General features: G+C 63.0%; 35 protein-coding genes (1 of these 35 running past the window's edge). 25 read left to right on the top strand and 10 right to left on the bottom strand.

Annotation, left to right across the window (positions count from 1 at the left end):
- The 3 genes from CR103_RS02105 to CR103_RS02095 all read right to left on the bottom strand — a co-directional run.
- Window positions 1-939, bottom strand: the 5' portion of a protein-coding gene (locus CR103_RS02105) for an NAD(P)/FAD-dependent oxidoreductase (protein WP_099914365.1). 696 nt of this gene lie to the left of the window's left edge; the window shows 939 of its 1,635 coding nt (coding positions 1-939); its start codon is at window positions 937-939; its stop codon lies off the left edge, out of view.
- A 173-nt stretch (window positions 940-1,112) separates the two neighbouring features.
- A complete protein-coding gene (locus tag CR103_RS02100) occupies window positions 1,113-4,103 on the bottom strand; it encodes an outer membrane beta-barrel protein (RefSeq protein ID WP_099914364.1) in 2,991 nt (996 codons plus the stop codon).
- A gap of 415 nt (window positions 4,104-4,518) precedes the next feature.
- Window positions 4,519-5,244 carry a 16S rRNA (uracil(1498)-N(3))-methyltransferase gene (locus CR103_RS02095; protein ID WP_099914363.1) on the bottom strand — a complete coding sequence of 242 codons (726 nt, stop codon included), beginning with the start codon at window positions 5,242-5,244 and terminating at the stop codon, window positions 4,519-4,521.
- Window positions 5,245-5,386: 142 nt separating this feature from the next.
- On the opposite strand from CR103_RS02095, the gene tkt reads away from it, so the two are divergent.
- The 5 genes from tkt (at window position 5,387) to CR103_RS02070 (ending at window position 14,235) form a co-directional block, all read left to right on the top strand.
- Window positions 5,387-7,372 (top strand): transketolase, encoded by a 1,986-nt coding sequence (gene tkt, locus CR103_RS02090; RefSeq protein WP_229442628.1) that lies wholly within the window; start codon window positions 5,387-5,389, stop codon window positions 7,370-7,372.
- A gap of 95 nt (window positions 7,373-7,467) precedes the next feature.
- Complete coding sequence (gap, locus tag CR103_RS02085; RefSeq protein ID WP_099914362.1) at window positions 7,468-8,481, top strand: type I glyceraldehyde-3-phosphate dehydrogenase; 1,014 nt, start codon at window positions 7,468-7,470, stop codon at window positions 8,479-8,481.
- Window positions 8,482-8,741: 260 nt separating this feature from the next.
- The gene (locus CR103_RS02080) at window positions 8,742-11,528 is read left to right on the top strand and encodes a TonB-dependent receptor plug domain-containing protein (protein ID WP_099914361.1); all 2,787 of its coding nucleotides are present in this window, start codon (window positions 8,742-8,744) and stop codon (window positions 11,526-11,528) included.
- Window positions 11,529-11,688: 160 nt separating this feature from the next.
- Window positions 11,689-12,804 (top strand): NAD/NADP-dependent octopine/nopaline dehydrogenase family protein, encoded by a 1,116-nt coding sequence (locus CR103_RS02075; protein WP_180279249.1) that lies wholly within the window; start codon window positions 11,689-11,691, stop codon window positions 12,802-12,804.
- Between the two features lie 54 nt (window positions 12,805-12,858).
- A complete protein-coding gene (locus CR103_RS02070; RefSeq protein ID WP_143752496.1) occupies window positions 12,859-14,235 on the top strand; it encodes a phenylacetate--CoA ligase family protein in 1,377 nt (458 codons plus the stop codon).
- Between the two features lie 22 nt (window positions 14,236-14,257).
- Here the strand turns inward: CR103_RS02070 and glnE are convergent, their stop codons facing one another.
- Entirely contained in the window at window positions 14,258-17,026 is a 2,769-nt protein-coding gene (gene glnE / locus CR103_RS02065; RefSeq protein WP_099914358.1) for a bifunctional [glutamate--ammonia ligase]-adenylyl-L-tyrosine phosphorylase/[glutamate--ammonia-ligase] adenylyltransferase, read from the bottom strand.
- A gap of 223 nt (window positions 17,027-17,249) precedes the next feature.
- Here glnE and CR103_RS02060 point away from each other — a divergent pair, with 223 nt between their 5' ends.
- The 3 genes from CR103_RS02060 to tldD are packed head-to-tail and all read left to right on the top strand — an operon-like array spanning window position 17,250 to window position 23,804.
- On the top strand, window positions 17,250-21,446 hold the full coding sequence (locus tag CR103_RS02060) for a YhdP family protein (RefSeq protein ID WP_099914357.1): 4,197 nt from the start codon (window positions 17,250-17,252) through the stop codon (window positions 21,444-21,446).
- A 27-nt stretch (window positions 21,447-21,473) separates the two neighbouring features.
- The gene (locus CR103_RS02055; RefSeq protein WP_099914356.1) at window positions 21,474-22,283 is read left to right on the top strand and encodes a carbon-nitrogen hydrolase family protein; all 810 of its coding nucleotides are present in this window, start codon (window positions 21,474-21,476) and stop codon (window positions 22,281-22,283) included.
- Window positions 22,284-22,343: 60 nt separating this feature from the next.
- Window positions 22,344-23,804 (top strand): metalloprotease TldD, encoded by a 1,461-nt coding sequence (tldD, locus tag CR103_RS02050; RefSeq protein WP_099914355.1) that lies wholly within the window; start codon window positions 22,344-22,346, stop codon window positions 23,802-23,804.
- Between the two features lie 142 nt (window positions 23,805-23,946).
- Here the strand turns inward: tldD and CR103_RS02045 are convergent, their stop codons facing one another.
- Window positions 23,947-26,838: a TonB-dependent receptor gene (locus CR103_RS02045; protein ID WP_099914354.1), complete on the bottom strand. Its 2,892-nt coding sequence runs from the start codon at window positions 26,836-26,838 to the stop codon at window positions 23,947-23,949.
- A gap of 540 nt (window positions 26,839-27,378) precedes the next feature.
- Here CR103_RS02045 and aroG point away from each other — a divergent pair.
- Window positions 27,379-28,440, top strand: coding sequence for a 3-deoxy-7-phosphoheptulonate synthase AroG (aroG, locus tag CR103_RS02040; RefSeq protein ID WP_099914510.1), 1,062 nt, complete (start codon window positions 27,379-27,381; stop codon window positions 28,438-28,440).
- A 210-nt stretch (window positions 28,441-28,650) separates the two neighbouring features.
- Window positions 28,651-31,449 carry a TonB-dependent receptor domain-containing protein gene (locus CR103_RS02035; protein WP_099914353.1) on the top strand — a complete coding sequence of 933 codons (2,799 nt, stop codon included), beginning with the start codon at window positions 28,651-28,653 and terminating at the stop codon, window positions 31,447-31,449.
- Window positions 31,450-31,588: 139 nt separating this feature from the next.
- Here CR103_RS02035 and CR103_RS21920 read toward each other — a convergent pair whose 3' ends face one another.
- Entirely contained in the window at window positions 31,589-31,882 is a 294-nt protein-coding gene (locus CR103_RS21920) for a hypothetical protein (RefSeq protein ID WP_143752495.1), read from the bottom strand.
- Window positions 31,883-31,899: 17 nt separating this feature from the next.
- Here CR103_RS21920 and CR103_RS02030 point away from each other — a divergent pair, with 17 nt between their 5' ends.
- The 14 genes from CR103_RS02030 (at window position 31,900) to typA (ending at window position 50,580) form a co-directional block, all read left to right on the top strand.
- Complete coding sequence (locus CR103_RS02030) at window positions 31,900-33,675, top strand: ABC transporter substrate-binding protein (RefSeq protein ID WP_099914352.1); 1,776 nt, start codon at window positions 31,900-31,902, stop codon at window positions 33,673-33,675.
- Between the two features lie 18 nt (window positions 33,676-33,693).
- Window positions 33,694-34,632: an ABC transporter permease gene (locus CR103_RS02025; protein ID WP_099914351.1), complete on the top strand. Its 939-nt coding sequence runs from the start codon at window positions 33,694-33,696 to the stop codon at window positions 34,630-34,632.
- A gap of 19 nt (window positions 34,633-34,651) precedes the next feature.
- Window positions 34,652-35,776, top strand: a complete 1,125-nt coding sequence (locus tag CR103_RS02020) for an ABC transporter permease (protein ID WP_099914350.1) — start codon at window positions 34,652-34,654, stop codon at window positions 35,774-35,776.
- A gap of 9 nt (window positions 35,777-35,785) precedes the next feature.
- Window positions 35,786-37,492 carry an ABC transporter ATP-binding protein gene (locus CR103_RS02015; RefSeq protein WP_099914349.1) on the top strand — a complete coding sequence of 569 codons (1,707 nt, stop codon included), beginning with the start codon at window positions 35,786-35,788 and terminating at the stop codon, window positions 37,490-37,492.
- 150 nt (window positions 37,493-37,642) lie between these two features.
- Window positions 37,643-38,686: a glucokinase gene (locus CR103_RS02010; RefSeq protein WP_099914348.1), complete on the top strand. Its 1,044-nt coding sequence runs from the start codon at window positions 37,643-37,645 to the stop codon at window positions 38,684-38,686.
- Window positions 38,687-39,073, top strand: a complete 387-nt coding sequence (locus tag CR103_RS21915) for a hypothetical protein (protein WP_143752494.1) — start codon at window positions 38,687-38,689, stop codon at window positions 39,071-39,073.
- Complete coding sequence (gene scpB / locus CR103_RS02005) at window positions 39,070-39,846, top strand: SMC-Scp complex subunit ScpB (RefSeq protein ID WP_099914347.1); 777 nt, start codon at window positions 39,070-39,072, stop codon at window positions 39,844-39,846. The genes CR103_RS21915 and scpB overlap by 4 nt, the downstream gene beginning before the upstream one ends.
- On the top strand, window positions 39,833-41,866 hold the full coding sequence (gene rluB / locus CR103_RS02000; protein WP_099914346.1) for a 23S rRNA pseudouridine(2605) synthase RluB: 2,034 nt from the start codon (window positions 39,833-39,835) through the stop codon (window positions 41,864-41,866). Before scpB ends, rluB begins: the two co-directional genes overlap by 14 nt.
- A 259-nt stretch (window positions 41,867-42,125) precedes the next feature.
- Entirely contained in the window at window positions 42,126-42,614 is a 489-nt protein-coding gene (gene rimP / locus CR103_RS01995; protein ID WP_099914345.1) for a ribosome maturation factor RimP, read from the top strand.
- Window positions 42,611-44,176 carry a transcription termination factor NusA gene (gene nusA / locus CR103_RS01990; protein WP_099914344.1) on the top strand — a complete coding sequence of 522 codons (1,566 nt, stop codon included), beginning with the start codon at window positions 42,611-42,613 and terminating at the stop codon, window positions 44,174-44,176. The genes rimP and nusA overlap by 4 nt, the downstream gene beginning before the upstream one ends.
- A 47-nt stretch (window positions 44,177-44,223) precedes the next feature.
- The gene (gene infB / locus CR103_RS01985; RefSeq protein WP_099914343.1) at window positions 44,224-47,046 is read left to right on the top strand and encodes a translation initiation factor IF-2; all 2,823 of its coding nucleotides are present in this window, start codon (window positions 44,224-44,226) and stop codon (window positions 47,044-47,046) included.
- A gap of 95 nt (window positions 47,047-47,141) precedes the next feature.
- Entirely contained in the window at window positions 47,142-47,555 is a 414-nt protein-coding gene (gene rbfA / locus CR103_RS01980) for a 30S ribosome-binding factor RbfA (RefSeq protein WP_099914342.1), read from the top strand.
- The gene (gene truB, locus CR103_RS01975; RefSeq protein WP_099914341.1) at window positions 47,556-48,485 is read left to right on the top strand and encodes a tRNA pseudouridine(55) synthase TruB; all 930 of its coding nucleotides are present in this window, start codon (window positions 47,556-47,558) and stop codon (window positions 48,483-48,485) included.
- Between the two features lie 262 nt (window positions 48,486-48,747).
- Window positions 48,748-50,580 carry a translational GTPase TypA gene (typA, locus tag CR103_RS01970; RefSeq protein ID WP_099914340.1) on the top strand — a complete coding sequence of 611 codons (1,833 nt, stop codon included), beginning with the start codon at window positions 48,748-48,750 and terminating at the stop codon, window positions 50,578-50,580.
- A gap of 188 nt (window positions 50,581-50,768) precedes the next feature.
- Here the strand turns inward: typA and CR103_RS01965 are convergent, their stop codons facing one another.
- The 4 genes from CR103_RS01965 to CR103_RS01950 form a co-directional block, all read right to left on the bottom strand.
- On the bottom strand, window positions 50,769-51,218 hold the full coding sequence (locus tag CR103_RS01965; RefSeq protein WP_099914339.1) for a TlpA family protein disulfide reductase: 450 nt from the start codon (window positions 51,216-51,218) through the stop codon (window positions 50,769-50,771).
- Window positions 51,219-51,235: 17 nt separating this feature from the next.
- The gene (locus tag CR103_RS01960; protein ID WP_143752493.1) at window positions 51,236-52,198 is read right to left on the bottom strand and encodes a hypothetical protein; all 963 of its coding nucleotides are present in this window, start codon (window positions 52,196-52,198) and stop codon (window positions 51,236-51,238) included.
- Between the two features lie 246 nt (window positions 52,199-52,444).
- Window positions 52,445-53,542: a glycerophosphodiester phosphodiesterase gene (locus CR103_RS01955; RefSeq protein ID WP_099914337.1), complete on the bottom strand. Its 1,098-nt coding sequence runs from the start codon at window positions 53,540-53,542 to the stop codon at window positions 52,445-52,447.
- A 13-nt stretch (window positions 53,543-53,555) separates the two neighbouring features.
- Window positions 53,556-55,970 (bottom strand): TonB-dependent receptor, encoded by a 2,415-nt coding sequence (locus tag CR103_RS01950; RefSeq protein ID WP_229442626.1) that lies wholly within the window; start codon window positions 55,968-55,970, stop codon window positions 53,556-53,558.
- A gap of 680 nt (window positions 55,971-56,650) precedes the next feature.
- On the opposite strand from CR103_RS01950, the gene CR103_RS01945 reads away from it, so the two are divergent.
- Window positions 56,651-57,671 (top strand): right-handed parallel beta-helix repeat-containing protein (locus CR103_RS01945; protein ID WP_143752492.1); only part of this gene is annotated, 1,021 nt, incomplete at its 3' end.

The raw sequence follows: 57,671 nt of genomic DNA, 5'->3' as shown, positions 1-57,671 counted from the left end.
GCGCGCCGTGTCGATCAGCGACTGCGGATGCTCGACCCGGAAGCCGATCGAAAACGGCTTGGCCTCGATGTAGACGCCGCGTTCGTGCAGCATCTCGAAGGTGTCGCGCGCGCTGTGGCCGATCGCCAGCACCAGGTGGCGGGTGGCGATGCGCTCGCCGCTATCGAGCACAACCGCACGCACCTGGCCGCTGGTGGGGTCGGCGCCAGTGCGCTCGATCTCGATGTCCACCACCTTGCTCGAGAAACGGTACTCGCCGCCCAGCGCAATGATGTTCTCGCGCATCTGCTCGACCATCTTGACGAGGCGGAAGGTGCCGATGTGCGGCTTACTCACATACATGATCTCGTCGGGCGCGCCGGCCTTGACGAACTCGGTCAGCACCTTGCGGCCGTAGTGCTTCGGATCCTTGATCTGGCTATACAGCTTGCCGTCCGAAAAAGTACCGGCGCCGCCTTCGCCGAACTGCACGTTCGACTCGGGGTTCAGTTCGCGCTTGCGCCAGAATCCGAAAGTATCGACGGTGCGTTCGCGCACCACTTTGCCGCGCTCGAGGATCAGCGGGCGCAGGCCCATCTGCGCCAGGATCAGCGCGGCGAACAGCCCGCATGGCCCGGTGCCGATCACCACCGGGCGCTCGTTGCGGTCGTGGCCCTGCGGCTGCGCGCCGCCGGCAACGAAGCGGTAGTTGGTGTCAGGCGCCAGCAATACGTGCATGTCGTGCTTCAGACGCGCCAGTACAGCCGCTTCGTCCTTGACCTCGGCGTGGATTGTATAGATCAGCACGATGGCACTGCGCTTGCGGGCGTCGTAGCTACGCTTGTAGACGGTGAAGCCGCGCAGCGCTTCCCTGCTAATGCCGAGCCGGGTGACCAGCGCCGCTTCAAGCTCGGCTTCGTTATGATTGAGTGGCAATTTCAGTTCGTTAATTCGCAGCATTACAGTGATCTGTCAGTACAAAGTGAGGGCGGGGCGGTGCAACCCGCTATTTTACCTGCGAAGCGTAGGTAACGCCGACATGACGATGTCATCCCGCCCGCTTGCGCCCTGTCGGGAGGCCAAAAAAAACCGGCCCCTTGCGGGGCCGGCTTTAAATACTAAGACGTTTTAGGTCAGAAAGAATAACGTGCGCCGACGTACAGCCTACGTGGTTCAACCCAGGCATTGGCCTGGCCAAACTTGAACGCGCCGCTGCCAGCAACCAATGGCATTTCCGACGTCGCCGACTGCTTGTCGAGCAAGTTGAACACGTCGAAGAAAAACTCGACTTTCTGACTGCCGGTCATCTTGTACACGTACTTCAGGCGGACATCGACGGTGTAATACGCAGGGGCGGTCTGGCTACCGACCGAACCCGGTGAAATGAACGTATCGATCACGCCACCATTGAGGTATTCCGCGTCCATGACTGGCAGGTTGCGGCCGGAAATGAGCTGCGTACGGCTATACAACACGCCGCTGTTCCAGTTGAACACACCTCTCAACTCGATGCCATTGTTAAAGAAGTACGAGCCATAACCCTTGACCTGATGCTTGATATTGCCAGGCTGAGGGCCATACGCGTTGGGTGCGCGTGGATCCAGTGCAACCCAGTCGCCCTGGAAGTCAGCGTTACTATCCGAGTTGGTATTGCCCTTGGCATCGTTCCAGGAGTACGAAGCCGCACCCTGCCAATTATCGCGCTTTGCCTTCGTCAGACTTACTTCCACGCCCTGGTAGTCGCGTTTGCCGCCTGCAAGGGTACCGATCACGTAGTTCGAATTCGGCTTCGCAGAGTAGCCAAAGTACGAATATGGCAAGTAGTAAGCAGACCCAGGAGCCGCACTACCGTGGGGCGCGGTGGCAACCGTGAGGCTTGGATCCGAGTACAGTTCCAAATCATAATCCTCGAGAATGTCTCTGGTCGCACGCTTGGTGTAGGCTGCCGACAAGGTGTAATCCTTGCCCAAAGAAGTTGCCCAGCCGAGCATGAATTCATCGGTGTAAGGTGTCTTGGTTGTCGGTGCAATCAGGCCATCCGGAGTCTGCGGGCCGCCACGTGTGCGGAATGTCAGCCATTTGTCACCCAGGTGGACCTGTTCATCCAGAATTGGACCGGTCAAATTGCCAGCGAAGTCAGACATGTTGGTGCGAACCGGGTCATAGTAACGACCAACGAAAGCCCAGACTTTGCTGCGGCCATCGCCAGCCAGGTCATAAACCGTGCTCAGGCGTGGCGCCAATTTCCATTTGAACTTGGCGGACTGCTCGTTTTTAGAGTCGAAGTGCGCCCACTCTTCGGCACGCACACCGGCATTGACCGTCAACTTTTTATTCGTCCACGTATCTTGGAGGTAAAAGGTTTTGCCAGTGGCCTTGACGGAGTACGGCGCAGCTTGCACCTCACGGATGCGATAGTTGTTTACCTGCCCGGTCGGATTTCCAGTCGTGCTGGCAAATTTGTAGGCGTTGATTTCAGCCGGGGAAACAGTGCCATTGCGGTCGGTATCGAGCAGGCCAAGGTAGTAGGCCTTGTCTGCACTGTTATTAATAGCATTTTGGAAACGCGGAACATCACCCACGACCAAGCCACGCGTACCGGTCCAGCCGGCACCCGCGGCAACGAATTCGGCAAAGGTAACACCAGCGTTGGCCGCTGCAATGGAGGAGTAACGCGCCTTTTCCGGGCCGGTTACGATGGAATCCTCGAGGTATTCGTTATTTGACTTCGAGAAGCCGGCCTTGATGGTGTGGGAGCCCATCGAAGCGGTCTCGAGGAAATACTCACCACTCACGCCAATTTCGTCACGGTTGCGCGATGATGCCAGCGCGGAACCCAAACCACCCTGGCTACGCTGTGCCGTGGTCGGTGACGGTGATGCATTGCGGAAAGCGATGTCATTGCGTGTCGACAGGTCGGCCGCATACGTCGACACTTGACCTTCATGGTTAAAGGCGTAAACGTTCACCCGAAGGTTGCCCATGTCGCGTGTGTAGTCGACCTTGTAGTTGTCGCCGCCCTGAATCTGTTTCTGGTCACGGTTGTTGAGCGTTGTTGGCGTCGTCGAACCGCTGATGACCGTCGGGTCATTGAAAAAAGACGCCACCAACCGATCGTTCTCGGTCGGCTGCCAGGTGAGCTTGGCGAAACCTAATTTTTCATTGCGACTAACCGTGCGCAATGGTGCGCCGGTCGTTACGTCGGTCACGTCGGTATCGCGGCTTTTTTTCTGATACGAAGTGAAAAACCACAGCTTTTCTTTGATGATCGGGCCGCCGAGCGTGACGGCCGCATCGTAGGTGGAAAAGCCAGAGCTGGTCTTGTTCTTGTTTTTGGCAACGAGGCTGTCGTTCTGGAAGTAATAGTTGATAGAGCCGTGAAGCTCGTCGCTACCCGATTTGGTGATCACCTTGGAGACTAGGCCCGAACCCCCTGCGTACTCGGCCGGAATGCCGCCAGTCAGAATCTGTTGTTCCTGGATGATCTCGGAGTTGATGTTCGAACCAAAAGTACCCGTATTCGAATCAGTGACGTCGACGCCGTCGAGAATGTACACGTTGTCGGATGATGTGCCGGTGGCGCCGCCGATGTCTGCATAGTTGACACCTGACTTCGAAGACGGGTTGCCGCCTGCGGAAGGCTTCACACCAGGCACGAGTTGCAGGTAACCTTGATAGCTGCGGCTCGTCGGCAGCGACTCTACGACGCCCAGGTTCAAAATGGTGCCGACGGTAGCAGAAGTCGCGTCGACCTGCGCCAGGCGCGAGCTGGTGACAACCACGCGTTGCACATTGTCGTTGCCCAATGGATAAGCCAAACTGAGGTTTTGGCCACTGACCACCACGACGTCAGCGGCGCTGAAAGCTGAGTAGCCGGGTGCGACCACTTCCACTTTGTAGTCCGAAGCGGGATCCAGGCCCGCAACGCGGACCGAGCCATCTGCCTCAGTCATAGCGGTCTTGGTCACCAGGCTGCTTGGCGAACTGATCTTTACCGTAGCGCCAGCGACCGGCTTGCCTTCAGCGCCGGTAATTTTAATACGCAAGCCGCCAGATTCAGCCGCCCACGCAGCGCCGATGAAGCACATGCCAACTGCCAATGATATTGCAGACCGGCGCAGCATGGCTGCCCTTGATTTTTGTTTCTCAGAATGCAACATAATTCTCCCGTATAATTGATTTTTTTTAAAATCAGAGCAAATCCAAAATATTTTAAAAGCTAGGCGCAAATCTGATAGATCAGCGGTCAGTTAGCTTTGCTCCGGTATCTTTTCTGCAAAGAAAAGTTAGGAAGCATGAGAACATTCTCTACAGCACGGTGTCAATGTTAAAAGTTTTGAAAAGGTCGCATAAAAACCACACCCGGTACGCCTGTGTTTACGGCTTGTGATTTCGTGGCGCTTCAATCAACTCGTCCTTGGTTTTGAGACTTGCGCACGCAATTGCAGCCCGGTCCAGCGGCACCACGGCCGATAGTTCCGGTTCGATGATTTTAATTGGCGCAGTGCACCATCAGGCCTTCGATTCAGCACCCAAAAGCTACGCCCCGTCCCAGACCGCTGAAATTGCCGCCAGTGCCGCCAGTGCCGCCGTCTCCGTGCGCAAGATCCGCGGCCCCATCGACAAGGCAATTGCCCCGCGCGCGATCGCCGCATCTTCCTCCTGCTGCGTAAAGCCTCCTTCAGGACCGATCATCAGGCTGATTGCCCGCGGCGGCGTGGCGCGCGACCAGTCGGCCAGCGACTGCGTTGCCCGTGGCGTCAGCAAGAGGCAATCCGCCATGTCCGCGCGTGCGATCCACTGGCCGACGTCGCACAGCTGGCCCAGCCTGGCCAGACGGTTGCGTCCGCTCTGTTCGGACGCCGACACGATGACTGCCTGCCAGTGCCCCTGTTTCTTTTCGGCCCGCTCGGCCGACAGGCGCACAACGCAGCGCTGCGCCGCCAGCGGCTGGATCGCCGCCACCCCCAGCTCGACCGCTTTTTCGATGATCCAGTCCATCTTGGCCGCTTCCGGCAGCGCCTGCGCCAGCGTGATTTCGTACGCCAGCTCGCACTCGCGCGGCACGAAAGCAATGACGCGCGCGGTCGCGCTCTTCTTGCCCAGCTCTGCCAGCTCGGCGGCATATTCGCCGCCATCGCCGTTGAATAGCGTCAGCGCGGCGCCCGCCAGCAGTCGTACTACCCAGGCGTGGTGGGCGACCTGGTCGGGCAGGGTGATGGTTTCGCCCACCGCCATTGGCTGGGGACAGTAAAAACGCGGCATGCTAGGGTCCTGTCGAAGTGCTAAAAATTGACCGCATTTTAAGTCGGCGCCTCTTGGTCTGGTAAAATAGTTGGCTCAGTTATTCCTGCCCCGCCCCGCATTTCCCATTTTTGCGACTCCACTAATTCGACCGATGAAACCTATGCAAACCACTACCCTGATGGCCAACGCAATCCGCGCACTGGCGATGGACGCTGTCCAGAAAGCCAACTCCGGCCACCCTGGCATGCCAATGGGCATGGCCGATATCGCGGTTGCGCTGTGGGATGGACATTATCGCCACAACCCGGCCAATCCGAAGTGGGCCAACCGCGACCGTTTCCTGCTGTCGAACGGGCACGGCTCGATGCTGCATTACGCGCTGCTGCACCTGACCGGCTATGCCCTGACGATCGACGACCTGAAAAGTTTTCGCCAGCTGCATTCGAAAACCCCGGGCCACCCGGAAGTCGACATCACCCCCGGCGTCGAGACCACCACCGGCCCGCTCGGCCAGGGTATCGCCAACGCGGTCGGCATGGCGCTCTCCGAATATCTGCTGGCGGCTGAATTTAACCGGCCCGGCCATGACGTGGTCGATCATTACACCTATGCATTTTTGGGCGACGGTTGCCTGATGGAAGGCATTTCGCACGAAGTGTGCTCGCTGGCCGGCACCTTGAAACTGAATAAACTGATCGCCCTGTACGACGACAACGGCATCTCGATCGACGGCAAGGTCGAGGGCTGGTTCACCGACGACACCCCGCAGCGCTTCGCGTCCTACGGCTGGAACGTGATCGCCGATGTCGATGGCCACAACGTCGCCGCGGTCGACGCCGCGCTGACCCAGGCGCGCACCTCCGACAAGCCGACCCTGATCTGCTGCAAGACCATCATCGGCAAGGGCGCGCCGAACCTCGAAGGCGGCGACAAGGTCCACGGCGCCGCACTGGGTGACACCGAAATTGCCGCCGCGCGAAAAAACCTGCTGTGGGATTCGATACCGTTCGACATCCCGGCCGCCGTCTACACCGCGTGGGACGCGAAGGAAAAAGGCGCTGCTCTCGAGGCCACGTGGAATACCGGCTTCGACGCTTACCGCGCTGCCTTCCCGCTTGAAGCGGCCGAACTGGAGCGGCGCATGCAGGGCGATTTGCCGGCCGGCTTCGAGCAAAACGTGGCGGCGGCGATTGCCGCTTGCGTCGACAAGAAAGAAAACATTGCCACCCGCAAGGCCAGCCAGAACGCAATCCAGGCGCTGGCGCCAACGCTGCCGGAATTCCTCGGCGGCTCGGCCGACCTGACCGGTTCCAACCTGACTAACTGGAAAGAAAGCATTGCTTTGCGTTCCGGTAAGCCGGGCAATCACATCAATTATGGCGTGCGCGAATTCGGCATGAGCGCCATCATGAACGGTATCGCCCTGCACGGCGGTTTTATTCCATTCGGCGCGACGTTCCTGACGTTCTCCGACTACAGCCGCAACGCGTTGCGCATGGCCGCGCTGATGAAGCTGCGTTCGATTTTTGTCTTCACCCACGATTCGATTGGTCTGGGCGAAGACGGCCCTACCCACCAGTCGATCGAACACGTTTCGTCGCTGCGCCTGATCCCGAACCTGGACAACTGGCGCCCGTGCGACACGGTCGAGTCGGCGGCGGCCTGGGGCTGCGCGGTGCGCCGCAAGGATGGCCCGTCGACCTTGATCTTCTCGCGCCAGAACCTGCCGTACCAGGCACGCACCGGGCAGCAGATCGCCGACATCGTTCGCGGCGGTTACGTGCTGCAAGACGAGGAAAATGCAAAAGTCATCCTGATCGCTACCGGTTCGGAAATCGAACTGGCGGTCAAGGCGGCAGCCGCCTTGAAAGAGCAGGGCGTGCCGGCGCGCGTGGTGTCGATGCCGTCGACCGACGTGTTCGACCGCCAGGATGCCGCCTACAAGGCCAGCGTCTTGACGCGCGGCACGCCGCGTGTTGCCATTGAGGCTGGTGTGACTGATTTCTGGTACAAATATGTCGGTCTCGAAGGCGCCGTCGTCGGTATCGACACGTTCGGCGAATCGGCCCCAGCGCCGGAGCTGTTCAATTATTTCGGCTTCACCGTCGAAAACGTGGTGGCCAAAGCGAAGCTGGTAATGGCGTAAATAAAGGTAAAAAGAGTGACACGGGCGGGTTGCGACGCGAGCCGAACCTGCCGGTGCCACATGAAAACAATTTTTTATTTCATCAGGAGCAGAGCATGACGATCAAAGTTGCAATCAACGGTTATGGCCGCATCGGCCGCAACGTGCTGCGCGCGTTCTACGAAGGCGGCAAGAAACATGACATCCAGATCGTTGCCATCAACGACTTGGGCGACGCCAAGTCGAACGCCCACCTGACCCGTTACGATACGGCGCACGGTAAATTTCCCGGCACCGTGACCGTCGAGGGCGACAACATGATCGTCAACGGCGATTCGATCCGTGTGTTCGCGCAGCGCAACCCGGCCGAGATTCCATGGGGCGAGCTGGGGGTCGACGTCGTGCTCGAGTGCACCGGCTTTTTCACCACCAAGGAAAAAGCCTCGGCCCACCTGAAGGGCGGCGCCAAAAAAGTCATCATCTCGGCGCCGGGCGGCAAGGATGTCGACGCCACCATCGTGTTCGGCGTCAACCAAGGTGTGCTGAAAGCGACCGACACGGTGATCTCGAACGCGTCGTGCACCACCAACTGCCTGGCGCCGATGGTCAAGCCGCTCAACGACGCGATTGGCCTGGAATCCGGCCTGATGACGACGATCCATGCCTACACCAACGACCAGGTGCTGTCGGACGTGATGCACGAAGACCTGCGGCGCGCCCGTTCGGCGACGATGAGCATGATCCCGACCAAGACCGGCGCCGCCGCCGCGGTCGGCCTGGTGTTGCCTGAGCTGAACGGCAAGCTGGACGGTTTTGCGATCCGCGTGCCGGTCATCAACGTCTCGCTGGTCGACCTGACTTTCATCGCCAAGCGCGACACCACGGTCGAGGAAATCAACCAGCTGATGGAAAAGGCGGCGTCGGAAGGCCCGCTTCAAGGCATCCTGACGTACCAGACCGAGCCGCTGGTATCGATCGACTTCAACCACAACCCGGCGTCGTCGAATTTCGATTCGACCTTGACGAAAGTGTCCGGCCGGCTGGTCAAGGTGTCGTCGTGGTACGACAACGAGTGGGGTTTCTCGAACCGCATGCTCGACACTACCGTGGCGCTGATGAACGCCAAGTAATCCCTCGCCGTCGGGGTCCGTCCCGCGCTGCCAGAACCCGAGCCTTGCCGCTCGGGTTTTTTTTCGCCAACACTCTTGCATGTAGGGGCTTGGTTTTGTTGAAATACAACATATTTACCTGAATCTACACCCCGATGCTGACAATACTTTACCCCAAGCCAATGTTTGTGCGAACCTCGTTTGTTGCACGTATGCGTAAGTACGTGACGCACAAAAAACCGGATCTGTCAGACCGGGAAAATTAAAACAGGGGAATAAATTTGAAACACCAGTTCACACTGAAGCGCAGCGTCATCGCCGTGGCCCTCACGCTCGCGTCCTCCCACGTGGTGATGGCGCAGGAAGCGGCCCAGGCGCCGATCCGCGTCATCGTCACCGGCTCGAACATCAAGCGTATCGACGGCGAAACCGCTTCCCCGGTCACCGTCCTGCGGCGCGAAGACATCAAGGCGACCGGCGCCAATACGGTCCGCCAGGTGCTCGATACCCTTACCTCATTCGACACCAACACCTTGCGCGATGACGGCAGTTCGACCAGCTTTGCGCGCGGCGCCTCGGGCGCTTCGATGCGCGGGCTGGGCAAGGGCGCCACCTTGGTGCTGGTCAATGGCCGGCGCGTATCGAACTATGCCTTCGCCGACGGCGGCAAAGACGTGTTCGTCAACCTCGACGCCATCCCGGCCGACGTGATCGACCGCGTCGAAATACTTAAAGACGGTGCTTCGGCAGTGTACGGCTCCGACGCGATGTCGGGCGTCATCAACATCATCACCCGCACCACCTTCAAGGGCTTGCGCCTGAGCGGCAGCGTCGAACGCCCCGAGAGCGTGCGCTTCGGCGGCCAGGATACGGTCGGCGTGGTCGGTGGCTTGGGCGACCTCGAACGCGACGGCTATAACGTGTACGCCAACCTGGAAGGCTACAAGCGCCGCGGTTACATGCAGTCCGAAATCATCGGTGCTTACGCGCCGTGGCACCGGAAATACGTCAACCCGGCATTCGGCGACCCGAGCCTGCTTTCGTTCCCGGGTAACCTGAACGAAGCGAGGAGCGCGACCAATCCGACGGCGATCCGCCAGGCAGTAGCAAGCTGCCCGGCGGCGCGCGTCAATAGCGGCGGCCTGTGCACCAGCGACCTGACCGGTCTTATCCAGTCGTCCGACGCCGCCGAACGGCTCAATTTCTTCAGCCAGGCCCGCTTCAAGCTCAACAACGAGCTGCGCGGTTTTGCCGAAGTGTCGTACTCGCGAACCCGTACCGACTACCGCTCCGTGCCTTACGCGACTGCCGCAGGCTCGCCGACCAACTGGTTCGATGGCAATACCAAGACGTCGCAATCGGCTGCCAGGCCAAAACTGGCAGTTGGCAACCCTGCCAATCCGTTCAGCTTCCCGGTCGGCATCGATTACCGTTTCATGGACAACCTCGACATGTGGGTCAGCCCATCGGTGGCGAACCAGTACCGCGCGATGGCCGGCCTGGACGGCGTGTTTGCGCGCGGCTGGGAATGGCAGGTAGCGCTCGGCCGCGTGGGCGGCGATGCGAAATCGCGCGATCACGGTCCGGAGCGCACCGCGATGCCGGCCGCCGTGCAGAGCGGCGAATACAAGCTCGGTGGTCCAAACAGCCCTGAGCTGCTGGCCCGCATGTTCCCGGCGATCGGCACCGACGCCAAATTGTCGCAGGACTGGATCGACGGCAAGGTCAGCGGCGACCTGACGGCGCTGCCGGGCGGCCCGCTGTCGTTCGCCGTCGGCGGCGAAGTGCGGCGTGAAAAGATGTTCGTCAAATCGACCGACAACGTGGTCCAGGCCCAGATCATCGGCCGCGGCTCGCTGTGGATCGATGGTCAGCGCAACTTGTCCGCCGCGTTCATGGAATTGAGAGCGCCGGTGACCAAGAAACTCGAAGTGGAGGGTGCCCTGCGCCTCGACAAGGCCGACGGCTTCAAGGCCCACGTCTCGCCAAAAGTGGGCGTGAAATATGTAGCTATGCCGCAGTTGCTGTTCCGCGGTACGTTCGCCGGGGGATTCCGCGCACCGAACATCCCGGAAACACTGGGTAAAGTAGGCCTGACCGGCTTTTTCAACAACACCCTCGACCCGAAGCGTTGCGATACCGCCACGGCGATCCGCGACATCCTGAAAAACGGCAACACCAACGACAAAAACGACGCAACGACGGCGTACAACTCGGGCTGCCTGACCTCGATTCCGGCAATGATTTCGTCCAGCACGACGCTGAAGCCGGAAACGTCGAAAAGCATGACCCTGGGCATCGTGCTGGAACCGATCAAACAGTTTAACGTTGCCGTCGACTACTTCAGGATCGAGCGCAATGACGAGATCGCTTACCGTGCTGTGTCTTACGTACTGGCGCGCGAAGACAAGCCCGAGTACGCTCCGCTGCTGGTGCGCAATCCGGTCAGCGATACGGACCGTCGCCTGGCCGAGCGTGCCAACACGCTCCAGCCTGGCGCCAACCAGGCCTTCAAGGTGGGTAACATCCAGTCGCTGTTGTTGAATTACGAGAATTTCGGCAAGACCGAAACCTCGGGCGTCGACATCGACGTGGCGACCCGCTTCAGCGGCCAATACGGCACGCTGAACCTGGGTGTGATGACCACCATCGCGCTGACCTATCGCAATTGGGATATCGATGCCAACGCCTACCGTCCGAACACCATCGGCCTGCGCGGCAGCCCGAAGTACACCTCGGTGTTCAGCGCGGTGTGGAAAAAAGGTGACTATGCAACCTCGTTGCGCGTGAACCGCAGTTCGGCGACCGCTTTGAACGTCGACGAAAACGACGAAAAAACCTGGAGCGTTGCTGGTTGCAAGGCCCGCATCAAGCCGACCGACGACCTGCCATGCTTCACGCGTGCTTCGGTGCGCGCCGACTTGAACCTGTCTTACACCGGGATCAAGAACATGCGCCTGTCGCTCAACATCCGTAACGCGCTGCTCAATTCGGCTCCGGTCGACCTGCGTGGTGGTTATGTGATTCGTCCGCGTACGCTCAAGGTCGCTGCCGAGTACGCGTTCTGAGCCAATCCTGACTGGCGCCTTTAAACGGGCACAAAAAACCGGCCATGCGCCGGTTTTTTTTCGTCCGCGTTTTGTTCCCCGCACTACGCTGAGTGTGCGCAAATAAAGCGCGCCGCTCGCCTGCTAACTTAAAGCACATGTGATTTCAATGAGGGACACAATGAACGTGCTGATGGTAGGGGCCGGCAACGCCGGGTGTGCGCTGGCGGCGGTGCTGGCGCGGGACGGCCACCGGGTCGTGCTGCTAAAAACCTCGCATGCGCTGCACGACGCCAATTTCGATGCGCTCACCGCGCGTTGCCGGATTGCCGTGGTCAGCAATCCGGACAACGGCGAGCGCACCATGGTGCAGCTGGCGCTGTGCACGCGCGACGTCGACGAGGCGTTTTCGATCGCGCCCGACCTCGTCATGGTCACCACCCAGACCGGCTGCCACCCGGCGGTAGCAAAGCTGATCGGCCCGCATCTGCAGCCGCACCAGCTGGTGCTGCTGGCGCCCGGCTATCTTGGCGCCAGCTGCTTTTTGCCCTACCAGGTGCGCGTGCCCTTCCTGCTGGCCGAGGGCGAGAGCCTGCCATACGACGCCCGCCTGCTGGCGCCCGGCGTCGTCAACATCCTGTACCGCAACACCCGCAATGCGCTGGCCTTCCTGCCGCGCGCGCGCAGCGCCGAAGGCCTCGCGCTGGCGGCAAAATTCTTCCCGACCTATGTTGCCACGCGCACCAACCTGGTCGAATCGGCCATGCACAATCCGAACCTGGTGGTGCATACGCTAGGCACGCTGCTGTCGGCCAGCCGGATCGAATTTTCGCAAGGCGAATTCTGGATGTACCGCGAAGCGTTCACGCCGTCGGTGCTCAAGCTGCTGGCCCAGCTCGATGGCGAAAAAAACGCCGTGATCGCCGCCACCGGCGGCAAGCCGTCGCCGTATCTCGACGAGTGCCGCTTCCGCAACGGCGACGACCTCGACGCGTCGCCGCTGGCGGTGTTTCGCCGCTACGCCGAAGAAGGCGGCCCGAAAGGCCCGTCCAGCCTGCAAAGCCGTTTCATCACCGAAGACGTGCCGATGGGACTCGGGCTGATGGCGTCGATCGGCCGCCTGATGGGGGTGCAAACGCCGGTGGCCGACGCCCTCATCGTCATCGCCGGCGGCCTGCTCGGGCGCGACTTCAACGCCGAGGCGCGCACCGTCGCTTCGCTCGGCCTGCCCCTGACGGCCGACGGTTTCATGCGTGCGGTCAACGGCGCTCATGGCGCGGAGACGGCCGGGCCATGAGCGCCGCGCTTGCTGACGCTCTGCCGCGCCCCGGCTGAACCGTGCCTGGACAACATGGATTACCACGACTGGCTGCTGCAACGTTACTACAGCTGTCGCCGCTGGGTGCCGGAGCGCTTGCTGTATCACGCCGACTACTTCCGCGTGCGCCGGCTGCTGGCGGCCGATTCGCCCAAGCTGGTCGCGGCGGCGGTGGCGCAGCGCCTGCGCCACGTGCTCGGCAGCGCGGTGGCGCACGTGCCGTTCTACCGGCGCAGCGTCAGGTTGTCAAACGCGCAGCTGGCCAACGAAGCGCCGCTCGACCTGCTGCAATGTTTTCCTCCGATCGACAAAGCGCAGGTGATGGCGTGCCAGGGCGATTTCCTCGACGAGCGCTTTGATCCGCGCCGGCTGCATTACGTCACCAGCGGCGGCTCGTCGGGGCAGGGCATCGGCATGTGGCGCAGCAAGCGGCTGGCCGACATCGAAAAAGCTTTTTTCGCCCATGAGTGGGCCCAGTTCGGCTTTTGCATGCACAGGTCGCGCACGCTGCGCATCGGCGCCGACGCGCGCTTGCCCGTCCACGAAGGGCCGGCGCGGGTAGTGGGCAACCGCCTGATGCTGTCGCCTTACCACCTGACGGCGCGGCACCGCGCCGCCATCGTCGACGCCATCGCCCGTTTCCGGCCGCTGTACGTGCATGCCTACCCCAGTTCAGCCGCCACGCTGGCCGAGCTGATCGAGCCGGACCGCCCGCGGCTGCGGCTTGGCGTGCGCGCCGTGCTGCTGGCGTCCGAGCCTGCCACGGACCAGCAGCTGGCGGCGATCGCCGGCCTGTTCGGCTGCCCAATATCGATCAACTACGGCCTGACCGAGCGCACGGGCCTGGCGTTCGCGACGCACTGGCGCGGCTCGACCGGCCCGTACCACTTCGAGCCGCTGTATGCGGTGCACGAAAACCTCGCCGCCACCGGCGCCAGGCAAAGCCATGGTGCCATTGACAGCCATGAAATCGTCGGGACCTCGCTGTGGAACGACCTGATGCCGCTGATCCGCTACCGCAGCGGCGACTTCGGCACGCTCGACGCAACCGGGTTTTGCCATGCGATCGATGGCCGCGCCCAGGAGTTCCTGCTGTCGCGCGACGGCAACCGCATCCCCGGCCTGTCGATCGTGATCGACGAAGCGACCTGGGATTTCGTGCGCCTGTACCAGGTGCGCCAGCGTACGCCGGGCGCGATCACCTTATGCGTGGTGGCGCGCGCCGGCCGCCTGAGCGCGGCGCAAAAACAGTTCGTGCTGGCCGCGCAGCTGCGGCGCTGGGGCGGCTGGTTCGACATCGGCATCGAGGAAGTCGACGACATTCCCTTGGCGGCCAACGGCAAGCGCCAGCTGGTGGTGACCGAGGTGGCGAGTGAGGTGGCGAATAAGGTGGCAAGTGATGGCAGCTGATGTCGCCGGGCCAATTGCGGCGCTAAAGGTCGAAGATCGCCTGCCACAGGCGCACCACGTTGGCGGCGTGATGCGCCACCAGTGCCGGTTCCACGCGCGCATTGTCCTGGCCCTGCAGGCGCACCTGGTGCTGCAATTTACGCATCGCGCGGTAGGCGTCGCCGACCGCGGCGGCCAGCGTGGCGTCGACCAGTCCCAGTTCGCCGCATATCCTGAGCAGCGCGATGTTGCCGCGGTTGGCGGTCAGTTGCGGGTAGCCGCAGGCGTGGCGCAGCACCAGGTACTGCACCATGAATTCGATGTCGATCATGCCGCCGGCCGCCTGCTTGAGGTCGAACCGGCCGTCGCGCTGCGGGTAGGCGTCGTGCATTTTGGCGCGCATCTTCAGCACTTCGGCCTTGAGCGGATTGTCGGGGCTGCTCCTGTCCTTGCCCATCACCTGCTCGCGGATCGTCTCGAAGCGCGCGCCGATGGCGGCGTCGCCGGCGCAAAACCGCGCCCGCGTCAGCGCCTGGTGCTCCCACACCCAGGCCGCCGTGTCCTGGTAGCGTTCGAACGCGGCCACCGACGACACCAGCATGCCGGAGGGGCCGTCCGGGCGCAGCGCGGTGTCGACGTCGAACAAGATGCCGGCCGAGGTGTGCGCCGTCATCCAGGTGATGAAGCGCTGCGCCAGCTTGGCGTAGTTGCCGGGCGCGTCCTGGTCGTCGTCGTCGAACAAGAAGATCACGTCGAGGTCCGAGATGTAACCCAGTTCCTTGCCGCCCAGCTTGCCGTAGGCGATCACCGCGAACCGCGGCAGCGGCCGGTGGCGCGTGGCGATGGTCTGCCAGGCCGCGTTGATGGTGGCGGCGACGATCAGGTCGGCCAGCGCCGACAGGTAGTCGGCCAGCCGCTCGACCGTCAGTTCGCCCGCCAGGTCCTGGGCCAGCAGCCCGAACAGCTGGGCGTGGTGGGTTTCGCGCAGGATATCCATCTGGCGCTCGGTGTCGCCAGCGGCGCCGTCCAACTGTTGCTGCAGCTCGAGCGCAAGCGCGCCGCAGTCGGGCGCGCCGCCGCGCTGGCGGTCGTCGAGCAGTTCGTCGAGCAGGATCGGATGTTTGGCCAGGAAAGTGGCGGCCCAGCCGCTGGCGTTCATCATGCGGATCACCCGCTCGAGCGTGTGCGGATATTCGGTCAGCAGCGACAGGTAGGCCGAGCGGCGCGCGATCGCCTCGAAAAAATCGAGCAGGCGCGCCAGGGTGGCGCTGTGGCTGCCGATGCCGGCCTCCTTGATGACCCGGGCGATCCGCGGCAGCGCCGCGTTCAGCAGCGCCAGCAGCCGCGTGCGGCTGGCCTCGGGCAACTGCACCAGACGCGGCGATTGCCAGGTGGCCATCACGCGCTGGGCGGCGCCGGCGGCATTGTCGAAGCCGAGTCCGGCCAGGCGCGCCTCGATCGAGGCGCGGTTATCAAGGTCGGCGTCCAGACCGCTCGAGTGCGGGTTGACGCTGTTGTCGTCGCCATCGCTGCCCTGGTCTGTCTTGTCGCTGAAAATGGCGTCGAACTGGCCGGCGACGAAGCGCCGGTGCGCCTCGAGCGCGGCCAGCAGCGCTTGCGCGTCGGGCAAATTCATCATGTGCGCGATCACTTCGCGGTCGGCGTCATTGGCCGGCAGGGTGTGGATCTGGGCGTCGTCGAGGTATTGCAGGCGGTGCTCGAGGTTGCGCAAAAACGTATACGAATCGAGCAGTTGCGCCACTGTGTCCGGCTGCAACAGTGTCTTGTCGGCCAGTACGCCCAGGGTCAGCCGGGTCGAGCGCTCGCGCAGTGCGCTGTCGCGGCCACCCCGGATCAGCTGGAACACTTGCGCCAGAAATTCGATCTCGCGGATGCCGCCGCGGCCAAGCTTGACGTTGTTGCTGCGGTCCGGATGCAGCCGTTCCTGGCGGTCGACCTCGGCGCGGATCTGGCCGTGCATGGTGCGGATGGCGTCGATCACGCCGAAGTCGAGGTAGCGGCGGAACACGAACGGGCGCACGATAGCGTCGAGCGCGGCGATGTCAGCGCCCGTGCCGGTCACCGCGCGTGCCTTGACCCAGGCATAGCGTTCCCATTCGCGGCCCTGCACGATCAGGTAGTTCTCGACCATGTTCAGGCTCGCTACGAGCGGGCCGGAAGCGCCGTTCGGGCGCAGCGCCATGTCGACGCGAAACACGAAGCCGTCCTCGATCACTTCCGACAGCGCGGCGATCAGCTTCTTGCCGAGGCGGCCGAAAAACTCGTGGTTCGACAGCGCGCGCTGGTCCGGGCGCGCCGCGGTATCGCCGTCTTCCGGATAGACGAAGATCAGGTCGATGTCGGACGACACGTTCAGCTCGCCACCGCCTTGCTTGCCCATCGCCAGCACTATCATATTCTGCGGCAATCCCGATTCGGCGCCGATCGGCATGCCGTGCTGCGCCACCATCTCGTCCATCAGCGCGCCAAGCTGGGTGCGGATGGCAAAGTCGGCCAGCGCCGTCATCGCGGTGACCACTTCGGCCAGGTCAGCCTGGCCGCCCAGGTCGCGCTCGATGATCGCAGCCACCAGCAGGTTGCGCAGGCGGCGCATGGCGCGCGGAAGTGGCAACAACCTCGTATTCGGACCCGCGCTGGCGCCCTCGCCAGCTTCGTGCGCCAGTTCGGCTTTCAAATCGAGCTTGTCGAGCGGCAACCGGGACAGTGTCTCGATCCGGCCGGCGCGGGCCGGATCGGCTGCCAGCCAGCGTTGGTAGAAGCGCGACGACATGGCGGGGGAAACTGGGTGCATGGGAATGGTCCGGCAGAGTGAAAGTGGGCTTGAGGCAGCGTGCTATGCGGTAGAATTGGGCGCCGCCCTCGCAGGGTGAGCACGATGGTAAGTCAGGCAGTGGCGTTGGCGCAAGCGCTCTGTTACTTCATGCTGGGATTCAGGTTTCGTTTCATGTTGTGTTGCAAGTTGTGTTGCAAGTTGTATCTTATTATTTTATACCGAGCTCATTATCAGTCAATCGATGCAGAACCAGGAAACCGACGCCGTCACTGCGCACCTGCCGCTGGCTGAGCGCTGGCGGCGGCTGCGTGCGGCCTATCGATTCTGCAATCTTGCCACTCATCATATCCTTGGCTTCACCGTCAAACTGGCGCTGCTGGTTTATTTTTTCTTTGCCATCCTGTTCCTGCTGCTGCGCTACGCAATCCTGCCGAACATCGACTATTACAAGGGCGACATCGAGCGCCTCGCCAGCCGCGCGGTCGGCAACCAGGTGTCGATCGCCCGCATCTACGCCTCGTGGGAAGGGTTGCGGCCGAACCTGTTCCTTGGCGACGTCGTGCTGCGCGATCCGCAGGGCCGCGCAGCACTCCACCTGCCGAGCGTGTCGGCCACCCTGGCGTGGTGGAGCCTGGCGGCCGGCGAAGCACGCTTCGAAACGCTCGACATCATCCGCCCCTCGCTCGACGTGCGGCGCGACGGTGCCGGCCGGCTGACGGTGGCCGGCATCGCGCTTGGCGGCGGCCAGGGCGGCCCGCCCAACGACTGGGCGCTGCGCCAGCACCACATCGTCATCCGCGAAGGCAAGATCAGCTGGACCGACCAGCAGCGCGGCGCGCCGGTGCTTGCGCTCGAGAACGTCAACATGACGCTGCAAAACACCTGGAACCGCCACCGTTTCGCCTTGCAGGCGACGCCGCCAGCCAGCCTGGCCAAGCCGTTCGACATGCGCGCCGATTTCACCCATCCGCGCTTTGCCGCCAGCCGCGCCGACGTCGCCTTGTGGAAGGGCGAGCTGTACGCCGACCTGCGCGACACCGACCTGGCAGGCTGGAAGGCGTATGTCGATTACCCGTTCGCACTGACCCAGGGCAAAGGCTCGGTACGCGCCTGGCTTTCGCTCGACCATGCCAAGCTGGCCGGCTTCACCGCCGACGTCGCCTTGTCTGGCGTCAGTGCCGTCCTCGGCAAGGACTTGGCGCCGCTCGAACTGGCGCGCGCCACCGGCCGCCTGTCGGCGCGCGAAACGTTTCCTGCCGGAGTAGAAGACGGCAAGCCGACCTTTGGCGCCCGCGGCCACAGCATCACGTTGGATAATTTCTCGGTCGTCACCGTCGACGGCCTGAGCTTGCCGCCGACCACCTTGTCCGAATCGTTTACGCCCGCCGCCAACGGCAAGGGCGAAAAAGTCGTTGTCAGCGCGCGCGAACTCGACCTGGCGACCCTGGCCGAACTGGCGGGACGGCTGCCGATGAACGCGGCCAAGCGCGCCATGCTGGCCGACTTCGCGCCGCGCGGCAAGCTGGTCGATTTTTCGGCGGAATGGGAAGGCGCCTATCCGGCCATTGCGACCTACCGCGTCAAGGGCAAGGTCGTCGGGCTCGGCCTCAACGCGCAGCGGCCCCATCCAGCGCAAGTAAAGACTGCGGCCACCGAGGCGTTGGCCGCGATGCCGGCCATTCCCGGCTTCGATAACCTGACCGGCACCATCGACGCCAGCGACAAGGGCGGCACTATCGCGCTCGATTCCCGCAATGTGGTGCTGCAGCTGCCGGCCTGGTTCGCCGATCCGGCGCTGCCGTTCGACCAGCTCAAGATGCACGCGCGCTGGACTTACCCGAAGGGCGAGCAGGTGGCGCTGCAGCTCGACTCGCTGACGTTTGCCCAGGGCATGCTGAAGGGGTCGCTGGCCGGCACGCACCTGGTATCGCTGTCGCTGGGGCCGGGGCCGGGCAAAGGCATGGGCGAGGTCGACCTGGCCGGCACCTTGAGCGGTTTCCAGCTCAACACCATCGGCCGTTTCCTGCCGCTGCAAACCGGGCCGCACCTGCGCGAGTGGCTGGTCGGCGCGCTGCAAGACGGCTCGGCGCAGGACGTTACCGTGCGCCTGCGCGGCGAGCTGGCGCATTTTCCGTTTCGCGCCGACAGCGCGCAAGAGCGCTCCCGCGGCGAATTTCGGGTGGCCGGCCGTATCGAAAATGGCAAGCTGAACTACACACCGGGGCGGCTTGCCAAGGATGGCAAATCGGCGCTGTGGCCGGTGGCCGAAAAAATCAACGGCAGCATCCTGTTCGACCGCGTGCGCATGGAGATCAAGGCCGACACCGCGCTCACCGGCGCAATTGCCCTGGCCAACGTCAAAGCGGTCGTGCCGGACCTGCTGTCGCATGACATGCAGGTCGAGATCGACGGTACCGGCGCCGCCCCGCTGCAGGATTTCCTCGGCTACGTGGCAGCCAGTCCCGTGAGCGACTGGATCGGCCACTTCACCGACGGCGCCAAGGCCAGCGCCAACGCCAAGCTTGGCCTCAAATTGCGCATGCCGATTGCACACATGCACGACACCAAGGTACAAGGCAGCTTGCAGTTGATTAACAATGACGTTGTGCTGTTCGACGACCTGCCGCCGTTGCAGGCGGCGATCGGCAAGATCGACTTTACCGAACGCGGCGTGGTACTCAACGGCGTCGGCGCCAGCTTCCTGGGCGGGCCGCTGGCGCTGACCGGCGGTACCCAGCGCGACGGCGGCATCGTTGTCAGGCTGGCTGGCACCGCCAGCGCCGACGCCATGCGCAAGGCCTGGCCGGCGCCGGCCATGCAGCGGCTGGCCGGCCACTTCAGCGGCGCCACCAAATTTACCGGCGCCGTCTCGGTCAAGGAGCGCAAGGTCGAGGTGACGGTCGATTCCACCCTGGGCGGCCTGGCCCTGGCGTTCCCGGCGCCGGCCAACAAGCCGGCCGCGTCCGAAGCGATGCCGCTGCATTTCGTGCTGTCCGGTATGCCGACCACCGATGCGGGCTTGGCGCGCGACGAAATCCGCGTCACGCTCGGTTCGGCCATCTCGGCGCGCTACGTGCGCCAGAGGCAGGGCGGCGGCGGCTGGCGCGTGGTGCGCGGCGGTATCGGCGTCAACGTGCCGGCGCCGGAACCGGACAGCGGCCTGATGCTGAACGCCAACATGAAAGCGCTCAACGTCGACCAGTGGCTGGCCCTCGGCGGCGAAATCGCCGGGCCGGCCGCGCCGCAGATGGCGGAGGCGCCGGTCATCTTGAACACTGACGCCGGGGCCGGCCCCGGCGGCCCCGGTTTGGCCCAGTACGTGGTGCCTGACGTGATGGCGGCGCGCGCGGGCGAGCTGATCGTCGGCGACCGCAAGCTCGACAACGTCGTGGTGGGCGCCTCGTACCAGAAGGGCACCTGGCAGGCCAGCATCGATTCGCGCCAGGCGTCCGGTTACGTGACGTGGAACGAGTCGCCGACCGGCCAGGGCCTGGGCAAGGTGACGGCGCGGCTGGCCACGCTGATCATCCCCGAATCGGCCGCCGCCGAAGTCAAGGATTTGCTCGAGGGCAGCAAGAGCGCCGCCGCCACCATTCCCGCGCTCGACATCGTGGCCGAGCGCTTCGAACTGTTCAACAAGCAGCTGGGCCGGCTCGAGCTGGCTGCCAGCAATGAAAAAGCGCTGGCCGGGCGCGAATGGCGGATCAACCGGCTGTCGCTGGCCAATCCGGACGGCGACCTGAAAGCGACCGGCAAGTGGCTGACAAAGGACGGCAAGAGCAGCACCAACCTCAATTTCAATATCGACATCGCCGACGCCGGCCGCCTGCTCGACCGCTTCGGTTTTCCCGACACGCTCAAGCGCGGCAAGGGCAAGCTGTCGGGCGACGTCGCCTGGATGGGACTGCCGTATTCGCTCGACATCCCGAGCCTGTCCGGCCAGATTCAGCTCAACGTCGAAGCCGGCCAGTTCCTCAAGCAGGACCCCGGCGCGGCCAAGCTGCTCGGCGTGCTCAGCCTGCAAGCGCTGCCGCGCCTGCTCAAGCTCGACTTCCACGACGTTTTTTCCGAAGGGCTGGCGTTCGACGGCATCAGCGCCAACGCCATCATCTCGAAGGGCGTGATCAAGACCGACAACCTGAAAATGCATGGCGTCGCCGCCACCGTGCTGATGGACGGCACCGCCGACATCGCCAACGAATCGACCAACCTGCAGGTGGTGGTGATCCCTGAATTTAACCTCGGCACCGGGCCGCTGGTGTACGCGCTGGCGGTCAACCCGGTGATCGGGCTGGGCAGCTTCCTGGCCCAGCTGTTCTTGCGCGCGCCGATGATGAAGGCCTTGACGTACCAGATGCGGATCACGGGACCGTGGAAGGCGCCGGTCATTACCAAGCTCGATCACCGCACGCCGCTGCCGGCGGCGGCCGGGCAATAAGATCGCAACGATGACAGGATTGTTAAAATGACAGCAAAATTGACGACCGTGGCAGCTATTCAGATGGTGTCAACACCCGACGTGGCGGAAAACATCGCCACCGCGCGCCGCCTGGTGGCGCAGGCCGCGGGCGCCGGCGCAACGCTCGTCAGCCTGCCGGAGTACTGGCCCATCATGGGCATGACCGACCTCGACAAGGTCAGCCACGCCGAGCAGCCTGGCGACGGCCCGATCCAGCACTTCATGGCGCAGGCGGCGCGCGAACACGGCATCTGGCTGATCGGCGGCACCTTGCCGCTGGTGTCGAACGACGTCGCCAAGGTGATGAACACGACGCTGGTCTACAAGCCGGACGGCACGCTGATCGAACGCTACGACAAGATCCACCTGTTCGGCTTTAACCAGGGCGTGGAGGCGTACGACGAAGCGCGCACCATCGTGCCGGGCGAGAGAATCGGCAGCTTCGAAGCGCCATTCGGCCGGGTCGGCCTGTCGGTCTGCTACGACCTGCGCTTTCCCGAACTGTACCGGGCGATGGGCGAGTGCGCGCTGATCGTCGTGCCGGCCGCTTTCACTTACACCACCGGCAGCGCGCACTGGGAAGTGCTGCTGCGCGCGCGCGCCATTGAAAACCAGTGCTACGTGCTGGCCGCGGCCCAGGGCGGGACGCACCGGAACGGCCGGCGCACCTTCGGCCACAGCATGCTGGTCGATCCGTGGGGCGAGGTCAAGGCGGTGCTGGCGGAAGGCGAGGGCGTCGTCGAGGGCGCCATCGACACCGGTTTCCTCGCCGGCGTGCGCGAAAGCTTGCCTGCGCTCAAGCATCGCAAGCTGTGAGCCTGAAGCGATTTCCAGACTATGGCACAATACCTTCACTACTACTGAAGGACCTGCAAAATGACTCCATTTGAACCGAACCTGATTACCCTGGCCGTGGCGCGCGACGTCCTGCTCACCCCTTTTGGCCTCGACGAGGCGAAGCTGCTCAAAGCCCTCGGGACGATGTTTACGCACAAGGTCGACTACGCGGACCTGTATTTCCAATTTACCAAGAGCGAAGGCTGGAGCCTGGAAGAAGGCATCGTCAAGACCGGCAGCTTCTCGATCGACCAGGGAGTCGGCGTGCGCGCCATCTCGGGCGACAAGACGGCGTTTTCGTACTCCGACGAAATTTCCGAGGAGGCGCTGCTGGAAGCGGCAGCCGCCACCCGCACCATCGCGCGGGTTGGCAACGGCAAGGTCAAGATCGCCTCCACCACGCGCGCCATTGGCGGGCGCTCGCTGTACCTGCCGAACGACCCGCTCGATTCGCTCGACGCCACGGCCAAGGTCAAGCTGCTCGAACGGGTTGAAAAAATGGCCCGCGCCAAGGACTCGCGCGTGGTGCAGGTGATGGCTGGCCTGGCCGGCGAATACGACGTCGTGCTGGTGGCGCGCAGCGACGGCGTGCTGGCCGCCGACATCCGCCCGCTGGTGCGCGTGTCCGTCACCGTCATCGTCGAACAGGACGGCCGCCGCGAGATGGGTTCGTCCGGCGGCGGCGGGCGTTTCAACTACGCCTACTTCGACGACGCCATCCTCGACCAATACGCCGCCGAAGCCGTCAAGGCGGCGGTCGTCAACCTCGACGCGCGACCGGCGCCGGCCGGTCCGATGACCATTGTGCTCGGGCCAGGCTGGCCCGGCGTGCTGCTGCACGAAGCGATCGGCCACGGCCTCGAGGGCGACTTCAACCGCAAAGGCTCGTCGGCGTTTTCCGGCCGCATCGGCGAACGGGTGGCGGCCAAGGGCGTCACCGTGGTCGACGACGGCACGCTTGCCAACCGCCGCGGCTCGCTCAACATCGACGACGAGGGCAACCCGACGCAGTGCACCACCCTGATCGAGGATGGCATCCTGAAAGGTTATATCCAGGACACCATGAACGCGCGCCTGATGAAGATGCCGGTGACCGGCAACGCGCGGCGCGAATCGTTCGCCCACCTGCCAATGCCGCGCATGACCAACACCTACATGCTGGGCGGCGACAAGGACCCGGAGGAAATCCTGGCGTCGGTCAAGAACGGCCTGTACGCGGTCAACTTCGGCGGCGGCCAGGTCGACATCACCAACGGCAAGTTCGTGTTCTCGGCCAGCGAAGCGTACATGATCGAAAACGGCAAGGTCACCTACCCGGTCAAGGGCGCCACCCTGATCGGCAACGGCCCTGACGTACTGAACCGGGTGTCGATGATCGGCAACGACATGCGCCTCGATTCCGGCGTCGGCGTATGCGGCAAGGAAGGCCAGAGCGTGCCGGTCGGCGTCGGCCAGCCGACGCTACGCATCGAAGACGTGACGGTCGGCGGCACCGCGTAACGCAGCGCAGCGAAGAAAAAAAAGCCCGGAATTCCGGGCTTTTTTATATGTGCGCAGATGCGTCGACATCGCTACGCTATGCGATCCTCGATCTCCGCTACCCGAAAGTTGCAAGCTTCCGGTCCCCGGTTGTCAAACAAATTCAGAACTTGTGGCGCATGCCGACCTGGAAGTAACGCCCCAGCGCACCACTGTAGTCGAGCGGATTGTACGAGGTTGCGCCGTAGGTCAGCGGATCGAGCGGCGCGATCTTGTCGAACACGTTCTGGATGGTGCCGAACAGTTCGGTGTTTTTCCTCAGCGTCCAGCGCGCGGTCAAATCGAGCGTGGTGAACGAGGCGATCTCGCAGCCATTGGGGGCGTCGCGCCCATCGGCGAAGGTAAACGCGCAGCCGGCCGGGTCGTTCTTGAACAGGGTGTTCTTGATCGGCGCCCGGTAGTTGACCGTGGCCGACACACGCCATGGCGTCAGGTCCCAGGTCGCGCCCAGGTTGACCCGGTCGTCCGGCGTGCCGATGCAGTTGGTGACGTCGCAGTTGCCGTGGGTGCCGGCGAAGTCGCGCTCGCTGCCGTCCTTTTCGGTGCGCAGCCATTTGAACAGGTGGGTCCACTTGGCGTCCATCGCCAGGGTGCCGCGGCCGCTGCCGAGGTTGAATGACGTGCGCCCGTCCAGGTCGACGCCGCGCACTTTGGTGTTGGCCGAGTTGACGTAGTTGGCCAGCACCGCCGTGATCTGGCCCGGGTCGCCGGGCCTGGTCGCGGTGCTAGGGTCGCGCGCCACCTGGCCGGCCGCAATTGCGACGTCGGTTTGCTCCTGGTTGATTTCATTCTTGCGCTTGATCTGCCAGAAGTCGAGCGAGATGCTGGTGCGCGGCAGCGGATCCCAGATCGCGCCCACCGACCAGCTCTTCGAGCGTTCCGGACTCAGTGCGGCATTGGGCGAAGTGATGATGGCGATCGGACCGGCAACGCAGGCCGAATCGACGCCCAGTGCGCAGCGCAGCGGGTCGCTGGCGGTGGAGAACGCGGCCAGCCCGCCGACACCGTTTTCGGCCGAGCTCGGGGCCCTGAAACCCTTGGCGAACGTGCTGCGCAGCGCCAGCTCGCGCATCGGGGTCCACTTGATGCCGACCTTCGGCGTGTACGAGTTGCCGACGTCGGAGTAATGGTCGAAGCGCAGCGCGCCCGTCAGTTCGAGCGTCTTGAGCAGCGGGGCCAGCGCTTCGGCATACACCCCGGTCACGTCGCGCTTGCCGAAATAGGCTGAATAGCCGAGCCCGATAATGTTGCCGAGCTCGGTGCCCGAAGTCGGCGCCAGCTCGGTGCGCTCGTTGCGATATTCGATGCCCGCTGCCACCGCGAGCGGCCCGCCGGGCAGCATTACCTGGTTGAATTCGCGCGTGCCCTTGAAATCGATCTGGGTGATGCTGGTCTGTGCCTTGTTTGAAATGGCTGGCGACAGCGCTGCGTACATCGCCGGTGAATTCAGTCCGGCGTTTTCGGCAATGCGCCAGACCGTACCGGGCGGCAGTGCCGCGTAGGCTGGATTGGTGTTGGCCGCCGCCACGTTGGCCGCGGTCGGATTAAGCAGCGCAAAGGCGACGTTACGCTGCAAGAAGCCATTCCGGTTGTTTTTTACCCTGCTGGTCGAATACAACAGCGAGCTGTCGAAGTCCCAGTTCATGGCGGTGCCCTTGATGCCCACCAGCGCACGGCCGAATTTGGAGTTGATCGCACTGGTGCGCGGCCCGACGTCGGTGGCCAGGTAGCGCAGCCGCGCCGCGGTGCCGAAGTAGGGATTGTCCGGATGGGCCGCGCCGAGCGCCGCGCCAGCGTTGCTGACCGGCCCGCCGGGGTAGCCAACCGATGCGCTGACATTCGATGGGGTACTCAATGATTGCGATTCTGTCCAGTAGTAATTCATCTCGGCATACGCCTCGAGCGTCTGGCTGAGCTTGAAGGAGCCGCGTCCGAACAGGTTGTAGGAGTTTTGCCGGGGCTGGATCTGTTGGTACTGCTGTTGCGCGTCGGTCAGGCAGCCGCCGCCGGGGTCGCCCTGCGGGTGGCTGGTGAAATTGCCGCAGGCGGCCGCCGGGAAGAAACGGGTGAAGCCGACGCCGGCCGGATTGCCGCGGTTGTAGTACAAGCGCGGCGAGTCGGGATCGGCGGGGTTGGAGAGGAAGGGACTGCGCACGTTGCCATTGACGGCGCTGCCGGCGGCGGTTCTGCCGTCGATGATGGCGCCGGTGCCGCCGAATCCTTCCTGGGCGGAAAAGCCCTTGTCGCGCAGATCGGCGCGGCCAATTTGGTCGCGCCCGGCACGGTCACGGTTGTAAACTTCGCGCTTGCCGCCGAATTCCAGGCTGAACAGGACGTTGTAGCGGTCCGCGTCGAGGTCGCCGAAGCCGTGAGTGATCGCCAGGCGCGTGTCGCGCCCATCCCAGTCGCCCGACTTGCCGTAGCTGGCCTTGACAGTGGTGCCCTGGAAGTCTTTGCGCAAAATCACGTTGACGACGCCGGCAATCGCGTCCGAGCCGTAAATGGCGGAGGCGCCGTCCTTGAGGATCTCGACCCGCTCGACCGCTTCGGCCGGGATGATGTTGAGGTCGGCAAACACCTTCTGGCCGTCGTCGGCCAGGCCGTACGGCGCGATGCGGCGCCCGTTGAGCAGCACCAGCGTCGAGGCGGCACCGAGGCCGCGTAGCGAGATGCCCGAGGCGCCTTGGGCGAAGCCGCCGCCGAAACTGGTCGGCACCGAGCCCTGGTTGTCGATCGCCAGCGTCTGCAGCAGTTCGGCGACCGTCGTGCGGCCGGTTTTTTCGATGTCGGCGCGGTTCAGGGTTTGCACGGAAGAGGCGGTTTCGGCTTGCGCCCGGCGGATGTTCGAGCCGGTGATTTCGACCCGGGCGATCGGCTGCGCGGCGGCCGGCGCCTGGTCCTGCGCCTGTACGCCCTGGGCCAGCAAGCTGAGGCCGGCAGCGGCGCCGCCCGCGAAAATACGGCGCAACGAATGGGACAAGATGGTTTCTTTCATGTCAGACTCCAAGGTAGAAGGCGAACTACATCCCGCAGCGCAGAGCGCATCCGTCGGGCGTGCAAAAACGTTGATTTAATTCATTAAAACCGTAGAGAAAATTTGTTTCGGATCAAACCCCATTCCACGAAGTAGACTGGGGTGTCAGGTGTGTCGAGTTTTGCATCGGTTGCGCCGATTCGACTGACGCGCGTCAAACTCCGCCGGGTTGGCATCGCTAGTGTGTGATTCACGCAACGAGCTTGCGGGCAAGTAGGCGCCAGATTGTGCGGACCCTGCCGGACAAAGCGCTTGCCAAGCGGCGCGCATTATTGCTATAGTCGTCGAAACGACATTCGGATACTGCCATGCGCTGTGTGATGCTTTTTAGCTGCCATTTTTTCTTTAGCGATTCCAACCCCAAGGCGGTGGAGTAGCGGCAGGTTCACGCAACAGCAGAACCAGATCCAGCAAAACTTCTGAAAACCGCCAGCGATGGCGGTTTTTTTTTAGCCAGGCACACCAGTAATGTGACGAGTCACTTTGAAAACGGAGAACCGCATGCCCCGCACCGACGATTTACGCATCCGCGAAATGAAGGAATTGACGCCCCCCGCGCACCTGATCCGCGAGTTCGCGTGCAGCGATGCCGCCGGCCAGACCGCGGCGGCGGCGCGGGTGGCGCTGCACCGCATCCTGCATGGCCAGGACGGCCGCCTGATGGTGGTGATCGGCCCGTGCTCGATCCACGACACCGGCGCGGCGATGGAATACGCGCGGCGCCTGGCCAAGGAGCGGGTGCGCTTTGCCGCCGATCTCGAGATCGTCATGCGGGTGTATTTTGAAAAGCCGCGCACCACGGTCGGCTGGAAGGGATTGATCAACGACCCGTACATGGACAACAGTTTCCGCATCAACGATGGCTTGCGGATGGCGCGCGAACTGCTGCGCGACATTAACGAACTGGGACTGCCGGCCGGCACCGAATTCCTCGACGTGATCAGCCCGCAGTACATCGCCGACCTGATCAGCTGGGGTGCGATCGGCGCCCGCACCACCGAGTCGCAGGTGCACCGCGAACTGGCCTCCGGCCTGTCGTGCCCGGTCGGCTTCAAGAACGGCACCGACGGCAACATCAAGATTGCGGTGGAGGCGATCAAGGCGGCCTCGCAGCCGCACCACTTCCTGTCGGTGACCAAGGGTGGCCACTCGGCGATCGTGTCGACCAACGGCAACGAGGATTGCCACATCATCCTGCGCGGCGGCAAGACGCCAAACTACGACGCTGCCAGCGTCGAGGACGCCTGCCGCCAAGTCGCCCTGCAGGGGCTGGCGGCGCGCCTGATGATCGACGCCTCGCATGCGAACAGCTCGAAAAAGCCCGACAACCAGGTGCCGGTATGCGCCGACATCGCGGCCCAGGTAGCGGGCGGCGACGACCGCATCGTCGGCGTGATGGTCGAGTCGAACCTGGTCGGCGGGCGCCAGGACCTGGTGCCGGGCCAGAAGCTGGTGTACGGCCAGTCGGTTACCGACGGCTGCATCGACTGGGAGCAGAGCCTGCAGGTGCTCGAAACGCTGGCGCAGGCGGTGCGTCAGCGCCGCCTGCGCGACGACAGCTGACCCGTCAAGGGAGAAGTTTCGTGTTTTGTTGTTTTCTTGCATTTAAAAAAATTGAAATTTGACAGCTCCTCTGACGAAATGGTTCCATGCGGCATGCGTTGTATATAAATAGGTTATTTATATATGCGGATCGTATGTAGGAAAGAACGTCGCGTACCGTGTCCCGGCGCGTAAGACGGCACCCAAAAATCCAAAGAGGAGTTCAATTTAATGTTAAAAGAAAAAATGCTTGCGCGCTCGGTTCGAATCATCTTCGCTGGCGGCGTCGTCGCCAGCCTGGGGTTTGCAATTCCGGCAATCGCGCAGGAAGCTGCGATGCAGCGTATTGAAATTACCGGTTCGTCCCTGAAACGTGTCGATTCGGAGACTGCGTTGCCGGTCCAGGTCATGACCCGTGAAGAAATTACCCGTACCGGCGCCACCAGCACCGAGCAGCTGCTGACCTCGATTACCGCATTATCGTCGTCGGGCGGCACCAGCAACGCCACCGGTGCCGGTTCGTCCACCTATGGCCTGTCGTCGATCTCGCTGCGCGGCCTCGGTGCAGAGCGCACTCTGGTGCTGGTCAACGGTCGCCGCCTCGCGGCGTTCGCCGGCGGCGGCGGCGCCACCGTCAACGTCAACGTGATTCCGCTGGCGGCAATCGAGCGCGTCGAAGTGCTGAAAGACGGCGCATCTGGTGTGTACGGCTCCGACGCCGTCGCCGGCGTGGTCAACTTCATCCTGTCGAAGAACTTCAAGGGCTTTGAAGCGACCGCCGGGTACGGCACGCCGAGCACCAAAGGCGGCGGCCAGAGCAAGAAATTCAGCGCCACCGGCGGTTTCGGCAACATCGACACCGATGGTTTCAGCGTCGTGCTGTCCGCCTCGCATGAGAAGGAAGAAGCGCTGTTCGCCAAGGACCGCGCCTACGCGGCCTCGGGCAACAACGCGCCGTATTACACCGCCGGCGCTACCGGCCAAGGTAATATTGAAGGCGCGATCATTCCTGGCAACTATGCCAAGGGTCTGCCAGATCGCGTTGCCGGCTTCGGCAACTCGCCGGGTACCGGCTACGGCAATCCTCTGGCCGCGAGCAACAATTGCGCCAAGATCCAGATGTACAAGAGCGCCACCAACACCACCAAAGGTGCGCCGTTTTGCGCATTCGACAGCAACGGTTTTGTCGGCCTGGTGCCGGATCGCGAACTGACCAACTTTACCGGTAACTTCACTGTCAAGCTGGGCGCGAACGCCGAACTGTTCTCGGACATGATGTACTCGAAGAGCAATGTGACGCAAACCTTCCAGGGCAGTCCGGTCCGCCGCAGCTTCCTGACCAGCGATGCCGAGTTCAAGAAGCAGGGCGTCGACCCGGCGCTGTTGCTGTATCCGAGCAACCCGGCGTACCAGTCGATCGCCGTGCCTTACCTGAACAGCCAAGGTTTCTCGAGCCTGGTCGGCCAGCCGCTGGCGATCACTTCGCGCGTGTTCGACTTCGGCGGCCGTTCCAGCCTCGACGAAGCGGCGCAATCGCGTGTCGTGGTCGGCGTCAAGGGTAGCTTCGCCGAGCAGGACTACGAAGTGGCGATGACCAGCAACCGCAGTACCCTGCACGGCTCCGTGCCCGGTGGTTATTTCTCCCAGGTTGCTTATGCCAGGATCATCAACGATCCGACCAACAACTGGAATCCGTGGGTTGACGGCGGTGTCCAGACCGGCGCCCTGGCGACGAAGCTGAAGGCGGCCCAATACACCGGCGACACCCTGAACGCGCAGTCGAAAAGCCAGGTATTCGACGCCAAGGTTGCCGGCGACCTGCCGAAACTTGCCGGCATCACGTCGCAGTACGCCGCTGGCTTGCAATCGCGCCACGAGAGCTACAACACCAACCCGAGCCCTGCGCTCGAAGCGGGCGACGTGGCCGGCCTGGGTGGCAGCGTTCCTCCGGTGAGCCGCAGCCGTACGATCAATTCGGCCTTCGCCGAAGTGAACGTGCCGCTGCTCAAGAACCTCGACCTCGGCGCTGCGGTGCGCAACGACCGTTACGACGACGTCGGCCAATCGACCAACTACAAGGTCAACGTTCGTTACCAGCCAGTCAAGAGCGTGCTGGTACGCGCGTCGACCGGCACCGGCTTTCGCGCGCCAACCCTGACCGACCTGTGGACGCCACAAAGCGTTGGCACCTCGGCGCAGTTCACCGACCCGGCAACCAAGCAGAGCAACCTGCAAGTCAATGCGCTCAGCGGCGGTAACCCGGACCTGCAGCCAGAGAAATCGAAGCAGTATTCGGCTGGCCTGGTGCTCTCGCCGATCAACAACCTGACGATCGGTATCGACTACTTCAAGGTTGCGGTCAGCGACATCCTGGCTACTCCGTCGACCCAGGAAGTGGTCTCGGGCTTCCGTCGCGGCGATCCGGCGTACGCCAACCTGGTCACACTGAGCGGCAACGACGTCGACCTCGTCAAGTCTATCCTGGCGAACACCGGCAGTGCCGACGTTCGCGGCGCCGACCTGTTCGCGCTGTATCGCCTGAACACCGGCACCGTTGGCAAGTTCGACTTCAGCCTGAACGGTACGTACATGCAGAGGTTCGACCAGACCAGCCCGGGCGGCACTGTGTCGCACAAGGTTGGCACCATCGTCGATGCTAATGGCGACCCGGTACTCGGTGCTGACAGCGGCGGTGTGGTGCTGCGCTGGAAGCATGCGCTGAGCACGACCTGGACGCTCAACAAGCTGGCCCTGACGTTGACCCAGAACTACTCAAGCCGTTACGAGACGGGTAACCGTGCGGTCGACGGTGTGCGCAACTTCATCTCGGCGCAGTCGCTGTATGACTTCAACCTGTCGTACAAGGCGATCAAGAACCTGAACCTGAATTTCGGCGTTCGCAACCTATTTGACAAGCAGCCAGGGATTTTCGTTCCTGTCAGCAATCAGTTCCAGGGCGGCTACGACATCAACCAGTACGATCCACGCGGCCGTTTCGTCTACGTCAGCGCCGGTTACAAGTTCAAGTAATTCGTCGTGGTGGGGGCGCAAGCCTTTGCTGGCGACCGCGCTGCGCATGCGGCGCAATCAAAAACCCCGGGCCTTCCCGGGGTTTTTTTATTTTACGGTGAAGCGCACTGCGCTCGGATCGGTATAGCTGGTGACGCGGTTATAGGTCGGCGTATACAACGTTCATGTCGAGGCGGGTATCCCATTGCAGATTTCCTTTGGACTCGCGATCGACGCGCACGCCATTGCTAGTTCTTTTTAGGTGAAAACTGGAAAGATAAATTTGCTGCGATGCAATAACCTGCAGTGCCGGGCCGACATGCGTAACGAAGGAGGCGGATTGCTGCGCTGCCGCAAAAAAGCGCCGGCGGCGCCGACGCGAGTGCGGTGGAATTGCCGCCGCGACAGGCAAATATGCGCTATCGTTACGCTCTTTTTCGGCCTTGCCGTGCACGAAGGAAACCTCCGTTGATGAAAACCGCCTGGGCTACCCTGCTGCTCTGCCTCGGCCTGCTGGGCGCTGCACCGGTGATGGTGGCAGCAGCCGAACCGGTCAAGACGCTGCGCTACATTTTCCCCGCCGCCGAAACCGGTTTCGATCCGGCCACCGCGCGCGACCTGTACTCGGCCCACGTCACCCAGGCCATCTTCGAAACCCTGTACACCTACGACTATCTGGCGCGCCCAGCCAAACTGGTGCCGCAGGCCGCCGCCGCGCTGCCGGAAGTGTCGGCCGACGGCAAGACCTACACCATCCGCCTCAGGCGCGGCATCCTGTTCACGCCCGACGCGGCCTTCAAGGGCCGGCCGCGCGAATTGACGATGGCCGACTTTGTGTATTCCTGGAAACGGCTGCTCGATCCAAAACTGGGTGCGCCGCACGCCTGGCTGTTCGAAGGCAAGGTGATCGGCTTCGACAAACTGGCTCTTGATGCCCAAAAGACCGGCCGCTTCGATTACGACGCCAAGGTCGAAGGTTTCGACGTCCTCGACCCATACACGCTGCGCATCCACCTGACCCGGACCGACTTCAACCTCGGCATGATCCTGGCGCACGACCCGACTTCGGCGCTGGCGCGCGAAGTGGTGGCCGCATATGGCGACGTCAAAGGCGAAGTGGCGTCCAATCCGGTCGGCACCGGCTACTACACCCTGGGCGAATGGGTGCGCGGCAGCCGCATCGTGCTCGAGCGCAATCCGCACCACCGGGTGGAAACCTGGGATTTCAAAGGCAACGGCACGCCTGATGACGAGCGCATCATCGCCCAGATGAAGGGCAAGCGGATCGGCCAGATCGGGCGGGTCGACATTTCGGTGATGACCGAGGACCAGTCGCGCTGGCTGTCGTTCCAGAGCGGCGGTACCGACCTGTTCTGGCTGGATGGCCCGCTGGCGCCGAAAGCACTGCTGAATGGCAAACTGCGCCCGGAACTGGCGGCCAAGGGCGTGCAACTGTCGCGCCAGATGGACCCGGAAGTAACCTATTACTACTGGAACATGCAGGACCCGCTGTTGGGCGGCATGAGTCGCGAGAAGATCGCGCTGCGGCGCGCCATCGCCATCGCCCACAACATCGACGAGGAAATCGCCATCGTCTGGAACGGCCAGGCCGAGCAGGTCGATTTCCCGATCCCGCCCGGCGTGGTGGGCCACGACCCGGCCTATAAAAGCCTGCTGCAATACGACCCGGCGCTGGCCAACCGCCTGCTCGACCGTTTCGGCTACAAGAAAGGCAAGGACGGCTGGCGCACTCTGCCCGACGGCAAGCCGCTGGTCATCCGTTACGTTTCGCGCAACGAGGCCAGCGGCGTGCTGCAGGCCGAAGTGTGGCGCAAGACGTACTTGTCGATCGGCATCAGGATGGTCAATGACCGCATGATCTTTAGCGACCTGCTGAAGGCCGAGCAGCTCTGCAAAGTGCAAAGCCGCAACTACCAGTGGATGGCCGACTACCCGGACGGTGACAACTTCATGCAGCTGTACTACGGCCCCAACGTGAACCAGAACAACGCCGGCTGCTTCGCCGACCCGCAATACGACGCCATGTATGCCAAGACGCAGAAATTGCCGGCCGGCCCAGAGCGCGACGTGCTGTACCACCAGATGGCACGCCGCATCGAAGTGACCGCCGCCTCGCGCATGGGCTACGCACGCTACCGCAACATGCTGGCGCAACCGAAGGTGATGGGCTACAAGAAGCACCCGATCCTCAAGCAGGAGTGGCAGTACATCGACTTAGGGGGCTGACCCCTTGGAGTATTCAACATGTTTTCATATATCCTGCGCCGCCTGTGGCAGATGCTGCCGACCATGGCCGGTGTGGTCGTGCTGGTGTTCCTGCTGTTTAACTGGGTCGGTGGCGATCCTGCCTACATTTTGGCCGGCAAGATGTCAAACGCCGAGGCGATCGCCAACATCCGCAAGCAGCTCGGCGTCGACCAGCCGTATTACGTGCAGCTGGGGATTTTCGTCAAGCAGATAGTCACCTTCGACTTCGGCAATTCCTGGGCCACCGGGGAGGCGGTGTCGCGCATCATCGCCACGCGGCTGGGGCCGTCGCTGACGGTGTTGATTCCGCTGACCATCCTCGAAACCTTCTTCGGCATCGCGCTGGCGCTGGCAATCGCTTTCGTGCGCGGTTCGCTCACCGACCGCGCGGTGATGATCGCCTGCACCGTCGGCATGTCGATTTCGATCCTGGTCTACATCATCGTGTTCCAGTACGGCTTCGCCTACAAGCTGGGCCTGTTCCCGGTGCAGGGCTGGGGCGAGCAGTTCGGCGAAAACCTGCTGCGCTACGCAATGTTGCCGATCCTCATCGGCCTGGCCGTGTCGATCGCGCCGACCTTGCGCCTGTACCGCAGCTTCGTGCTCGACGAGGCCAACCAGGACTACGTGCGCACCGCCCGCGCCAAGGGCCTGGGCGAGACGCGCATCATGTGGGTCCACGTGCTGCGCAACGCCGCGATCCCGATCATCACCCACGTCATGTCGAACCTGCCGGCGCTGTTGATCGGCGCCTTCCTGCTCGAGCGTTTCTTCGGCATTCCCGGCATCGGGCGCGAAGTGATCCTCGCGGTCGAACGCAGCGATTTTCCAGTGATCAAGGCAATCACCGTCTACGTCGCCGCCGCCACCATGATCTTCAGCCTGCTGACCGACCTGATGTACCAGGCCGTCGATCCGCGGGTTCAACTTGCCTGATTCGAAGGACCCGTACAGCATGACCAATCGAGCAACTTCCCCCGGCCTGTGGGCGCTGGCCTGGCGCCGCCTGCGCGCCGACAAGGTGGCGATGGTGTCGCTGGCGGTGGTGGCGGCCTTCCTGGCGATGCTGGCGCTGTCCTCGAGCGGGCTGATCGTGGCGGACTGGGAAGACGAAGTCGGCGTCAACTACGCGCCGCCGAGCTTTGCCGGAGCGGCCGGCGGCCTCGCCGCAAAATCACCTGGCGCGCCGGAAGCGGCGCTGCCCGACAACGCCTTCGACCCGCTGGCCGACGATATCAAGGCACTCCGCGCAGAATTGGGGAAAGGCGCGCGGCAGGTTACATCCGCTGCGCTGGACATGTACGGCCAGGTCGACCCGCTCGCCGCCGAGGTTGAACAATTGCGCGCCGAACTGCGCGCCGCCACGCCCGGCGACGTCGCGGCCAAGCAAACTGCGCGCCGTGAAACGCTGCCGTTCGGCGCCGACAAATGGGGCCACGACGTCATCAAGAAAACCATCAAAGGCGCCGAAACCTCGATCGTGGTCGGCCTGGTGGCGGCCTTGCTGGCGGTGTCGCTGGGCACGCTGTTCGGCGCCGTGTCCGGCTATTACGGCGGACTGGTCGACGATTTCTTCAACTGGTTCTACAGCATCTTTACGTCGATCCCGTCGATCCTGATGATCCTGACAGTGGCCGCCGTGCTGCAGCAGAAGGGTGTCACCACCATGGTGCTGATCCTCGGCCTGACCGGCTGGACCGGCCCATTTCGCCTGATCCGCGCCGAATATATGAAACACAAGGCGCGCGAATACGTGATGGCGGCCGACGCCATCGGCGCATCGAGCTGGCGCAAGATGTTCGCCCACATCTTCCCCAACGTCAGCCACGTCGCGCTGGTGCAGCTGTCGATCCTGGTGGTCGGCTTCATCAAGGCCGAAGTGATCCTGTCCTTCCTCGGCTTCGGCGTGCCGGTCGGAGTGGTGTCGTGGGGCAGCATGCTGAACGAGGCGCAGAACGAGCTGATCCTCGGCAAATGGTGGCAGTTGACCGCCGCCGCGTTCGCGATGGCGCTGCTGGTGACGGCGTTCTCGCTGTTTACCGATGCGCTGCGCGACGCCCTCGACCCGAAATTGAAATAAGGCGCGCACATGAATCAAGATTCCACTCACGACGCCGGCCCGCTGCTGCAGGTGCGTGACCTGCGCGTTTCCTTTCGGCTCGATAAAAAAACCAGCTTCGAGGCCGTCAAGGGCATCTCGTTCGACGTGCCGCGCAATGCGACGGTGGCGCTGGTGGGCGAATCGGGCAGCGGCAAATCGGTCAGCTCGCTCGCCGTGATGGGCCTGCTGGCGCCGGAAAACAGCAAGGTCGATGCGGCCAGCCGCATCCTGTTCGATGGCCGCGACCTGTTGAAAATGGCGCCGGCCGAGCGGCGCACCTTGTGCGGCAAGGACATCTCGATGATCTTCCAGGAGCCGATGTCGTCGCTCAATCCGGTGTTCACGGTCGGCTTCCAGATCGCCGAGGTGCTGCGCCTGCACATGGGCATGAGCCGCCGCCAGGCGCGCGCGCGCAGCTTGGCGTTGCTGGGCGAAGTCGGCATCCCCGACCCTGAGCGCAAGATCGACGCCTACCCGAGCCAGCTGTCGGGCGGCCAGCAGCAGCGCGTGATGATCGCGATGGCAATCGCCTGCGAGCCCAAGCTGCTGATCGCCGACGAGCCGACCACGGCGCTGGACGTGACGATCCAGAAGCAGATCATGGCGCTGATCGCCGAGCTGCAAAAAAAGCACCGGATGTCGGTGCTGTTCATCACCCACGATCTCGCCTTGGTGGGCGAGATCGCCGACCGCGTCATCGTCATGCGGCACGGCGTGGTGCGCGAGGAGGGCGCAGTGCGGCAGATTTTCAGCCAGCCGGCCGACGACTACACGAAGGCGCTGCTGCATTGCCGGCCGAACCTGGACGAGCGGCCGATGCGCTTGCCGGTGATCGACGACTATATTGCCGGCGGTGCAATGGTGGCGGTAGCGGCGCAGCCGCAGCGCTCGCGCGGCACGCAGGCGGGCGACGTGCCGGTGCTGGTGGTGGACAAGCTGTCGAAGAGTTTTTTCTTTCGCGAAGGCTTGTTCGGCAAGCGCGAATTCAAGGCCGTCAAGGACGTGTCGTTCACCCTGGCGCGCGGCAAGACGCTCGGCGTGGTGGGCGAATCCGGTTCCGGCAAGACCACCGTCGGCTTGACCTTGCTGCGGCTGCACCAGGCCACCTCGGGCACGGCGATGTTCGAAGGACGCGACCTGATCTCGATGTCCGAACGCGATTTTATGCCCTACAAGCGGCGCATCCAGATCATCTTCCAGAATCCGTACGCCTCGCTCAACCCGCGCTTCACGGTCGGCCAGATCCTGCTCGAGCCGATGCGGATCCACCGCATCGGCGCCAACGATGGCGAGCGCATCGCCGAGGCCCACGCGCTGCTGCAGAAGGTTGGCCTGCCGGCCCAGGCGTTCGGCCGCTACCCGCACGAGTTTTCGGGCGGCCAGCGCCAGCGCATCGCGATTGCGCGCTGCCTGACGATGAAGCCGGAAATACTGGTGTGCGACGAGTCGGTGTCGGCCCTCGACGTGTCGGTGCAGGCGCAGGTGCTCAATTTGCTGCAGGACCTGCAGGACGAGCTGGGGATGAGCTACATCTTCATTTCGCATGACCTGTCGGTGGTCAAGTACATGGCCGACCAGGTGATGGTGATGCACCAGGGCAGCGTGGTGGAACTGGCCGACTCGGATGAGTTGTACCGCAATCCCCAGCATGCGTACACCAGGACGCTGCTGGGTGCGATCCCGCGCGGGGTGTAGCGCAGTGGAGTAGCTCGACTACGTCTTGTCGAGGGAGTAATTCGGCTAAATTTTGCGTATTTTGCGAGACGATGTACCTAAACTACAAAGAATGCTTGCGTCCTTGAGCGGAAGTCCTTAAGCTTGGCAGTCGCCTTTTCAATTCCGATCATGACTGTTTCGATTCACGCCCCGTTGCTACCAGCCGCAACTGCCGTTACCCACGCCGCCGCCTATGCCGATGGCCCCCGCCTGCTGGCCGATGTCGGCGGCACCAACGCGCGCTTTGCGCTCGAATCGGCGCCGGGGCAGATCGGCTTCATCGCCGTGCTGCCGTGCGCCGGCTATCCGACGTTGGCAGCGGCATTGCAGGCCTACCTGGCCTCGCCGGCGCTGTCGGCTGGCATGTGCGCCGGCAGGATTCGCCACGCGGCAATTGCCATCGCCAATCCGGTCACGGGCGACCTGGTGCGGATGACCAACCACCACTGGGAATTTTCGATCGATGCGCTGCGCCGGGAGTGCGGTTTCGACACGCTGTTGGTGGAAAACGATTTCAGCGCGCTGGCGCGTGCCCTGCCGTATCTCGACGCCGGCCAGAAATGCCAGATCGGCGGCGGCGCCGCGCGCGAGCACGGTGCGATGGGGCTGCTGGGCGCCGGCACCGGCCTCGGCGTGTCCGGCCTGGTGCCGTGCCGGGAGGGGTGGAGCGCGCTGCGCAGCGAGGGCGGCCACGTCACTTTTTCGCCGGTCAACGACACCGAGATCGCCATCCTGCGCTTTGCCTGGGGCCAGTTCGAGCACGTCTCGGCCGAACGGCTGTTGTCCGGCGTCGGGCTCGAGCTGATCTACCGCGCGCTGGCCCATCACACCGGCCAGCCCGATTGCAAGCTGGCGGCGCCGGAAATCACCCGCCGCGCCCTGGGCGGCGAATGCGCGTTGTGCGACCAGGTCATCGACGTGTTTTGCGGCATGCTCGGCACCGTGGCCGGCAACCTCGCCATCACCCTCGGCGCCCAAGGCGGCATCTATATAGGCGGGGGCATCGTGCCGCGCCTGGGCGAGCGCTTCGCCGCCTCGCCGTTTCGCAGCCGCTTCGAGCAGAAGGGCCGCTTCGTCGCTTACCTGGCGCAGGTGCCGACCTTCGTCATCACCGCCGACTATCCGGCCTTTCTCGGCGTCTCGGCGATTTTGGCGGAGAAACTGGCAAGCTGATTGACAACGCCGGTCGTTGCCTGCCTGAAGGCTGTGCGCCGTTCGCCGTTTTATCAGGTACAATGGCGCCAGTTTAAAGAAACGATGTCGATCGTTCACGTAGCGCTTGCCCGGCCCCAAGCCTTTCCGCCGCTCGCAAATGAAGCGTTTCGCTTGAAAATCAACGGCTTGCGGCCCGCCATGTGTGCCGGCAGCCGTGTGGCAGAGGATGGATCTCGCCACCAGTACCATCCTGCCCACCGCGCACCGGCCCGGGCGACGGATTCCAGTGTAACGAAAGTTGTTTGCCAATCGGCCGTATTGACCACGGTTCGACGCTTCGTTGATCGGGTTTTTGATATTTTCATTGCATTGCATGCGCAAGATCCGCTGACGACATCGCTATGAATACTGATGAGGCTAAAATTGTCCTCGAAACCGCCTTGCTGTGCGCACGTGAGCCAATCTCGATCCATGGCATGAAAAAGCTGTTCGTCGATGCTGACGACAACGGTCGCGCGATGGGCACTGGCGTCGGCGCCGATTCCATCAAGCTGATGCTCGAAGAATTGCGCCACGACTGGGATGGGCGCGGCATCGAGGTCGTTAGCCTGGCAACCGGATGGCGCTTCCAGAGCCGGCCTGAAATGAAGCAATACCTTGACCGCCTGACGCCGGAAAAGCCGCCCAAATATTCGCGCGCGACACTTGAAACGCTGGCGATCATTGCCTACCGCCAGCCCGTTACGCGCGGCGACATCGAGGAAATTCGTGGCGTCGCGGTCAATTCACAGACCATCAAGATGCTCGAGGACCGCGGCTGGATCGACGTGCTGGGCCACCGCGAAGTGATCGGGCGCCCGGCGCTGCTGGGGACGACGAAGCAGTTTCTCGACGACCTCGGCCTGGCGACGCTGTCGCAGTTGCCGCCGTTGCAGGAAGTGGCCGACATGCGCGGCAGCGGCCTCGAGATGGCGGCGCTGGAAGCGGCCTTGCAGGAAAATTTTGACAAAGCGGCGGCCCCAATGGCCGCCGGCAATGATGGCGCAGGCGGCGAGATAGACGTCCCCGGCCTTGACACTTCACCCGTTGAAGTCCCAATTCACGACCCTGCGCCAGAGAAACCGGTTGACGCTGCGCCAGGTCAGCACAACCCAGAAACGAACGATGAATCCAATTAAATCCACAGACACAGCAGCCTCCGATATGGCCGACATGGCCGGCAAGGACGCAGCAGCGGCCAAGCCGAAGCGCCGTACCAAAGCCCAGATCGAGGCCGACACGGCAGCCGGCGTCAAGGCGCCGCGCGCCAAGCGCGTGGCCAAGGCCGCGCCCAATGACGCCGCCGCCGCAATCACCGTCGAAGCCGCCGATCCGGCCGCAGCGGCGCCAGCCGCGCGCAAGCCGCGCCCGCCGAAGGCGCAAACGATCGCCGCCGCACCTGCAGCATTGGCCGAGCCGACAGGGCCGGCCGATGCTGCAGATGCGGTTGCAGGCGCCGAGGTGCCAGGCGCCCGTGGCCAGCGTCCGCCGCGCGGTCCGCGCCAGATGCGCGAACAGCGCCAGCAGCGTGACGCGCTCGCCCCGCAGCTGCAGCCGCCGGTGCAAGACGCCGGGGCCGAGGCGGCCGCCGCCATCCCGCTTGCCGCGGCTGAAGGTGCCGAGGCGCGTGCGCCGCGGCCTCCACGCCCGGAGCGCGCTCCGCGTCCGAAGACCAACAAGAAGGGCAATCCCGGCCTGCAGCATCACCGCAAACCGCGCGGTAACGACGCCGACGAAGCGTTTTCGTACGTCACGTCCGACGCGTTCGACGCCAACGATGGCCCCCGCTCGCAGCCATCCAAGCCGGTCAAGCGCGACCTGACGTCGGACGACGATGCGCCCAAGCTGCACAAGGTGCTGGCCGAGGCCGGTCTCGGCTCGCGCCGCGACATGGAAGACCTGATCGTCGCCGGCCGCGTGTCGGTCAACGGCGAGCCGGCCCACATCGGCCAGCGCATCCTGCCGTCGGACGCGGTGCGCATCAACGGCAAGCTGATTCACCGTAAAGTGAGCAGCAAGCCGCCGCGTGTGCTGGTGTACCACAAGCCGGCCGGCGAAATCGTCAGCCACGACGACCCGGAAGGCCGGCCATCGGTGTTCGACCGCCTGCCGACCATGAAAGCCGGCAAATGGCTCGCCGTCGGCCGCCTCGACTTCAACACCGAAGGTCTGCTGATGTTTACCACCTCGGGCGACCTGGCCAACCGGCTGATGCACCCGCGCTACAACATCGACCGTGAATACGCGGTGCGTACGTTGGGCGAACTGGAAGAAGGCATGCGCCAGAAGCTGCTGGCCGGCGTCGAGCTCGACGACGGCACCGCGGCGTTCACCAAGATCGCCGACGGCGGCGGCGAAGGCATCAACAAGTGGTACCGCGTGGTGATCGGCGAAGGCCGCAACCGTGAAGTGCGCCGCATGTTCGAGGCAATCGGCCTGACCGTCTCGCGCCTGATCCGTACCCGTTACGGCGCGATGACCCTGCCGAGCGGCCTCAAGCGTGGCCGTTGGGAAGAGCTGGAAGAAAATGACGTGCGCGCGCTGCTGTCGGCGTTCGGCGTGGAGAAAAAAGGCGAAAAAAGTGATCGGAGCGAAAAAGGCGAGCGCGCCAGCGCGCCGGATGCCCGCGGTCCCAAAGGCCGCGCTGCCGCCGGTCCGCGCGTGCTCGACGAGGATAGCCGCAACGACGGCAACCGCATCGACCGCGTCGACGCCAACCGCAATGCCGACCCGTTCGGTCCGCCGAACGGCCGTGGCATGGGTCGTGGCGGCCGGCCGCATGGCCGCAGCCAGGCGGCGCCGGTCGGCGCCGGCTTCGGCGGCATGCCCGGCGGTCATCCAACCGCCGGTGGCGGCCAGGGTCAAGGCCGTCCGCAAGGGCAGGGACAGGGCCGTCCGCAAGGGCAGGGCCGTCCGCAAGGGCAGGGCCGGTCCGATGGTGGGCAAGGCGGCCGTCCGCAGGAGGGCCAGGGCGGTCGTCCGCAAGGCCAGGGTCGTCCAGGCGGCCAGTCCGCCGGCGGTGCGCCGAAAGGGCGCCAGCCGGATCCGCTGCAGACCACTTTTGGCTTCGGCAACGCCGGTTCGGCGCGCCGTCCCCAGGGCCCGCAAGGTCCGCGTGGCGCCGACCATGGCCTGCCACGCCGCGGCCGCCGCGGTTGATGCAATGACTGCCCGGCTTTGAAGGCATCCCGCTAATTGCAGAGCAAGTGTTGCACTAATGGATATTTGACTTGCGAGCGATTGCGGGCGGGCCTGAAAAGCGTTATAATCTGCAGTCGAATAAAGTCCCTTGCCAGCGTTAGCCTGATGCAAGTGCTTCATCTGGCAGGGAATATAAGAAGATGGGCAGATGCCCATTTTTTTTTTGGTAAAACGTTTTTAGCGGTCCGCGCGCGGGCCTGGTATCTGGAGAGATTGATTGCAGCAGTTTGATTTAATCGCCACGACAGTCGCTGGCCTCGGTTATGACCTCGTCGATGTGGAGAAGGGCGACCGCGGGATTTTGCGCGTATACATCGACTTCTCCGCCGCCGACGCCGCCGAAAAAGGCCTGATCACGGTCGAGGATTGCGCAACGGTCAGCCATCAGCTGTCGCACGTGCTGACGGTCGAGAACGTCGCTTACGAGCGGCTCGAGATCTCGTCGCCGGGGCTGGATCGCCCGGTGCGCACGCTGGCCGACTTCGCGCGCTTTGCAGGCGAGGAATGCACCGTCAAGCTGCGCGTGGCCTTTACCGGTAGCGCCAACCGCAAGACCTACACCGGGATCCTGCAGGCGCCGCAAGGCGAAAAAATCGGTTTGGAATTTGAAAGTAAGGATGGTCCGGCGCTGTTGGAGTTCACGCTCGCCGACTTGGATAAGGCACGCTTGGTGCCGCAGGTAGATTTTAAGAAGGGCAAAGCATGAGTCGCGAAGTTTTATTGTTGGTCGATGCGCTTGCGCGCGAAAAAAACGTCGATAAGGACGTCGTTTTCGGCGCGCTCGAATTCGCCCTGGCGCAAGCCACGAAGAAGCGTTACGAGGGCGAAGTCGATATTCGCGTGTCGATCGACCGCGAGTCCGGCGAGTTCGAGTCCTTCCGCCGCTGGCACGTGGTGCCTGACGACGCCGGCCTGCAATTGCCTGACCAGGAAATTCTCCACTTCGAAGCCGTCGAGACAATCCCCGACATCGAAGTCGACGAATATATCGAAGAGCCGATCGAGTCGGTTGACTTCGGCCGCCGCTTCGCCCAGGACACCAAGCAAGTGGTGCTGCAGCGCGTGCGTGACGCCGAGCGCGAACAGATTTTGGTCGACTTCCTCGAGCGCGGCGATGCACTCGTCACCGGCACCATCAAGCGGATGGAGCGCGGCGACGCGATCGTCGAATCGGGCAAGATCGAAGCACGCCTGCCGCGCGACCAGATGATCCCGAAAGAGAATTTGCGTATCGGCGACCGGGTACGCGCTTTCATCCTGCGCATCGACCGCAACATGCGCGGCCCGCAAGTGATCCTGTCGCGCACCGCGCCCGACTTCATCATGAAACTGTTCGAACTCGAAGTACCCGAGATCGAGCAGGGCCTGCTGGAAATCAAATCGGCGGCGCGCGACGCCGGCGTGCGCGCCAAGATCGCCGTCTACACCGCCGACAAGCGGATCGACCCGATCGGCACCTGCGTCGGCATGCGCGGTTCGCGCGTGCAAGCCGTTACCGGTGAGTTGGGCGGCGAGCGCGTCGACATCGTGCTGTGGTCGGACGATCCGGCCCAGTTCGTCATCGGCGCGCTGGCCCCGGCCAACGTGTCGTCGATCATGGTCGATGAAGAAAAACACGCGATGGACGTTGTCGTCGATGATGAAAACCTGGCCATCGCGATCGGCCGATCCGGCCAGAACGTGCGCCTGGCGGCCGAACTGACGGGCTGGAAGATCAACATCATGACGGCCGAGGAATCGGAAAACAAATCGGCGCAGGAGACCGCGGCGGTGCGTGCACTGTTCATGGAAAAGCTCGACGTCGATCAGGAAGTGGCCGACATCCTGGTAGAAGAAGGTTTCGCTTCGCTCGAGGAAATCGCCTACGTGCCGATCGCGGAGATGCTCGATATCGAATCGTTCGACGAAGACACCGTCAACGAACTGCGCACCCGGGCCCGCGATGCGCTGGTGACGGAAGCGATCGCGTCGGAAGAAGGCCTGGAAGGCATGGACGAGTCGCTGGTCAACCTGGATGGCATGGACCGCAACACGGCCGGCAAGCTGGGCTTGGCAGGCATCAAGAATGTCGCAGCGTTCTCAAGCCTTGCATATGACGAGTTCGGCGCCATTTTGGCGTTGCCGTCGGACCGTGCCCGTGAACTGATTAAAAATGAATTTAATGATGTGACCGACGACGAGATGAAGCTGGTCGACTCAAAGTACGATGACCGCGCCAAGGCGTTGCAGGCGAAAGCCTGGAGCCTGGCAGAACTGGCCAAGGCTTAATTTGAGTATCTTTATCATCTGTCGCGACACAAAGAAAAGAGGACTGAATGGCGAGTAACAACGTAGCCCAATTTGCCACCGAACTGAAGATGCCGGCAGACTTGCTGCTGACGCAGCTGCGTTCTGCCGGCGTCGAGAAAAGCTCGACGTCAGATCCATTGTCGAAAGATGATAAGGATAAGCTGTTGACCCATCTGCGCCATACCCACGGCACGGCGGCGGACACCGAAAAGAAGAAGATCACGCTGACGCGCAAGGAAACGACCGAGATCAAGCAGGCTGACGCTTCGGGCAAGTCACGCACGATCCAGGTAGCGGTCAAAAAAGTGCGCACCTTCGTGCAGCGCGACGAACCGGTCGCGCCGCCAGTGATCGAGGCGCCGCCGCCGGTCATTGATGTCGCCGAAGTGACGCGCCGTGAAGACGAAGCGCGCCGCCAGGCCGAGCTGATCTTGCGCCAAGAAGCGGACCTGCGCGAAAAGCAGGAACGCCTCGCCAAGCTCGACGCTGAAAAAGAAGCCCAGTCCAAGCAGGCTGAAAACGAAGCGAAGAAGGAAGCGGCCGAAGACGCCAAGCGCGCCGCGGCCCAAGCCGCCAGCGCCGGTGTTGCCGCTGCCGACGACGAAGCGAAGAAAGCTGCCGCCGCCGATGCCAAGACCAAGGCTGCCGCTGCCGCCAAGGAAGCTGCCGACCGCGTCGCAGCGAACGACAGGGCGCGCAAGGCCGTGGCCGACGAAGTCGCTGCGATCAAGGCCATGATGAACGCGCCGCGCCGTGCCATCAAGGCGCCCGAGCCGGTCGCGCCGCCCGTTGCCGCCCTGAAGCCGAAGGCGCCGGAAGGCACGCTGCACAAGCCGGCCGATAAAAAGCCGGGCGAAAAAGTCGCCGACAAGAAGCCGCTCACGGCCGACAAGAAGTCGATCAAATCGGCGAACGTTTCGTCGACTTGGTCGGACGACGCCAAAAAACGTGGTGCCCCGGGTTCGATCAAGCCTCGCGGCAACGTCGGTACCGGCGGACGCGACGGCTGGCGCGGTGGCGCCAGCAAGGGCGGTCGCCGTCCTTCGCACCACGAAGACCGCGAAACCAATTTCCAGGCGCCGACCGAAGCGGTCATCAAGGACGTCCACGTGCCGGAGACCATCACGGTCGCCGAACTGGCGCACAAGATGTCCGTGAAGGCATCGGAAGTCATCAAGCAATTGATGAAGCTGGGCCAGATGTGCACCATCAACCAGGTGCTGGACCAGGAAACGGCCATGATTCTGGTCGAAGAAATGGGCCATAAAGCATTTGCCGCCGCCGAAGACGATCCGGAAGCACTGCTGGCCGATCAGGGCGAGCAAACCCACTTCGAGTCGATGTCGCGCGCACCGGTGGTCACCGTCATGGGTCACGTCGACCACGGCAAGACCTCGCTGCTCGACTACATCCGCCGCGCCAAAGTGGCGTCCGGCGAAGCGGGCGGCATTACGCAGCACATCGGCGCTTACCACGTCGAAACGCCGCGCGGCATGATCACTTTCCTCGACACCCCGGGTCACGAAGCCTTTACGGCCATGCGTGCACGGGGAGCAAAAGCGACCGACATCGTCATCCTGGTGGTGGCGGCGGACGACGGCGTGATGCCGCAGACGAAGGAAGCGATCGCCCACGCAAAAGCTGCCGGCGTGCCGTTGGTGGTGGCGATCAACAAGATCGACAAGCCGGGCGGCAACCTGGACCGCGTGACGCAGGAACTGGTCGCCGAGCAGGTTCTGCCGGAAGAATACGGCGGCGAGTCGCCATTCGTGCCAGTGTCGGCCAAGACCGGCCAGGGTATCGACGAGCTGCTCGAGCAGGTGCTGTTGCAGGCCGAAGTGCTGGAACTGAAAGCACCGCGCGATGCGCCGGCCCGTGGCCTGGTGGTTGAAAGCCGCCTCGACAAGGGTAAAGGCCCGGTCGCCACCATCCTGGTGCAATCCGGTACCTTGCGTCGCGGCGACGTGATCCTAGCCGGTTCCTCGTTCGGCCGCGTGCGCGCCATGCTCGACGAAAACGGCAAATCGATCACCGAAGCCGGTCCATCGATTCCGGTCGAGATCCAGGGCCTGACCGAAGTGCCGGTTGCCGGTGAAGAAGTGATGGTCATGGCCGACGAGCGCAAGGCGCGTGAAATCGGTCTGTTCCGTCAAGGTAAGTTCCGCGACGTGAAACTGGCCAAGCAGCAGGCAGCGAAGATGGAAAACATGTTCGACCAGATGGCCGAAGGCGAGGTCAAGAACCTGCCGGTGATCATCAAGACCGACGTGCAAGGTTCGCAGGAAGCGCTCGTCAGCTCGTTGCAGAAATTGTCGACCAACGAAGTGCGTGTACAAGTCGTGCATGCTGCAGTGGGCGGTATTACCGAGTCGGACGTCAACCTGGCAGTGGCCTCGAAAGCGGTCATTATCGGCTTCAACACCCGGGCCGACGCCCAGGCGCGCAAGCTGGCCGAGTCGAACGGCGTCGACATCCGCTACTACAACATCATCTACGATGCGATCGACGAAGTGCGCGCCGCGTTGTCGGGCATGCTCTCGCCTGAGAAGCGCGAGACCATCACCGGCCAGGTCGAGATTCGCCAGGTCATCCTGGTGTCGAAAGTTGGCGCCGTTGCCGGTTGCCTGGTCACCGATGGTGTGGTCAAGCGGTCGTCGTCGGTGCGCCTGCTGCGCAACAACATCGTGGTGTGGACTGGCGAAATCGATTCGCTCAAACGCTTCAAGGACGACGCCAAAGATGTCCGCGCCGGCCTCGAGTGCGGCCTGTCGCTCAAGAACTACAACGACATCCAGGTTGGCGACACCCTGGAAGTGTTCGAAGTCCAAGAGATCGCCCGGACGCTGTAATCGGTTAATCGAAAAACAGCAGCAACATCGCAGGGCGTCAATCGGCATCACGCTGATTGACGCCCTGCGTTTTTTTAGAGAAGTAATAGACGATCATGGCAAAACACAGCAAAAACATTCCCGCGCGCGGCCTGCGCGTGGCCGACCAGATCCAGCGCGACCTGGCCGAAATCCTTGCCTCCGGCTTGAAAGACCCCCGCATCGGCATGGTCACCATTACCGAAGTGCAGATCACGCCCGACTACGCCCATGCCAAGGTGTTCTACACCATGCTCAACGACAAGAAGGAAGCGATCAAGAACACCAACGAGGGCCTCGCCGCCGCGTCCGGGTTCATCCGCAACCAGTTGGGCAAGCTGCTGCACATCCACACCCTGCCGGCACTGCATTTCGTGCACGACACCTCGACCTCGCGCGGCATGGAAATGTCGTTGCTGATCGACCAGGCCAACGCCACCCGCGCGGCCGACGCCGAGCCGGACGAAAAGCCGGAAGCCGAACCACAATAAATGAAACAGCCTCACGTAAAACGGGTCCGCGACCTGGTCGACGGCGTGCTGCTGCTCGACAAACCGGTCGGCCTGTCGTCGAACGACGCCCTGATCAAGGCCAAGCGGGTGCTCAACGCCAAAAAGGCCGGCCACACCGGCACCCTCGATCCGTTCGCCACCGGCCTGCTGCCGCTGTGCTTCGGCGAAGCGACCAAGTTTTCGCAAGACCTGCTGGAAGCGGACAAGACCTACGAGACCACGGTCCACCTTGGCATCAGCACCAACACCGGCGACACCGAAGGCGAAGCGATTTTTACCGGCGAAGTGAACGTCACGCGCGCGCAGATCGACGCCGTGCTGGCGCAGTGGCGCGGCCCGATCATGCAGGTGCCGCCGATGTATTCGGCCTTGAAGCGCGACGGCCGTGCGTATTACGAGTACGCCCGCGAAGGCATCACGCTGGAGCGCGAAGCGCGCCCCGTGACGATCCACCAGCTCGACTTTGTTGCCTACGAGGCGCCGTTCCTCAAGCTCCTGGTCACCTGCAGCAAGGGCACCTACATCCGCGTGCTGGGCGAAGACATCGGCAACGCCCTCGGCTGCGGCGCCCACCTGAATGCGCTGCGCCGCATTCGGGTCGGCGCGCTGACGGTCGACGGCATGGTGACGCTGGAGACCTTGCAGGCGAACCCGGCGCCGCTGTCGATGCTGGCGCCGGTCGATGCGCTGCTGTCGAGCTTTCCGGCGGTGCAACTGACGGACGAACTGGCGAAGCGCTTCCTCAACGGCCAGCGGCTGGCATTGGGCAAGGAAGACGTCGCCGTGCCGGAGCAACTGGGCCGGGTGCGCGTGTATCACCACGAGCACCTGCTTGGCACTGCCGTCTTGCGGGAATACGCGGTGCTTGCACCTGAGCGGCTGATCGTGTTTAAAGGCGGCGCTTTGTAGCGACGTCATCTCCCCGGCATATTTCATCTTTACAATCTCGCCAGCCATTGCACGCGCAGCGTACGTCCGCCAATTCACAAGCCGGCTCCCAAGGCCGTCTGTCTTTCAATTCGGCCAGCCATTGAAATTACAGGTCCTTGCGCCGGCCATCCGTGAATAATGGGTGTTACCGTGCTATACTAGTCGGTTCCAGAAATCAGAAACACCGTACACCTTCGTACACCTCGTACCTTAGTACGTACCTTCTTAGTTCCTTACGACCATGTCAAATCCAAAACGCGCAATTCGTAACATCGCTATCATCGCCCACGTTGACCACGGCAAGACCACGCTGGTGGACAAGCTGCTGCGCCAATCCGGTACTTTCCGTGAAAACCAGCAAGTCGAAGCCCGCGTGATGGATTCGAACGACCTCGAAAAAGAACGCGGCATCACGATTCTGTCGAAGAACTGTGCTGTCGAGTACAACGGCACCCACATCAACATCGTCGACACCCCAGGCCACGCCGACTTCGGCGGCGAAGTCGAGCGCGTGCTGTCGATGGTCGACTCGGTGCTGTTGCTGGTCGATGCCCAGGAAGGCCCGATGCCGCAGACCCGCTTCGTCACCCGCAAGGCGCTGGCGCTGGGTTTGAAGCCGATCGTCGTCATCAACAAGATCGACCGTCCGGGCGCCCGTCCTGACTGGGCAATCAACGCCACGTTTGAACTGTTCGACAAGCTCGGCGCCACCGACGAGCAGCTCGACTTCCCGGTCGTGTTCGCGTCGGCCCTGAACGGCTACGCCAGCCTCGACTCCTCAGTGCGCGAAGGCGACATGACCCCGCTGTTCGAAGCGATTCTGGCCCACGTGCCGGTGCGCGACGACGATCCGGACGGTCCGCTGCAGATGCAGGTCACTTCCCTCGACTACTCTTCGTACGTCGGCAAGATCGGCATTGGCCGCATCTCGCGCGGCCGTATCAAGTCGGGTCAGGACGTGCTGGTCTTGAACGGTCCCGATGCGACCCCGATCAAGGGCCGCATCAACCAAGTGCTGAACTTCAAGGGCCTCGAGCGCGTGCTGGTCGACGAAGCGGTTGCCGGTGACATCGTGCTGATCAACGGTATCGACGAAATCGGTATCGGTTCGACCATCTGCCAGCCTGACACTCCGGAAGCGCTGCCGATGTTGACCGTCGACGAGCCGACGCTGACGATGAACTTCATGGTCAACAACTCGCCGCTGGCCGGCCGCGAAGGCAAGTTCGTCACCAGCCGCCAGCTGCGCGACCGCCTCGACCGCGAACTGAAAGCGAACGTTGCGCTGCGCGTGGCGCCGACCGACGACGACACCATTTTCGAAGTATCGGGCCGCGGTGAATTGCACCTGACGATCCTGATCGAAACCATGCGCCGCGAAGGCTTCGAACTGGCCGTATCGCGTCCGCGCGTGGTCTTCAAGATGGTCGACGGCGTGCGTCACGAGCCGTTCGAGCAGTTGTCGGTCGACGTCGAAGAAGTCAACCAGGGCGGCGTGATGGAAGAACTGGGCCGCCGCCGCGGCGACCTGCAGAACATGGAATCGGATGGCAAGGGCCGTGTGCGCCTCGAGTACAAGATTCCAGCGCGCGGCCTGATCGGCTTCCAGGGCGAATTCATGACGCTCACCCGCGGTACCGGCCTGATGTCGCACGTGTTCGACGAGTACGCACCGGTCGACAACACCCGTGGCGAAATGGCTGGCCGCCGTAACGGCGTGCTGATCTCGCAGGACGACGGCGCCGCCGTTGCCTACGCCATCTGGAAACTGCAGGATCGCGGCCGCATGTTCGTGGTCCACAACGATCCGGTGTACGAAGGCATGATTATCGGCATTCACTCGCGTGACAACGACTTGGTCGTCAACCCGATCAAGGGCAAGCAGCTCACCAACGTGCGTTCGTCCGGTACCGACGAAGCGGTGCGCCTGGTGCCGCCGGTCCAGATGTCGCTCGAATACGCCGTCGAATTCATCGCCGACGACGAACTGGTCGAGATCACGCCGAAGTCGATCCGCCTGCGCAAGCGTTACTTGAAAGAGAACGAGCGCAAGCGTGCAGGCCGCGACGCGTAACAAGCAACCGGGCGCTTGACCCGCCCTGAACAAAAAGACCCGCGTCGTTTGCGGGTTTTTTTTCGTCCCGCGCAGTGAAGTGGCACGCGATCATGTACCGAAGTTCAGCTGCACGGTAGCGTCTTGTGCAGCAGTTCGGATTTGGCAGGGGCCGGCATTGTCGGCCTTGTAATATTTTTCGACCAGATTCAGTTGGAAGGGGGGCCGATGATCGCTTCCACTTCCTGGCGCGTGATTTTGCCTTCCTTCGTCAGCACCACGGCGCCCGAACGGTCGTACAACATACTGGTCGGGTACGCACGCAGTGTGAACTGGCGCAGCGCTGCTTGATCGGCCGCGATGATCGGATAAGTTACGCGCAGCCGCTCGGCAAACTGCATCACCCGGCGCGCATCCTGGCCGTCGACGGCCAGGCCGAGCACGATCAGATCCGGGTGCGACCTGCTCAGCGCTTCGAGTTCCGGCATCTCGACAAGGCATGGAGAACACCACGTTGCCCATGCATTGACCAGCACCCACTTGCCGCGGTACGCCGCCAGCGTGTGCGTCATGCCTTTCGTATCGGTCAGCTGAAACGGCGCGGCCTCGACGCACCCCAGCGCGCTCATGAGCATCAGTGCAACGAAGAAGCGTTTCATTTTTTTCTCCGTTGCGCTCAAAGCAGGCCCGACAATCCAACAACGAAGGCACGGTCAGCGCTCAACTGGACCCCGGTAACGCGCCGGTACAGCGGAAACTGAAAAAAGCCGTACACCTGCAAATTATCGGAAACCGCATAGGACAAGCCGGGGCTGGCGAATACGAATCGGGAACCGCTGTCGAGTGGCTCAGCTTCGCTGCCGCGGTCGGCACGCTTGTGTACCAGGTTCAGTTGCATCAGCAGACCGAGTCGGTCGCCAACGCCGCGCCGGTAACCGACGTCCATGTTCAGCTGCGCGCCCGGCTTGAACCCGCTGTGGCTGTTCAAGGCATGCTGGAACTGCGCCTGGCCGAACCACGACGCATTGCTGGCGCTTAGCTTCTGGTGGTAAAAGTAGCCGGCGATCAGGTCCGTGGTTCCGGTGCCTGGCTGTAAGCTGCGCTCCGCCACATCGCCGTTTGCATTGCTGACGCTGGTGTGTCCGGTGGGCAGCTTCAGGCCTAGCGTCACGCCGCTGGTACTCGGGTTGAGCGGGTCGCCGACTGCTGCAAACTGATAACGGCCGACTGCGCGCATGTCGCCCAGCTTGGTAAACTTCCATTCTTCGCGTTCCGGTTCTCCATCGCGCTTGTGCAGGTGGACGTGATCGCGTTGTGTAACCGGCGCGCTCAGCGTCAGACCCCAGCCGTTGCCGAAGTTGCGGCTGTAAGTAGCTACCAGGTTACGATTTGCCGTGCTGATCTCGTCGTCGGGGCGCGCAAACTGGCCAGCGGCGATCTTGTCGGTGCCGGAAAACAGCTGCGTCTGGTCGATATATTCATAGCGCAGGTCGAACGACGACCCCGCTTCCACCAGCGCGCTTTGGGCGCTCCAATTGGTATTGACTGTGCAAAATGCAGAGCTGCAGCTGGCGTAGGCCAGCGATGGCACGAAAGTGATGGCCATCGCTGCGGCCAAGCCAGAGGTAAGAGCTTTCATCGCTTGTTTCCTTGTCTCAAGTTAGACTTATTAGACATGTCCAATGACGATGTGTTCGCAGTTCGAGCGCGACGACTTCGGCTCGGCCAATGTCAAGAAACTGAGCAATGAAACGCACGGCAAACGCTATCGGGCCAAGCCGTTGCATATGGAGGGATGGGGCAGGTGTTCATTGTGGCCCCGAAGAAAAAACCGCGGGGTCCGCGGGTTTTTTTCGGCCATGCAAGGCGCGGATTCTCCCGCTCTTCAGCCGGTCCCCACCGCCACCCGTCCCAGCCCCGGATCGTCACTGAAAAACCCATCGATCCCTTCGGCGATGTAGCGCCGCATTTCGGCCACCGAACCGGCCTCATTGCGGGCGTTTTCGCCATTGCCGTCGCGGAAGTCCGCTGCCAAAAAACGGTTTTCCGGGCGGAAGGTCCAGATCTGCACCAATAGGCCGGCCTGGTGGGCGTTGGCGACGAGCGCGGTCGGCGTGCCGAGCCGGCCGTCAGGCTGCAGCGGGATGATGGCGCGCACCTGCGGCGCCACCACGTCGGCGTAGCGGGCGATGTCCTTCAAGCCGTCGGGCGTGACCATCCGGGCATACGTCAGCGCGCCGCCGGCCGCAGCGACGTCGCCCGGCCTGGCGTTGGCGTCGCCGACCAGCTGCATGATGCGGATGTTGGGCCGCTTGCCGAGTTTCGCGCGCAGGTAGTTGAGGTTGGCCACTTCAAACGACTGGATCCCGACCGGATGGCGGCGCGTGTAGTCGTGCGCCTCTAATGAGGCCAGGAAGCGGTCCTCGAGCGCGAGGCCGGCCTTGGCAAAGTAGGTCGAACTTTTCAGCTCGGGCACCACGCCGATGGTGCGCCCGCGGGTGGCCGCTTCGGCGGCGACGAAGTCGATGACCTCGTCCCACGTCGGTACCTGGAACATGCCGTCGTACAGCGCGTTGGCGGGACGAACCTTGGGCAAACGCTCGATCGCCCGCAGCGTCTTCAGTTCGGCCAGCGTAAAATCGTCGACGAACCAGCCGCTGTGGGTCTTGCCGTCGATCGTCTTGCTGGTGCGTCGGCCGGCGAATGCCGGCCGTTGGGCGACGTCGGTCGTTTCGGTCAGTTCCGCCTCGTGGCGCGCCACCAGCACGCCGTCTTTGGTAATGACGAGGTCCGGTTCAACGTAATCGGCGCCGTCGGCGATGGCGCGCGCGTACGCCGCCAGCGTGTGCTCTGGCCGCAGCGCCGAGGCACCGCGGTGGGCGAACACGTCGACTTTGCGCTTCGGCGGTGCGGCCGAAAAAACGGCCGGGGTGAGGCACAGCGAGCCGGCGCCGGCGATGAACTTCCTGCGATTGAGCGTCATGCCGCGCCGCCTTTCAAAAGCTTGCGCCGAGCGTCAGGAACACCTGGCGCGGCGCAATCGGAAACGTGTTGTAGGTGCCGCTGGCAGCGCCCACCAGCACCACCGAGGCGCCGGTTTCCTGGGTCAGGTTGCTGACGGTGAGTTTCAGGCGCGGTTGCTTCAGCATGGACCCTGCCGGCATCGTGAACTTGGTACCGATCGACAGGCTCATCTGGAAGTACGGGTCGACTGCCAGGTCGTTGGTAAAGGTGGCGTAACGCTTGCCGACATAGTCGCCCACCAGCTGCACTTCCCAGCCGCTATGGTTGGCGCTGGCGACGAACTTGTTCATCCATTCCGGGCTGTTCGGCACCTTCTTGCCGGCGGTACGGACCACGGCGGCGCCGTTGCTGTAGTCGTCGGCATACTCGGAGCGGTTGTACGACACGCCATCGTAGAACGAAAAGTGCTTGCCGAAATAAACGGTGCCGGCGACGTCGAGGCCGGTGGTGCGCACGCTGCCGACGTTGGCCAGGATCGGGTTGCCGCCGATGATGGACGATACCACCGGGTTCGGGCTGATCTGCAAAATCCGGTTGCTGAAATCGACGTGGTAGATGTTGGCCTGGCCTTCGATCCGGGACACCGCGCCCAGGTCGAGCTCGCGGTTGCCGCGCACGCCCACTTCATACGTCACCGACGTTTCCGGTTTGGCGGTACTTTTGAACAGGTCGAATCCGGCCTGGCTGGCAAGGCTCCATGGCGAGGCGCCGCCGGCGCCGTAGGTGACGAACTGGCGCAGGTTCTTCTGGATGTTGACAAAGACCTGGTCGCGCGGCGTCACGTCCCAGCGTGCGCCGAACTGCGGCAAGAACCATTTTTTGGTGATGATTTTACCGACCGGTAGCGCTTTCGAGCCGCCGGCAATGGCGCCGGGCGCCGGCTGGACCGGGAAGGTCCCCTCGGCAAATTGCAGGCTCGACTTGAAGCCGGCCTGCAGGGCGAAATCGGGCCGCATGCGCCACTCATCCTGTAAATGCAGCTGCACCACGTTGTTGTCGATCAGGCTGCCGTACTGGGTAATGAGCGCATTGGCCGGGCGGTCGTACGGTGTCGACGGGTTGTTCACGTCGAGCGCATACCAGCGGCGGTAGGCCGACGCCTTGTTGTGCTCCCACCAGATGCCGAAACCGATCTTGTGCGCGCCCGCTTCGGTCACGACGTTCGAGATCAGGCCGCCGCGCTTGATGTCGTATTCGGTGGTGCGGGTGGCGTAGCCGGAATTGCCAAATACCTGCTTCAGGTTCTGGTTCGGGAAGTACACGCTGAACAGGCCCGGCAAGCCGGCCACGCCGATCGGGCCGGCTACCACGCCGACGCCGTCATCGATGTGGTGGTAGGCCTGGTTGGTCCATTTGGTGGCGTCGCCCAGGTGCGCTTCGTATTTGACGTACGCCAGGTAGTCGGTACGCTGGGCATCGCTGTAGTAGTTGCGATAGTTGTTGCCGTCGGCCGCCGGCGTGGCGCCGGTTGGCGACAGGTATTTCAGCGCCGCGGCGAAGTCCGGATAGGTGAAGGGCCGGGTGTAGGGCGAGCTCGTTTCGCCGGCCAGGTGCACGGTGCTGTCTTCGTTCGGTTCGATCTTGTCGTTGTAATTGAAGTAGGCGGTCAGCACGCCGGCGCCGGTATCGCGCACGAACTTGGCGTTGAGCTGCTTGCCGCCTTGCTGGCCCTCGAAGTCCCAGGCCTTGGCGTCGAGCCGCATGGCCGACACATACATGGTATTGCCGCCGCCGAATTCGCCGGTATCGAAGCGGCCGTAGGTGCGCGACGCCTTGTAGCTGCCGAAGGTCTGTTCGACGGTAGCGCGGCGCTGCTGCAGCGGGGTGGACGAAAAGGTGTCAATGGTGCCGCCCAGATTGCTGGTCGACGGCGTAGCGAGGTCGCCGGCGCCTGACGACAGCACCACCGCGCCGACGTTTTCGCTGATCACCGCGCGCTGTGGCGACAAACCGTTGTAGTTGCCGTATTGCTGGTCGCCGAGCGGTACGCCGTCGAGCGTGTAACCCAGCTGCGAACCGCTGAAGCCATGCACGAACAGCGACAGGTTCTGTTCGTTGTTGCCCCACGGGTCGGCGCTCTGGAAGCTTACACCAGGCAGGGTTTGCAACGCCTTGATCGGATTAGTGCCCGGCAAAATTTTCTGCACTTCCGCGCCGCTCATCGCCACGGTGGAGCGGGTCGTGCGCGTCGAAATCACCACCGTTTGCATGCTCGCCTCGGTCGCTGTGGCGGCGCTGTTGGCTTCCATGTCGCCCGTGGCGCTGGTGTGCGCCTGCGCGGGACAAGAGGGTAGGGCAGAGAGTAGGGCAGAGAGCAGGGCAGTGCATGCGGCGGCGATCAGGCTGGGGGGCAAACGGCATGGCAACTTCATTTTTTGCTGAATCAATGTGAACTCCCGTAGTTGCCTGAAGCGCCAGCTGGCGGTCGCCTCGTACAAACGATTATCAAAAATGCCGTGTCAATGCAGCAGTTATACGTTTCGTTTGTGACTGGCCTATTACCTGCCCAGCCTTGGCTGCGCTGCGCTTCAAGTTCTGCTGGCCACGATTGGATCGCCACCCGGTGGGCGCGCATGCTACCAAGAAAAAAATTCACCATAACCACGGTTTTTCGGAAACTTTCAATTATTGAGTCTGTCTGAACTTGTTCTGCTTTTGATGCGGATCAAATTGTTTTAACGAAGGGCTTGCTTTTTTGTCTGGATCGACTTTCGCGTGGCCTGCCGCGCTGACGTGTTTATTCGGGATGGTCGGCCCAGTTCACCAGTTCACCAGTTCACCAGTTCACCAGTCCACCAGTTCACACCTTAATATTTATTAGGATCAATTCATGCTACAAAACGGTCATTCACATTCCCTCAATCAACTTGTAACCCGTCTTACCATCGGCGCCAGCCTGATAGGCTCCCTGATTGCTTGTGGTGGCGGCACGTCAACCGCCGACACCACGCCAGGCGTGGCATCGCCCGCCGCTGATAGCACTCAACTTGCCGCCAACTTGCGGCACGCACCAACGCCCGCCACGCCCGCCGCCGCTGACGCACCAGCGCTTGCCGCGGCAGCGACTGTGGCCGCCACACCGCCGATCGGCACGGTTCTGCCGACGCCGACCAACGTCGCCAGTGGCACCACCGTCAGCCTGCAATGCGGCACGACCTACCAGGGTACGCTCGAGCTCAACGGCAAGACCAACGTGACGGTCAAGACCGTCGGCACGTGCGGCAAGGCAGGCATTTCGCCGGGCCGCGCCATCACCGGTTGGGTCAAGGGTGCAGGCAACATCTACTCGGCACCGATCAGCTTCGCCGTCGTGCAAGTTGCCGTCGACAGCACTTTGGTCCCCGCCGCGCACTGGCCGAACCAGCCTTGGGCAACCAGCACCAGCGGCATGCCGAGCAGCGACCTGGCCGGCGCCAACCACGTATTCCTGGATAACCAATCAGTCATCCGATCGCAAGTGTTGACCGGTAACAGCGTCAGCACGGGCAAGCCGTTCTACGTCGAAGGCAAGTTGTGGATGCTCGATTCACCCGGCGAATGGGCAGTGTCGAACGGCCGCATCCACATGTGGTCGCCCGACGGCTCGAATCCTGAAGGAAAGGTCTGGGCCTCGGCCAACGGCAACGGCGTCAATGCCGACAATTCGAGCGGCATCACGATCGATGGCGTCAGGATTTTCTCGGCCACCGACGGCGTCAGCGCGAACACCTCGACCAACCTGAAAGTGTTGAATACCGATATCACCAACAGCGCCAGGGACGGTATCTGGGCCAGCGGCAGCAAGGGTTTGCAAGTGAACCTGAGCAACGTCTCGAATTCGCGCCGCAATGGTATCGACGGCTGGTACTCGGTCAACGGCGCTGTAATCACCAACTCGACCGTCAGCAACACCGGTATGAGCGGCATGCCGTCGACGACCGATGCGGGCATCATGTTCGGCGACGGCGGCACCAACACCATTGACAATGTGCGGGTCACCAATTCGGGCTACCACGGCATTAGCGTGCTGCATAACCGCAACACTTCCGTGAAGAACAGCGTGGTCGACGGCGCTTGCGTCCGACTGCACGACTGCGGCGGTATCTACA

Source organism: Massilia psychrophila (assembly GCF_002760665.1).
In the GTDB taxonomy this organism is placed as follows: domain Bacteria; phylum Pseudomonadota; class Gammaproteobacteria; order Burkholderiales; family Burkholderiaceae_D; genus JAFCUW01.
Note: the sequence above shows the minus strand (reverse complement) of the source record. Positions and strands in the feature narration are given on the sequence as shown.

Bases quoted from the DNA above. Each gene is read 5' to 3' on its own strand.
- CR103_RS02100 (WP_099914364.1), bottom strand. From the start codon at position 4,103: ATGCTGCGCCGGTCTGCAATATCATTGGCAGTTGGCATGTGCTTCATC.
- CR103_RS02055 (WP_099914356.1), top strand. From the start codon at position 21,474: ATGACAGCAAAATTGACGACCGTGGCAGCTATTCAGATGGTGTCAACA.
- rluB (WP_099914346.1), top strand. From the start codon at position 39,833: ATGAATCCAATTAAATCCACAGACACAGCAGCCTCCGATATGGCCGAC.
- CR103_RS02045 (WP_099914354.1), bottom strand. From the start codon at position 26,838: ATGAAAGAAACCATCTTGTCCCATTCGTTGCGCCGTATTTTCGCGGGC.
- nusA (WP_099914344.1), top strand. From the start codon at position 42,611: ATGAGTCGCGAAGTTTTATTGTTGGTCGATGCGCTTGCGCGCGAAAAA.
- infB (WP_099914343.1), top strand. From the start codon at position 44,224: ATGGCGAGTAACAACGTAGCCCAATTTGCCACCGAACTGAAGATGCCG.
- gap (WP_099914362.1), top strand. From the start codon at position 7,468: ATGACGATCAAAGTTGCAATCAACGGTTATGGCCGCATCGGCCGCAAC.
- CR103_RS02075 (WP_180279249.1), top strand. From the start codon at position 11,689: ATGAACGTGCTGATGGTAGGGGCCGGCAACGCCGGGTGTGCGCTGGCG.
- aroG (WP_099914510.1), top strand. From the start codon at position 27,379: ATGCCCCGCACCGACGATTTACGCATCCGCGAAATGAAGGAATTGACG.
- tkt (WP_229442628.1), top strand. From the start codon at position 5,387: ATGCAAACCACTACCCTGATGGCCAACGCAATCCGCGCACTGGCGATG.
- tldD (WP_099914355.1), top strand. From the start codon at position 22,344: ATGACTCCATTTGAACCGAACCTGATTACCCTGGCCGTGGCGCGCGAC.
- truB (WP_099914341.1), top strand. From the start codon at position 47,556: ATGAAACAGCCTCACGTAAAACGGGTCCGCGACCTGGTCGACGGCGTG.
- CR103_RS01955 (WP_099914337.1), bottom strand. From the start codon at position 53,542: ATGACGCTCAATCGCAGGAAGTTCATCGCCGGCGCCGGCTCGCTGTGC.
- CR103_RS02010 (WP_099914348.1), top strand. From the start codon at position 37,643: ATGACTGTTTCGATTCACGCCCCGTTGCTACCAGCCGCAACTGCCGTT.
- CR103_RS02095 (WP_099914363.1), bottom strand. From the start codon at position 5,244: ATGCCGCGTTTTTACTGTCCCCAGCCAATGGCGGTGGGCGAAACCATC.
- CR103_RS02035 (WP_099914353.1), top strand. From the start codon at position 28,651: ATGTTAAAAGAAAAAATGCTTGCGCGCTCGGTTCGAATCATCTTCGCT.
- CR103_RS01965 (WP_099914339.1), bottom strand. From the start codon at position 51,218: ATGAAACGCTTCTTCGTTGCACTGATGCTCATGAGCGCGCTGGGGTGC.
- CR103_RS02025 (WP_099914351.1), top strand. From the start codon at position 33,694: ATGTTTTCATATATCCTGCGCCGCCTGTGGCAGATGCTGCCGACCATG.
- CR103_RS02030 (WP_099914352.1), top strand. From the start codon at position 31,900: ATGAAAACCGCCTGGGCTACCCTGCTGCTCTGCCTCGGCCTGCTGGGC.
- CR103_RS02060 (WP_099914357.1), top strand. From the start codon at position 17,250: ATGCAGAACCAGGAAACCGACGCCGTCACTGCGCACCTGCCGCTGGCT.
- CR103_RS02020 (WP_099914350.1), top strand. From the start codon at position 34,652: ATGACCAATCGAGCAACTTCCCCCGGCCTGTGGGCGCTGGCCTGGCGC.
- scpB (WP_099914347.1), top strand. From the start codon at position 39,070: ATGAATACTGATGAGGCTAAAATTGTCCTCGAAACCGCCTTGCTGTGC.
- typA (WP_099914340.1), top strand. From the start codon at position 48,748: ATGTCAAATCCAAAACGCGCAATTCGTAACATCGCTATCATCGCCCAC.
- rbfA (WP_099914342.1), top strand. From the start codon at position 47,142: ATGGCAAAACACAGCAAAAACATTCCCGCGCGCGGCCTGCGCGTGGCC.
- CR103_RS02070 (WP_143752496.1), top strand. From the start codon at position 12,859: ATGGATTACCACGACTGGCTGCTGCAACGTTACTACAGCTGTCGCCGC.
- CR103_RS02015 (WP_099914349.1), top strand. From the start codon at position 35,786: ATGAATCAAGATTCCACTCACGACGCCGGCCCGCTGCTGCAGGTGCGT.
- glnE (WP_099914358.1), bottom strand. From the start codon at position 17,026: ATGCACCCAGTTTCCCCCGCCATGTCGTCGCGCTTCTACCAACGCTGG.
- CR103_RS01960 (WP_143752493.1), bottom strand. From the start codon at position 52,198: ATGAAAGCTCTTACCTCTGGCTTGGCCGCAGCGATGGCCATCACTTTC.